35 protein-coding genes, 3 pseudogenes and 1 riboswitch are annotated in these 57,671 nt (G+C 37.3%); of the genes and pseudogenes, 31 read left to right on the top strand and 7 right to left on the bottom strand.

The genetic code is table 11. The features are described from left to right. Positions 1-407 precede the first annotated feature (407 nt). A pseudogene (abnB, locus tag JCM9157_RS25185) lies at positions 408-1,854 on the top strand (arabinan endo-1,5-alpha-L-arabinosidase AbnB); the annotation flags it as partial. 27 nt (positions 1,855-1,881) lie between these two features. Further along, positions 1,882-2,766 (top strand): LamG-like jellyroll fold domain-containing protein, encoded by an 885-nt coding sequence (locus tag JCM9157_RS25980; protein WP_369384697.1) that lies wholly within the window; start codon positions 1,882-1,884, stop codon positions 2,764-2,766. Between the two features lie 51 nt (positions 2,767-2,817). Here JCM9157_RS25980 and JCM9157_RS04525 read toward each other — a convergent pair whose 3' ends face one another. Continuing rightward, positions 2,818-3,468, bottom strand: a complete 651-nt coding sequence (locus tag JCM9157_RS04525; RefSeq protein WP_052012941.1) for a YesL family protein — start codon at positions 3,466-3,468, stop codon at positions 2,818-2,820. Positions 3,469-3,847: 379 nt separating this feature from the next. On the opposite strand from JCM9157_RS04525, the gene JCM9157_RS04530 reads away from it, so the two are divergent. The 5 genes and pseudogenes from JCM9157_RS04530 (at position 3,848) to JCM9157_RS04550 (ending at position 9,722) form a co-directional block, all read left to right on the top strand. Next, positions 3,848-5,188, top strand: coding sequence for an arabinan endo-1,5-alpha-L-arabinosidase (locus JCM9157_RS04530; RefSeq protein WP_035662651.1), 1,341 nt, complete (start codon positions 3,848-3,850; stop codon positions 5,186-5,188). Positions 5,189-5,315: 127 nt separating this feature from the next. Beyond that, positions 5,316-6,701 (top strand): ABC transporter substrate-binding protein, encoded by a 1,386-nt coding sequence (locus JCM9157_RS04535; protein WP_035662653.1) that lies wholly within the window; start codon positions 5,316-5,318, stop codon positions 6,699-6,701. 81 nt (positions 6,702-6,782) lie between these two features. Then, complete coding sequence (locus JCM9157_RS04540; RefSeq protein WP_035662656.1) at positions 6,783-7,658, top strand: carbohydrate ABC transporter permease; 876 nt, start codon at positions 6,783-6,785, stop codon at positions 7,656-7,658. A gap of 79 nt (positions 7,659-7,737) precedes the next feature. Beyond that, positions 7,738-8,580: a carbohydrate ABC transporter permease gene (locus tag JCM9157_RS04545; RefSeq protein ID WP_035662657.1), complete on the top strand. Its 843-nt coding sequence runs from the start codon at positions 7,738-7,740 to the stop codon at positions 8,578-8,580. A gap of 171 nt (positions 8,581-8,751) precedes the next feature. Next, positions 8,752-9,722: pseudogene (locus JCM9157_RS04550) on the top strand (glycoside hydrolase family 43 protein). Positions 9,723-10,228: 506 nt separating this feature from the next. Here the strand turns inward: JCM9157_RS04550 and JCM9157_RS04555 are convergent. Both JCM9157_RS04555 and JCM9157_RS04560 read right to left on the bottom strand, forming a co-directional pair. Then, the gene (locus JCM9157_RS04555) at positions 10,229-11,164 is read right to left on the bottom strand and encodes an ArsR/SmtB family transcription factor (protein WP_035662659.1); all 936 of its coding nucleotides are present in this window, start codon (positions 11,162-11,164) and stop codon (positions 10,229-10,231) included. Positions 11,165-11,290: 126 nt separating this feature from the next. Continuing rightward, a complete protein-coding gene (locus JCM9157_RS04560) occupies positions 11,291-12,589 on the bottom strand; it encodes a glycoside hydrolase family 27 protein (protein ID WP_035662660.1) in 1,299 nt (432 codons plus the stop codon). Positions 12,590-12,935: 346 nt separating this feature from the next. Between JCM9157_RS04560 and JCM9157_RS04565 the strand changes: the two genes are divergently transcribed. The 12 genes from JCM9157_RS04565 to JCM9157_RS04615 all read left to right on the top strand — a co-directional run bounded on the left by JCM9157_RS04565 (position 12,936) and on the right by JCM9157_RS04615 (position 30,450). Then, positions 12,936-14,408 carry an arabinan endo-1,5-alpha-L-arabinosidase gene (locus JCM9157_RS04565; protein ID WP_052012942.1) on the top strand — a complete coding sequence of 491 codons (1,473 nt, stop codon included), beginning with the start codon at positions 12,936-12,938 and terminating at the stop codon, positions 14,406-14,408. A 214-nt stretch (positions 14,409-14,622) separates the two neighbouring features. Further along, on the top strand, positions 14,623-15,837 hold the full coding sequence (locus JCM9157_RS04570; protein ID WP_035662663.1) for a sn-glycerol-1-phosphate dehydrogenase: 1,215 nt from the start codon (positions 14,623-14,625) through the stop codon (positions 15,835-15,837). Positions 15,838-15,854: 17 nt separating this feature from the next. Then, on the top strand, positions 15,855-16,904 hold the full coding sequence (locus tag JCM9157_RS04575) for an aldose epimerase family protein (RefSeq protein ID WP_035662665.1): 1,050 nt from the start codon (positions 15,855-15,857) through the stop codon (positions 16,902-16,904). A 188-nt stretch (positions 16,905-17,092) separates the two neighbouring features. Beyond that, positions 17,093-17,788 (top strand): L-ribulose-5-phosphate 4-epimerase, encoded by a 696-nt coding sequence (gene araD / locus JCM9157_RS04580; RefSeq protein ID WP_035662667.1) that lies wholly within the window; start codon positions 17,093-17,095, stop codon positions 17,786-17,788. Between the two features lie 7 nt (positions 17,789-17,795). Continuing rightward, on the top strand, positions 17,796-19,463 hold the full coding sequence (locus JCM9157_RS04585) for a ribulokinase (protein WP_035662673.1): 1,668 nt from the start codon (positions 17,796-17,798) through the stop codon (positions 19,461-19,463). A 40-nt stretch (positions 19,464-19,503) separates the two neighbouring features. After that, complete coding sequence (gene araA / locus JCM9157_RS04590; RefSeq protein WP_035662676.1) at positions 19,504-20,997, top strand: L-arabinose isomerase; 1,494 nt, start codon at positions 19,504-19,506, stop codon at positions 20,995-20,997. A 216-nt stretch (positions 20,998-21,213) separates the two neighbouring features. After that, positions 21,214-22,317 (top strand): GntR family transcriptional regulator, encoded by a 1,104-nt coding sequence (locus JCM9157_RS04595; protein WP_035662678.1) that lies wholly within the window; start codon positions 21,214-21,216, stop codon positions 22,315-22,317. A gap of 412 nt (positions 22,318-22,729) precedes the next feature. Beyond that, a complete protein-coding gene (gene tkt, locus JCM9157_RS04600; protein WP_035662681.1) occupies positions 22,730-24,730 on the top strand; it encodes a transketolase in 2,001 nt (666 codons plus the stop codon). 30 nt (positions 24,731-24,760) lie between these two features. Next, the gene (locus tag JCM9157_RS04605; protein WP_035662683.1) at positions 24,761-26,248 is read left to right on the top strand and encodes an alpha-N-arabinofuranosidase; all 1,488 of its coding nucleotides are present in this window, start codon (positions 24,761-24,763) and stop codon (positions 26,246-26,248) included. 8 nt (positions 26,249-26,256) lie between these two features. After that, positions 26,257-26,505, top strand: coding sequence for a DUF6171 family protein (locus JCM9157_RS24325; protein WP_148296806.1), 249 nt, complete (start codon positions 26,257-26,259; stop codon positions 26,503-26,505). Between the two features lie 260 nt (positions 26,506-26,765). Beyond that, entirely contained in the window at positions 26,766-28,136 is a 1,371-nt protein-coding gene (locus JCM9157_RS04610; protein WP_035662684.1) for an MATE family efflux transporter, read from the top strand. 136 nt (positions 28,137-28,272) lie between these two features. Next, positions 28,273-30,450, top strand: coding sequence for a glycoside hydrolase family 127 protein (locus JCM9157_RS04615; RefSeq protein ID WP_369384693.1), 2,178 nt, complete (start codon positions 28,273-28,275; stop codon positions 30,448-30,450). A gap of 263 nt (positions 30,451-30,713) precedes the next feature. On the opposite strand, the gene JCM9157_RS04620 is transcribed toward JCM9157_RS04615, so the two are convergent. The 4 genes from JCM9157_RS04620 to JCM9157_RS04635 all read right to left on the bottom strand — a co-directional run bounded on the left by JCM9157_RS04620 (position 30,714) and on the right by JCM9157_RS04635 (position 33,848). Continuing rightward, complete coding sequence (locus tag JCM9157_RS04620; protein WP_035662685.1) at positions 30,714-31,361, bottom strand: ThuA domain-containing protein; 648 nt, start codon at positions 31,359-31,361, stop codon at positions 30,714-30,716. Between the two features lie 12 nt (positions 31,362-31,373). Then, positions 31,374-32,087 (bottom strand): SDR family oxidoreductase, encoded by a 714-nt coding sequence (locus tag JCM9157_RS04625; RefSeq protein WP_035662688.1) that lies wholly within the window; start codon positions 32,085-32,087, stop codon positions 31,374-31,376. Positions 32,088-32,290: 203 nt separating this feature from the next. Beyond that, a complete protein-coding gene (locus tag JCM9157_RS04630; protein WP_035662690.1) occupies positions 32,291-33,664 on the bottom strand; it encodes an Asp-tRNA(Asn)/Glu-tRNA(Gln) amidotransferase GatCAB subunit A in 1,374 nt (457 codons plus the stop codon). After that, on the bottom strand, positions 33,657-33,848 hold the full coding sequence (locus tag JCM9157_RS04635) for a hypothetical protein (RefSeq protein ID WP_035662692.1): 192 nt from the start codon (positions 33,846-33,848) through the stop codon (positions 33,657-33,659). Before JCM9157_RS04635 ends, JCM9157_RS04630 begins: the two co-directional genes overlap by 8 nt. A 183-nt stretch (positions 33,849-34,031) precedes the next feature. Further along, a riboswitch (ZMP/ZTP riboswitch) is annotated at positions 34,032-34,110 on the top strand. A gap of 130 nt (positions 34,111-34,240) precedes the next feature. On the opposite strand from JCM9157_RS04635, the gene JCM9157_RS04640 reads away from it, so the two are divergent. The 12 genes and pseudogenes from JCM9157_RS04640 (at position 34,241) to JCM9157_RS04695 (ending at position 57,630) form a co-directional block, all read left to right on the top strand. Beyond that, on the top strand, positions 34,241-35,437 hold the full coding sequence (locus JCM9157_RS04640; RefSeq protein WP_035662693.1) for a phosphoglycerate dehydrogenase: 1,197 nt from the start codon (positions 34,241-34,243) through the stop codon (positions 35,435-35,437). Positions 35,438-36,002: 565 nt separating this feature from the next. Continuing rightward, entirely contained in the window at positions 36,003-42,491 is a 6,489-nt protein-coding gene (locus JCM9157_RS23235) for a pullulanase (RefSeq protein ID WP_052012943.1), read from the top strand. Between the two features lie 380 nt (positions 42,492-42,871). Continuing rightward, complete coding sequence (locus JCM9157_RS04650) at positions 42,872-43,549, top strand: GntR family transcriptional regulator (RefSeq protein WP_148296807.1); 678 nt, start codon at positions 42,872-42,874, stop codon at positions 43,547-43,549. Between the two features lie 56 nt (positions 43,550-43,605). Further along, on the top strand, positions 43,606-45,687 hold the full coding sequence (locus JCM9157_RS04655) for an alpha-glucuronidase family glycosyl hydrolase (RefSeq protein WP_035662700.1): 2,082 nt from the start codon (positions 43,606-43,608) through the stop codon (positions 45,685-45,687). Between the two features lie 123 nt (positions 45,688-45,810). After that, the gene (locus JCM9157_RS04660) at positions 45,811-46,446 is read left to right on the top strand and encodes a YesL family protein (RefSeq protein ID WP_035662704.1); all 636 of its coding nucleotides are present in this window, start codon (positions 45,811-45,813) and stop codon (positions 46,444-46,446) included. A gap of 30 nt (positions 46,447-46,476) precedes the next feature. Continuing rightward, positions 46,477-47,415: an AraC family transcriptional regulator gene (locus JCM9157_RS04665; RefSeq protein WP_052012944.1), complete on the top strand. Its 939-nt coding sequence runs from the start codon at positions 46,477-46,479 to the stop codon at positions 47,413-47,415. A gap of 456 nt (positions 47,416-47,871) precedes the next feature. After that, positions 47,872-48,822, top strand: a complete 951-nt coding sequence (locus JCM9157_RS04670) for an ABC transporter permease (RefSeq protein WP_035662830.1) — start codon at positions 47,872-47,874, stop codon at positions 48,820-48,822. Between the two features lie 12 nt (positions 48,823-48,834). Then, a complete protein-coding gene (locus JCM9157_RS04675; protein ID WP_035662706.1) occupies positions 48,835-49,692 on the top strand; it encodes a carbohydrate ABC transporter permease in 858 nt (285 codons plus the stop codon). A 68-nt stretch (positions 49,693-49,760) separates the two neighbouring features. Then, entirely contained in the window at positions 49,761-51,296 is a 1,536-nt protein-coding gene (locus JCM9157_RS04680) for an extracellular solute-binding protein (RefSeq protein WP_035662708.1), read from the top strand. 133 nt (positions 51,297-51,429) lie between these two features. Beyond that, entirely contained in the window at positions 51,430-52,479 is a 1,050-nt protein-coding gene (locus tag JCM9157_RS04685) for an NAD(P)-dependent alcohol dehydrogenase (protein ID WP_035662710.1), read from the top strand. A 29-nt stretch (positions 52,480-52,508) separates the two neighbouring features. Beyond that, entirely contained in the window at positions 52,509-54,110 is a 1,602-nt protein-coding gene (locus tag JCM9157_RS04690; RefSeq protein ID WP_035662711.1) for a glycoside hydrolase family 43 protein, read from the top strand. 89 nt (positions 54,111-54,199) lie between these two features. Next, positions 54,200-57,630 (top strand): annotated as a pseudogene (locus JCM9157_RS04695) (glycoside hydrolase family 2 TIM barrel-domain containing protein). The last annotated feature ends 41 nt before the right edge of the window (positions 57,631-57,671 follow it).

Raw genomic sequence — 57,671 nt, forward strand, 5'->3', positions numbered from 1 at the left:
TAAGAAAAAGCCAAATATTATATTAAAATATTTATATTTTATGAGTCTTTAGAATCATTTGGGGATAAATCTAATCTTATAATACATAAACATTGGATAAAAGTTAATTTACTAGGATATTCTATTCCCTAAATCGTGCAGTAGATTAGGAAGTACAGGTTGATTGATAGGAAAATAGACATATTGAGAATAAGGAGATAATATTGTACGGTTAGATAGTTAACATTAATATAAATTGTTAATGTTTATATTAATGTTGTGAAAACATAAAAGAAAGGAGGTATTAATATTCTTTTAAGCTATTAGTAAAAGTGTCGCTGGTCTTTTGCTATGTTCAAAATGAAAGGGCTTACTTTTGTGGGTTTAATTAAGAGGAGGATAAGATGAAAATTCGGCTATATAAAAAAATGATCGCTTTGTTCCTAATCGCTCTAGTAATACCAATTACGGCATTTGCTTCAACGGGGAAAGATAATAGTAACCGTCCGTATGTCAATGATACAGGTGAAATTCCTTCATTTACTGAGGCATCGGTCCACGACCCTTCTGTTATAAAAGTAGATGATACTTATTATGTGTTTGGTTCTCACTTAGCATCTGCGAAAACAAAGGATTTTATGAACTGGGAGCAAATCTCTACTCACGTTCATGAAGGTAATCCTCTAATACCTAATGTGTTTGAAGAACTTCAAGAATCGCTAGAGTGGGCGAATTCAAATACTCTTTGGGCTGCAGATGTGATTCAGCTTGAAGATGGTAAGTTTTATATGTATTACAACGCTTGTCAAGGAGATGCTCCTCGCTCTGCTTTAGGTATAGCGGTTGCTGATAATATTGAAGGCCCTTATAAAAATAAAGGAGTCTTTTTGAAATCAGGTATGTGGGGAGAAGAAAGCCCTGATGGTACTATTTATGACGCAACCATTCATCCGAATGCAATTGACCCAGATACGTTTTTTGATAACGAAGGTAGATTGTGGATGGTTTATGGTTCTTATTCAGGAGGAATTTACATATTAGAGATGAATCCTGAAACAGGTTTTCCGTTAGAAGGGCAGGGATACGGAACTCACTTGCTGGGAGGAAATCATAGTAGAATTGAAGCTCCATACATTGAGTATAGTCCAGAAACAGGTTACTACTATCTGTATGTAACATTCGGTGGTCTTGATGCAATTGGTGGATATAACATGCGTGTCACGCTCTAAAAATCCAGATGGACCTTACTATGACGCCGAAGGAAACGCAATGACAGATGTTAAATCCGACCCAAGTCTTCCTCTTTTTGATGACCGTTCGATAGAACCATATGGCGTTAAACAAATGGGGAACTTCTTATTTAAACGTGAAATAGGCGATCCGGGATCTGGAATTGGAACTGGATATGTATCACCAGGGCATAACTCTGTGTATTATGATGAAGAAACTGGAAATAACTATTTAATCTTCCATACACGTTTTCCTGAGCAAGGGGAGATGCATGAAATACGAGTACATCAAATGTTTATGAACCAAGACGGCTGGCCTGTTATCGCACCATACCGCTATGCGGGGGAAACTCTTAAAAAGGTAAATAGACAAGATGTGATCGGAGAATATAAATATATTAATCATGGAAAAGATATTACGGCTGAAATCGCAGAGTCAGAACTGATCCGCTTGGAAAAAAATAATAAAATTTCTGGAGCAGTGACGGGGACATGGAAAACAACAGGGCATAACGAGGTTGAACTTAACATTGATGATTCAACATTTAAGGGAGTATTCCTACGTCAATGGGATCCGACATCTAAAAGATTTGTGATGACGTTTACAACTTTATCTGAAAAAGGAATAGCTGTTTGGGGAAGTCAAGTTGAAAGTAAAACGGATCAAGAAATAGTGGATGCGGTTTATCAAGAATTACAACTTGAAACAACAATCATTAGTAATATAGTGCTGCCGACAAAGGCAACCAGAGCAACAGAAATTACGTGGGAATCCTCCAATAAAGAAGTAATCTCCACGACAGGTACTGTAAATCGACCTGAAGTAAATGCGGGTGATGAAATTGTGACGTTAACAGCAACGATTAAAAAAGGTCAAGTGACAAGAACTAAATCATTCACCGTGACTGTGCTTGAACGAAATGAAGGACAATTAGTCGCTCATTATAGCTTTGACGGAAATTTGGAGAATAGTAGCGTCGTTGAGAGTTTCGGTGCAGGTAAAGTAACGGGTAACCGAATGAATAATGATGGTGGTACGATAACATTTACAGAGGGTGTAAAGGACCAAGCTGCTGTTTTTAATGGTTCATCTGGGATTCGTCTTCCGGATGGATTGATTTCAAGTCATACGTATACGGTTTCACTTTGGTTAAAACCAGAGGAATTTACGAATTATACAACCGCATTCTTCGGGGCAAGATCTGATACGAGTTGGGTCAGTTTAGTTCCTCGAGGTCATGATGGAGTAAATAATGACACAATGATTTGGTCAGGAACTTCGTGGTATGACGCAGGTACAGGACTGAAGCTTGAGAAAGATCAATGGTCACATTTGGCATTTACAGTCGATGAAGGAGAATTAATGATTTATATTAATGGAGAACAAACATTTAATGGTAATAATTTCCCGAATGTGTTTACATCAACAAATTCAGCATTTGGTTTAGGGGTAAATTACTGGGATACGCCATTTAAAGGTTTAATGGATGAGGTTAAAATTTTTAATGATGTTGCAATCTCTTCAGAGGAGATTGAATTACTAGCTAAAGTAAAGTAACAAAAATCGGTAAGCCCTTGGCTTACCGATTTTTGTTACTAAAAGTACTATTTACTCATCTTTGGTATTATCTAACAATTTCCCGTAACGGTGTGCTATCTTGTCATAACCTTTAAGTGATAGCCACATGATATAAGCACTAACTGAAGAACCTGAGAACAATAATAAAGTTCCTGGATACGAAAACAGTAAATATGTGATAAGAACCGTTCCAATAACGAGGAGAAAAGTTCTAAAAGGCTGGTATAAGCCGATCATCAAAGCGTATTTAAAGTAGTGAAAAAATGATAATCTGAAATGAACATAAACAGGAAAAATGTGAATGAGTACAATCACATAACAAAAACTAATAACCCCTAGAATAAAAAGAAGAATGGTAGAGACCCAATGGGAAAAAGAGACAAGAAAGAACATATCCACATATAGAATAGCCCCGATTAAGAGTAAAGTTAGACCAATCCCGTTAATCTTCAGGAATTCCTGTTTGTAATACTGCCAATATGTTGAAAAAAGTCGAATATCTTGTTCTCCCCTAAACCATTTTCGTAAAACAGAAAACATAGCTGCTGTTGCAGGCATAAAGCCTAAGACGATAAGCCCGAGTAGTGTAAATGCTATCCAAAGCACATTTAAGTAAGCAACACGTACACCCCACTCGAGATAATGTAATAGTTTTCCAGTCCAATTCATTTTAGTTTCCATAAGTCGCACCTACTCTTAAGCTGAATTCATTTTCGTTGGTTTATTCCATTATACAGTAAATATTCTAGTTATGGTTATATAAATATTAACTATTATAATAAATACATTAATGTTTTTATTTACTATTATAAAGAATGAATTATAAGAATGTATTTTCGAGTTAAATTAATTGTAAAAACGATAAAAAGCTGGATTTATCAGGTGTTTATAGGAGCATTATTAAAGATTTTAAATTGAGAAAAAAATGTTGACAGCGCATTCATAAATGCCTATACTGAAGTTAACTTAGTTAACAAAAGTATTACTTAAACAAATAACGTTAATATTAATGTTAACTAAATAATGTTTTTGGAGATGGAGTTAAGTAAGGAGTGAGGAGATGAAAGGACCAAAGAAGCCTTCAGAGTATTTAAGTGAATTTAGTCGAGCCCTTGATGAAAATGTCGAAAATTGGACAGTGTACAACTCGCACGATCCTTCAATTTTTGCAGATAATGGTGTATATTACATATTATCAACAGATACAAAAACTAGTTCATCTAATTCCGAATTAAATGCAGGAGGTCAAATTCGTAAATCTACTAACTTACTAGATTGGGAGTGGGTGGGTCGCGCATTTGAGGGAGTGCCGCAAACTGCTTATGAATGGACTGAAGCAAAAGGCCTGTGGGCTCCAGAAGTTGCTAAATGGGATGATAAATATTTCTTATATTACTGTGCTTCACAGTTTGGAACGAATCAATCTTTTATCGGGGTTGCCACAAGTACTTCAATGGAAGGTCCATGGATAGATCAAGGTGAAGTATATAAAACGAGTAAGACTGACCGTCCTAATGCGATTGACCCGAATATTGTATTCGATCGCAATCAGCATCCATATTTGATTTATGGTTCTTTTTTCGGAGGGATCTATGCCGCGAAATTGGACAGGAGTACTGGTAAGTTATTAGAACCTGGTGAAGGAGTATGTATTGCTAGAAGAGAGAATGAAACAAAGGAAGGTGCAGTCGAAGGTCCTTATATGATTTATCGTCATGAAGAGGATATGTATTACTTGTTTGTTTCATATGACTCGTTATTTTCTAATTATAATGTAAGAGTAGGAAGATCATCTGAAATTACAGGACCATTTTTAGATTATAATGGGTTGGATTTAGCAGATATAACATCTCGTCCATCTGATGAAATAGGCACTAAAATTTTAGCTGGTTATAAGTTTCAAGATGGCGGTGGTTGGATGGCGCCGGGTCATAACTCTATTTTAGAAGAAGACGGAGACTATTTTATTTGTCACCATGCTAGAATGCTAGAGAAGAAAGATATATTTTGTCTCCATATCAGAAGAATCGTTTGGACAGAAGACGGTTGGCCACTAGTTTCGCCCGAAAGATATACAGGTGAGGTTTTAGAGAGGATAGACTCGACCGCAATTATTGGTAGTTGGGATGCGGTAAAGTTTGAACGACTCGTTGAAGGAGTTCATGAATCTTTCGACTTACAATTTCTTGCTGATCATCAATTAAAGATGAACAATGAAATATATAACTGGATAAAAACTGACATCTATACATGTAAGCTCTTTCATGAAGATGATAATATTAATGAAGTTGCTGAATTGAAAATACTCAAAGCCTGGGATTGGGAAAGAGATTGTGAAACTCTTGTTTTTACAGGGATGGATGCAAATGGTACATGTATGTTTGGGAAAAAGATAGAATAGATTTAATGATTAATGCAATTATTAATATTAAATATAATTATTAACTAACTAGGGCGATTGATGAAAGGGATTCCCTTTTTCAATAGATATGCTTTACAAACAAAAAAATAAGGGGTGTTAATGAACAATGTCAAAAACAAAATGGTTTAAAGGGTTCCTATTATTACTAGTAATGAGTATTGCATTATTTGGTTGTTCGAATGGTCAATCTTCCTCAGGGTCTTCGAATTCAGATTCTTCAGACTCAGGTTCAAAAGGTCCTATTACTTTAACGGTAAATCTATGGGCACAACCTCATGAAGAGGAAATCTACAAAACGATTATTGATGAGTTTGAAGAGGAATATCCTCATGTTACTGTGGATTTTGTTGTAACTCCTGGTGATGATTATAGTACTCGTTTACAGACGTTAATGGCTGGAAACCGCACACCTGATATTTTCTATTTAGGTGCTGGAGATGCTAATTTTTATGTTGATACAGGTCGTGTTCTAGATATTACAGAGATGGTTGAGGCTTCTGAAGTGTTTGATATTGATGCGATTTGGGAAAGTGGAATCTCTCGATATACAATTGATGACCGCATTTACGCGATGCCAAAGGATGTAGGTCCGTTCGCTTATGCTTATAACAAAGAATTATTTGATGCTGCTGGTGTTGAATATCCAGACAGTCATAACCCGTATGATTGGAATGAATTTACTGAGGTAGCAAAACAATTAACAATTGATAAAAACGGTAACAATGCAGCTCATCCTGACTTTGATGCGCGTAATGTAGAACAATTTGGAGCTGGATTCTGGTGGATTGAACCTGCTGTTTACTCAAATGGCGCACATTGGTTAAACGAAGATGCAACAGAAATTACAATTGATACTCCAGAATTCATTGAAGCGTTACAATATGTTGCAGATTTACGTTTAGTTCATGGTGTAGTTCCTTCGCAAGAACAAGAACAATCTTCTAATAGTTACTCAAGATGGTTGAACGGAGGAGTGGCTATGTTCCCAATGGGTCCATGGGATCAAGCGGCATTCTGGGAATTAGATTTTGATTATGATTTACAACACTGGCCAAAGAGTCCAAGAACTGGTGAATCCATTACATGGTTAGGATCATTAGGATTTGCAGTCTCAGCAGATACAAAACATCCAGAAGAAGCATTTGCTTTAGCGTCTTATTTAGCAATTGATGAAGATGCACAACGTAACCTAATGGAGCGTGGCGCTACAATTCCAAATATTATTGAAATGGCTGAAGAGGAATATTTAAATGCAGACTTTAAGCCTGAGAGCAAGCATGTTTTCCTTGATATTATTAAAGGACAATCACAGCCGTTACCAGCTGAGTTAACTTATGATGGTGAATGGTATGATTACTTCCTACAAACAGTTGTTGACGTGTGGGAAGGAAGAAAGACAGCTGAACAATACGTACAAGAAGTGAAACCAAAGTTACAAGAGCTTTTAGATGAATCAAATGCAAAAGCAGAAAGAGCAAGAGCAAACAACTAAATGATCTGAAGGGCTAGAAACGGAACCAACCGTTTCTGCCCTACTTCTTATTATATTCTAATACCTGTGAGGTGGTATCAGGTGAATCCGCAACTGAAAAAGGAAAATATATTAGCCTACTTTTTTATTTTACCATTATTGATCCAGTTTTTTATTTTCACTTCTGGTCCAATGATTTATTCCATTTACATCAGTTTCACTGATTGGAATATTCTGCAGTCAGCTAACTGGGTTGGTTTTAAGAACTACATTAATATTTTTACAGATAGTCGATTTTGGCAATCTTTAGGGAATACTGCTATTTATTTAATTGGTGTTCCAATCGGTTTATTTCTTTCTTTAATTATTGCTATTTGGATGAATCAAGGAATTAGAGGAACAGCGTGGTACCGTGCGATTTACTTCCTACCGGCAATTTCGTCTATTGTTGCTATTACTATTTTATGGCAGTGGATTTACAACACAGATTATGGTCTTATGAACTATGTTCTTGGACTGGTTGGACTTGAAGGGCCAAACTGGTTAGGGAATGAAACTTGGATCAAGCCTGCCATTATCATTATGGGAGTATGGAAAGGAATTGGAATCACGATAATCTTTTACTTAGCTGGATTGCAAAATATTCCAAAAGAATTATATGAGGCTGCTGAAATTGATGGAGCTAACTTCTTTCAAAAGTATCGTTATGTAACGGTACCGCTTTTAACACCTATTACGTTTTTCTTAGTTGTTACAGGTATTATTAATTCATTACAAATTTTCGTAGAAATCCAAATTATGGCGCCAGATGGTGGACCGAATTATGCTGCTGCATCCATCGTATTTTATTTATGGCAAAAAGCATTTGTTTATTATGAAATGGGATATGCTAGTGCATTAGCTTGGGTATTAGGATTAATTATGTTTGTTGTTACATTTATTCAATTTAAATTATCTACCAAATGGGTTCACGAATAATGCAAGGGGTGGAGAAGATGAAAGATACACCTACGGATGTGAATAAAAACTCAACTCAAAAAGAAATGAACCATTAGCAATGGGGAGAAGTGCAGGAACAAAAGTAAAAAATTTCATGGCTCATATTTTTCTAAGTGTAGGAGCGGTAGCCATGCTAGGTCCACTAGTTTGGATGCTGTCGACATCATTAAAAAATAACCGAGATACATTGATTATGCCTCCAAAGTGGATTCCTGATCCGTTTGTATGGACAAAGTACATTGAAATCTGGGAAAAAGCTCCACTACATTTAGGTTTTATCAATAGTTTGAAAATAGCTATACCAATCATTGTAATTGGTTCATTTGCCACTAGTTTAGCTGCATTTGCTTTTGCAAAGATGAAATTTAAATACAAACAAGGAATCTTCTTGATGTTATTGGCAACAATGATGATTCCATTCCCGGTTGTAATGATTCCACAATTTCTAGTATTCTCTCAAATTGGCTGGATAGACACGTTACTACCTCTAGTAGTCCCTGCGATGCTAGGAAATGTCTTTATGTTATTTTTTCTAAGACAATATTTAAATGGAATTTCAGACGCATTAATCGAAGCGGCAAAAATAGATGGAAGTTCAATGTTCGGCATCTATTGGAAAATTATTCTGCCGATTATTCAACCGGCAATTGCAGCCCAAGTAATCTTATGGTTCATTGGAGTTTGGAATGATTATCTAGGACCGCTCATTTATATTTTTTCAAGAGAGAAAATGCCTATTCAATTAATGATTGCAAACTTTAATGCGTACTATGCCATTCAAAACGATTTCCCGTTAATTATGGCAGCTTCACTTGTAGCGATGGTTCCTATCATTATTGTCTTTGTTATCTTCCAAAGACAAATTATTGAATCGGTTGCGGTATCAGGTATTAAAGGATAATAATGAATATTTCGTTAAGAGTTAATATATAAGTAGTATATAGCTTTACAATTATCTTTTTGGAGGTTGAAGAGTTATATACTACCGGTTATTAGAGTTTTTTGCACGTTAGATATTAATGTATTTATTAATTTTAAACAAAAACACTTACTATCATAAAGGAGAGATCTTATGAGTAATAGAGAGTATACAAATCCAATCATTGAGCAACGAGCAGATCCTTGGGTATATAAACATACGGATGGATACTATTATTTTACAGCTTCCGTTCCAGAATACGATCGTATTGAGTTAAGACGCTCAAAAACGATTGAGGGATTGGGAGAAGCTAAGGCTGTTACTGTCTGGAAAAAATATGAAATTGGACCAATGAGTGCAAACATTTGGGCCCCTGAAATTCATTTTATAGATGGGAAATGGTATATCTATTTTGCAGCGGCAAGAACAGCCGAAACAAATGAAGGTTTATTTGACCACCGTATGTTTGTTCTCGAAACGGACGCTGAGAACCCACTAGAAGGAAATTGGATTGAAAAAGGGCAAATAAAAACGAAGTGGGAGAGTTTTGCCCTTGATGCGACGACTTTTGAACACCAAGGAGTTAGATATTTGGTTTGGCCGCAAAAAGATCCAGAAATTAAAGGGAATTCTAATCTCTATATTGCACCTATGGAAAATCCGTGGACGATTATTGGTGAGCCTGTCATGATTGCTACACCAGAGCACGATTGGGAGAAGATTGGTTTCTTAGTTAATGAAGGACCGGCTGTTATTAAAAGAAATGGCAACATTTATATTGCCTTTTCTGCTAGTGCGACAGATTACAACTATTGTATGGGTTTATTGATTGCTGATGAAACTAGTGATCTTATGAATCCAACTTCATGGAAGAAGCATCCTACTCCTGTATTCAAAACAAATGTGGAAACAGGTCAATATGGTCCTGGCCACAATAGTTTTACAGTTTCGGAGGATGGAACTACAGATGTTATTGTTTATCACGCTAGAAATTACAAGGAGATAGAAGGTGACCCTTTGTATGACCCTAATCGTCATACAAGAGCGCAAGCATTTACTTGGGATGATCAAGCATGCCTGTTTTTGGAGTGCCTGTAGCAGACGGTAAGCTAGTAAACAATTAATAGATCGGAATGACCTCGTCGTTAAAGCGAATAAACGCAGTAAGAAAACGATTAATCTTTGCTTGTATTATTCCAATGATGCTGATACAAAATTGAACCTTAGTCAATTGCTACACCTCAATTGGAAGATGTCTATAATTTTGAAGATGCGTTACTCGTGGGCTAAATGTTAATTACATTTTAAAGGCTGTTAATACGGTTGAGAGGCAAAAGGTAAAGCCTCATTCCCGTGGAATTTCTGCTCTTAGAGACGGTATTGAAAGCAAAATTGTCAAAAGCGTTATGGAACGTGATACGGCTTGCGAAAAACCAATAATCCTAAAAGAGCTGCCTGTTAGGTAACGGCTTTTGTAAACCCTTCGAGATAATATTTACATAGACCATCAAATTAATATTAAATTTGATGGTCTATTTTATTTTTGTTTTCATTCGTAAGAGTGTTGGTTAAATTCACTTAGATTAGAAACAGAAAAAGCCCTCTCAATTATGAGAGGGTTTAATAAAGGTTATTTTTCTAAAGGTTGAGAAGGGTGTTCTTCCTTTGAATAGTATAAGCGAAAGTCAATATCTTGATTGTAATTACCGAAGCCTGACCCGAATATCGTGACTCCACCTATATACTCAGCTTCGTCTGAAACGGCAATTCGGAATGTCCATTGTTTATCGCGGATTCTTACATCATCAATTGTCACATTTGATATTCTGTTTCCGTCCATAAATGTACCATTCGAGGTAATTCGCAAGCATTTTAACAATCCATACTGATTAATAACTCTTGGCCACCATTCAGGAGTATAATTACCTCGGCTGTCGCCAAAATCCCCTGGACTTGTCCAGTGGCCTAAATTGACATTGTTTAAGTAAAAGGAAATATCTGAAGGCCAGTTTTCATTAGTAAACGGAGCTTCTGAGGATAATTCCATAGAAATTTCAAGCTCGCGTGGGTTGTGATTACCGAGTAGAAAGTTAGGTACTTTATATTCAACATAGCCTTTGCTAAACCAGAGTATTTTTGCATTTACGCGTTCTGGATCTAAAAAGTAGCGAGGTTCATCGAATTCCCCAACAATCTTTTCTAGTGTCGCTAGGCCACAGGTTGGTTCTACTACGAAATCAGTATAGTGCCCAACTGAAACTTCTGTGTGATGAAATTCATTGAAATTCGCTTCCTTAATCGGAAAAAGGATTTCAAGTCTATCAACATTTAGAATACATAATTTTTGAATCCCAGCTTTTCCGGGAACCATCTCTGTTCGGATAATATTCGCTTTTTCTAATTTTTTAGTATGCATGGTCATAATCGCACTACTTAATCCAGTTGCTGTAGCAAGCTCCCTAATATTCATAGAGCGTGTGGTTAAATGCTGAATAATGGAGAGTCTGACCTGACTTGCAAGAGCCTCGTAAACTGGAAGAGATTTAGTTGATATATCTAACTGCATAATGTTCCTCCACATTTTCTTGATAATAAAATAACAACGTTTGATCCATCGATTTAATAGTATTAGTATAACAATAAAGATCGCACATATAAACATTCTTACAATTATTCAAAATATAAACTTGAACTAGTCTGCAATTCCAATTGTGTTTAGTTGTAATAGCATTGAACTGTGAGCGTCAATGGAGAAATCTAGTTTGTCTTCAATGGTTCCTAGATCTTCTTTAGACCATAAATTTCTTACTTGTTGTTTTTTAAATAAACCAAGCCTTTCTAACGAAACCGATACATTCGAAGGAGAATCACTTATGTTGAAAAGTGCTACATACGTAGCCTGTCTATCTCCTTTGGCCATCCAGACTACTTGGTCTCCTTTTCGGTAAACCAAACGATTGCTATGGCTAAATTTATGGACATTTAATACTTCTTCGTTTGTGAGTAAAGATAATGTCCAGTCGTCGTTATCTCTTAGCTCGCCTCCAAACATAAGAGGGGAACGGAATATACTCCATAAGGTCATCATAGTAACTTGCTCTTCTTTAGTGAATCTGGTCCACCGGTCACCACCAGGCCCGTCTACTGAACGAATACCTAAATGTCCTAAAGGAAGCATATCACAATCAGGCCATGATCCTGTTTCAACATGCTTTTCCCACTTTTCGCATCGTTCGAACATGTTATACAATAAGTCCCATTGATCCCAGAAGTCATCAGTCATTCTCCACATGTTTGCAGCTGCCTTAAGTTCTTCTGCGTATTGTAATGGAGCTGGTCCAGGTGAGAGGCTTAAGACGATTTTCCTACCGCATTGGTCAATCGCATGACGAATGAGAGTGAGCTCTTCAAGATGAGTATCATAAAGTTTTGATGCGGCGATATCATCCACTTTCACAAAGTCTACTCCCCACTCAGCATAGAGGTTGAAAAGAGAATTGTAATACTCTTGTGCTCCTTCTTTACTAGCATCTATTCCATACATGTCTGTATTCCATGGACAGATTGAATTAGTGTGTGCGATATCTCTTGCTCGGGCCTCACTTCCGAGTATAGCTGCATTTTGGTGAACAGCTTGCCGAGGGATACCACGCATAATATGTATACCAAATTTCAACCCTAATTCATGGATAAAGTCTCCTAAAGGTTTAAAACCTTGACCGTCTTTTGCTGAAGGAAAGCGATTCTCGGCTGGAATCAAACGAGAATAAGAATCCATAGTTAATGAAGCGAACGGGTGATATCTAGAAGAATTTGCTGTTGGCTCATACCACTGAATGTCTACAACGATATACTCCCAACCGAATTTTTTTAAGTTTCTAGCTAAGTATTCTGCATTTCCTTTTACTTCAGCTTCTGTTACGCTAGCACCGTAACAATCCCAACTATTCCACCCCATTGGAGGGGTTAAAGCAAATGTTTGATGCTTCATCATAAACCTCCCTACTATTATTGCGAACTAGTAAACTATTAGCCTATACACGTTAATTATATAATAAATAAGGTAATATATTAATGTTTTTATTAATAATAATTAGAAAAAATGATAAAAGGCTATTAGAATAAAAGGATAATTTACAAACGAGAGGAGAATCTAAAAGCTTTAAAAAACTTGTCTTGATAAGGATTCATGATTTATAATATTAATTAAAGACCGAAAATTGTTCTAAAAAAATAATTGAAAACGGTATCAAAGTTGATGTGCTTTTGTCATTAGGTTTATGTTTTTATTAATAATTAGTATATGTATTAACTTGTTGTGCGAAGGAGAGGTAAATGTGAGTAAAAAGAGAGTAGTCATTTTTTTCGTTATTTTTATAGTTGTAGTGATTGGTTTTGTCGTTGTGGCTGGGGGAGGTTCCAACCAGCATAGTCTAGCGCAGATCGAATATCCACTTGCTCCAGCTGACGAACCGATTAACATGGTAAATGAAGCGATCTTGTTTAATGAAAGTAAGTGGACGACAAACCATACACATGATGGAGAGATCATTAAAGTGGATGATTCGTATTATGTTTTTTCTACTGATTATATGGTAGGAGCCGATCCTACACCAGGAATTATGGTTAGGAAATCTACTGATCTAGTTCACTGGGAATTTGTTGGTCGGGTTTTTGAATCTGTACCAGAAGAGGTTAGTGAGCATACTAATGGAGCAACTATTTTTTGGGCTCCGGATGTAGTGGAAATGAACAACAAATTCTACCTCTATTATTCGGTTTCTGAGTTTGGTACAAAAAATTCATTTATAGGACTTGCTACAAGTGATTCAATTGAAGGTCCTTGGGTAGATCGGGGAGAAGTGTTTAAAACATCTGTGCAAGATGATTATGCTGTAAATGCTATTGATCCTGGAATTGTATTTGATAGAAACGATCAGCCTTGGATGGTATTTGGTTCTTACCAAGGTGGAATTTTCATAACTGAATTGGACCGTGAAACAGGAAAGCTTATGAATCCAGGAGATCAAGGGACAATGGTTGCAAACAAAGGAAGTGATCTTCATCAGCCACTAGAAGGCCCTGCGATTATGTACAATAACGAATTGGATTATTTCTATTTGACTTTATCTTATGGTTGGCTTGAGGATACGTATAATGTCCGGATCGGTCGATCAAAAGAGATTACCGGACCTTACCTTGATTATAATGGCAATGATTTAGTAGATATAGCTACTAGAACGGGTTCACCTGATGTAGGAACGAAGATTATTGGGCCGTACGGATTCGAGAATGGTGACGATTGGCAGGGGACAGGTCATAACGGACTACTTAAAGACGGAGATGATTATTTTATTATTCATAACGCTAGAGTAGAAAGAAATAAGTTCTGGTCTCATTTGCACGTTAGAAAGTTATTTTGGACAGAAGATGGTTGGCCTATTGCTTCTCCGCAACGATATGCGGGAGAAACTGAACAAGAGATTAAAAGTGGCAATATCATAGGTGAGTGGGAACAGATTGTTTTTGATCGGTTGGATGATCGGATAACATTTTCCAAAAAGCTAACGCTCTTAGAAAATGGAAAAATAAATGATGAAACAAGTGAAGATTACTGGGAACTAACTAACGACAATATTCTAAGGCTTTATTGGCACGCTCCGGATGAAGCGCCTAATGACTATTGGGTAGATTCTGTTATAGTGGCAACAGCTTGGGATTGGGAAAATTGGAATGAGACGATTGTGTTTTCAGGTTTAAATCAGCGTTATGGTGAAGCGATCTGGGGGAAGTTAGTGGTCCATGATTAACTAAATGTAGAAAGAGGGGTTATCTTAGAAGGTAAAAATACGAACCTTTGGGTAACCCTGTTTTTATTTTTATAGTTTTATTAAATAGAGAAAATTTGCTTGTAAAAAGATTCGAAGTTATTTTATAATGAAGTTAACTTATACGTACAAGTTGGGAAGTTAGTACATTTTTAAGCTAGACATGTTGATAGCTATTTAACTAAGGGAGGTTATGATGAACAATCTATTATCTGAATTTACTCATCTTTCAAATCAATGTAAGTGCGGGCGAGAACATTTCGAGATAACGATGGAAAAAGTGATCGTTAACAAAGGGGCCTTAAAGGAGGCGGCATCTTTTATAAAAGATAAATCTTTTAACAGAATCGTCATCGTGGTTGATAAAAACACCCATGACGTAGCTGGGCAAACGTTCACTGATTTATTTAATTCTAGTGAAGTAGAAGTAGATGTTTGTATGATAAAAGAAGATGAACAAAATGATGTTGTAGCAAACGAAGAATCAATTGTGCAATTGCTACTTGCTGTTTCAAAAAGTACGGACGTGTTAGTGGCTGTTGGTGCGGGGACTATTCATGATATTACGAGATTTGTAAGCTCCAAGATGGATAAACCATTTATATCAATTCCAACTGCAGCGTCAGTCGATGGTTTTAACTCAATGGGGGCTCCCTTGGTCATTCGAGGAGTTAAAATGACCTATCAGACACAAGCTCCAATCGCTGTGTTTGCAGACGTAGATATTTTATTACGGGCTCCTCGAAAAATGACCGCAGCAGGATTTGGAGATATGTTAGGGAAGAGCACCTCACTTGCTGATTGGCGTTTCGGTCATTTAATAGGAAATGAGCCATTTTGTCCCCTAGCTTACCGATTGACCGAAGAAGCTTTACAAGCCTGCATAACGAATGTCGAAAAAATTGCTGCAGGTGAAGAAGAAGGAATTAAAGTGTTGACCGAATCGTTAATCCAATCAGGCATTGCGATGTTATTAATAGGACATTCTTATCCAGCTTCCGGGGCTGAGCATCACCTATCGCATTATTGGGAAATGGACTTTATTAGAAACAAGAAAGCGCAGGTGCTCCACGGAGCAAAGGTCAGCATTTCATGCTGGTTGATTTCAGATTTTTATAGAAGCGAAGTAACAGATGCTATTAATCAACTTGAGCGTTCAACTTTGGAAAATGAGCTTATTAATAAGGTGCTTGAGCATAAAGAAGATGTACTTGAGATCATTAAAGGGATTCCAGAAGCTGTGAATCTAAAAGAGATGATTGCTATTGTTGGAGGAGAAACTGAACCGAGTCAGTTAGGAATAGATCAAGATTTATTACAAAAAAGTTTTCGTGAGGCTCATTTAATAAGAGAGCGGTTCACTTTCTTACGTTTTTACAATCAATATATAGGTAACGCTACTAATAGGTGAAGGAGTGGAGTGATTAAATGGACATATCAAAAAAAAAATTCGGTGAGCTAGACGGTAAGCCTATATATTCGTATACATTGAAAATGGCTAATGGTTTTGAGGTAACAAGTATTAATTATGGATGTATTATCACTGATTTAAAGGTTCCTGATGCAAAAGGTCAATTAGAAAATGTTGTATTAGAATTTGACCGGTTAGAAGATTATCAAGAATATTCTCCGTATTTTGGTGCTGTGATAGGTCGTGTTGCTGGAAGAATCAATAAAGCCTCATTTTCGCTAGAAGGAAAAACTTATAATCTTCCTGTAAATGACGGAAACAATCACCTTCACGGTGGAAATACAGGACTTGATCGGGTTGTGTGGGAAGCGACGTTATTGGAAGAAAAAGACTTTATCGGAGTCGAATACTCTTATTTAAGTCCTGATGGCGAAGAGGGTTACCCAGGAAATGTAAGATTAAAAGTTAGATATACAATTGATAATCAGTGTAAGTTGACGATCTCTTATGAGGGTACATCAGATCAAGCGACTTTACTTAATTTAACGAACCATACTTATTTTAATCTAAGTGGAAATGGTAAACGGGACATCTTGCAGCACGTTTTAACGTTAAAAAGTGACCAATTTCTTGAGTTAAATGATGAGCTTATTCCAACGGGAGAGTTTCTTCCTGTGCAAAACACTGCGTTTGATTTCCAACAAGGGAGAACAATAGAAGAGGGGATTTTATCTACTCACCCACAAAACATTCTTGCTGGACATGGTTATGACCATCCTTTTATTTTAACTAGCAATTACAATCGAGAAATTCTACTAGAGGATCCGGAGAGTGGTCGTAGCTTAACGATGGAGACAGACGAACCTTGTGTTGTGCTTTATACAGGCAATCAGCTAGCAGGTGATTTTAAAATTAGAGATCTTACAGCTAAAAAGTATTTAGCGTTGTGTTTAGAGACGCAAAAACATCCAGATGCAATTCACCATTCTCATTTTCCTTCCATTGTTCTAAATAAGAATGAGGTTTATCGTTCGCATACAAGTTATACATTCTCTGTTAGTAAATAAGTTAATTGTATTAATTGTCCGTATATCTGAAATAGGCGTATTTTAGCTAGTTCATAATGTTTTAAGGTTATTTTATTCTTTATTCTTATAAAAAAATGAATAATTATTTAAAAAACTATAGAAATTTGTACGTACAATTGTATAATGTAATTAGATAAAAATTTGGTAACGAGAAGGGAGATGGCTATATGTTAGAACAATTAAAAGAAACCGTATTTAAAGCGAACCTTGCATTACCTAAGTATCATCTTGTGACATTTACGTGGGGAAATGTAAGTGGAATTGATCGGGAAAAGGGTCTTGTTGTTATTAAGCCAAGTGGTGTTGAGTATTTTGAAATGAGAAGTAGGGATATGGTTGTTGTGGATTTAGATGGTAACGTTGTAGAAGGAGATCTAAAACCTTCCTCAGATACGGCTACCCATCTTGCTCTTTATAAAGCTTTTCCGGAAATTGGTGGAATCGTACATACTCATTCAACTTGTGCAACAAGTTGGGCGCAAGCAGGTAAACCGATTCCGGCTTTTGGTACGACCCAAGCTGATTATTTTTACGGAGAAATTCCTTGTACTCGTAAAATGACAGAAGAAGAAATCACTGGTGAATATGAACTTGAAACAGGCAATGTAATTGTGGAGACATTTAAAACTAAAAACATTAACCCAGTTCAAATTCCAGGGGTATTAGTCCACTCGCATGCGCCTTTTGCTTGGGGCAAGGATCCTCAAGATGCGGTTCATAATGCAGTCGTATTAGAAGAGGTAGCTGTAATGGGTTGGAAAACATTATCTATTAATCCGGATGCAAAGCCAATGGATCAAGCATTACTAGATCGACATTTTTTACGTAAGCATGGTGCAAACGCTTACTACGGTCAGAAATAGATTCAAAATGAACAAAAAATATACAATTGGCGTAGATTACGGAACAGGCTCAGGTCGGGCTGTACTCGTAGATCTTTCAAATGGAATGGAAGTGGCTGATCACGTAACAGAGTATCGCCATGGTGTTATTGACGAAAGACTTCCACAATCAGAAATTGAGCTAGAGCATGAATGGGCCTTGCAACATCCGCTCGATTATATCGAAGTGTTAACAACATCAGTTCCAGAAGTAATGAAGCGATCAGGTGTGAACCCTGATGACGTTATTGGTATCGCCATTGATTTTACTGCCTGTACGATGCTTCCTGTTGATCAATACGGTGAGCCGTTATGTCTAAAGCCTGAACTAGAGGATCGGCCACATAGCTGGTTGAAACTATGGAAACATCATGCGGCTCAAGATGAGGCAAACCGATTAAATGAAATCGCTGAACAACGAGGGGAATCTTTTCTTCCGAGATACGGTGGTAAAATTTCATCAGAGTGGATGATTGCTAAAGTATGGCAAATCTTAAATGAAGATAGTGAAATTTACGATTTGGCTGATCGTTTTCTTGAAGCAACTGATTGGGTTGTATGGCAAATGACTGGAAATATGACAAGAAATAGTTGTACGGCAGGTTATAAATCAATTTGGCACAAAAAAGATGGTTATCCTTCTAAAAACTTCTTTAAAGCTCTTGATCCTAGATTAGAAGATTTAACGGAAACAAAGCTTCGCGGCAAAATTCTTCCATTAGGGACTAAAGCTGGTGGGTTAACAGAAGCAATGGCCTCTTTAATGGGCTTGAAATCGGGGATTGCCGTTGCAGTTGGAAATGTAGATGCACATGCCGCTGTACCAGGAGTAGGTGTAACGACACCTGGGAAGTTAGTTATGGCGATGGGCACTTCTATTTGTCACATGTTACTTGGAACAGAAGAAAAAGAAGTTGAAGGCATGTGTGGCGTTGTTGAAGACGGGATTATACCAGGATACCTTGGTTACGAAGCTGGTCAATCTGCTGTTGGAGATATTTTTGCTTGGTTTGTTGATCAAGCCCTCCCAGCTTACGTTAAAGATGAAGCAAAAAGAGCTGGATTAAACGTACATCAATATTTAGAAGAAAAAGCATCTGCTTATAAACCTGGTGAAACGGGATTACTCGCACTAGACTGGTGGAATGGAAATCGTTCTGTTTTAGTAGATACGGATTTAACAGGCTTACTCATTGGTTGTACGCTGTTAACAAAACCAGAAGAAATTTACCGTGCTCTACTTGAAGCTACTGCGTTCGGTACAAGAAAAATCGTAGATGCTTTCCAAGATAATGGAGTATTAATCGAGGAATTATACGCATGTGGTGGTTTGCCTCAAAAAAATAAATTACTGATGCAAATATATGCAGATGTAACAAATCGTGAAATCAAAATTGCAGCTTCTAAGCAAACGCCAGCTGTAGGAGCAGCTATGTTTGCAGCGGTAGCGGCAGGGAGTGAAAAAGGTGGATACGATACGATCACAGGTGCAGCGGAAAAAATGGGACGGGTAAAAGATGAAACATTTAAGCCGATCCCTGAAAATGTAGCAATTTATGAGAAGCTATACCAGGAATATAGTAAACTTCATGACTACTTTGGTCGTGGTGAAAATGACGTAATGAAACGTCTGAAAGCTCTCAAAGAAACTCATTAAAACTATTTATCTACTAACGGAAATTATAGGAGGATGTCTCATGTTAACGATTAAAAAATATCAATTTTGGTTTGTTACTGGAAGTCAGCATTTATATGGTCCAGAAACAATTGAAGAAGTACAAGATCACTCTCGTCAAATTGTTCAAGCGCTAAATGAAGATGAAAGCATTCCATTTGAAATTGTATTAAAGCCTGTATTAACAACAGCAGATGCAATTCGCCGTTTATGTATGGATGCGAACACAGATGAAAATTGTGCAGGAATTATGACATGGATGCATACATTCTCACCTGCGAAAATGTGGATTGCTGGTCTCTCAGAGTTAAGAAAACCTCTACTACACTTGCATACCCAATTTAATCGTGAAATTCCGTGGGATTCAATTGATATGGATTTCATGAATACGAATCAATCTGCTCATGGAGATCGTGAATATGGCTTTATTGGTGCGCGTATGAACATCGCTCGTAAAGTAGTAGTGGGTCACTGGCAAGATAAGCAAGTACGAGAACGTACAGCTAACTGGATGAGAACCGCAACGGCAGTAACAGACGGAACGAATCTAAAAGTAGCTCGCTTCGGTGACAACATGCGTAATGTTGCTGTTACGGAGGGTGATAAAGTTGAAGCGCAAATTAAACTTGGCTGGACAACTGACGCTTATGGGATTGGAGATCTCGTTCAGCGTATGAACGACGTAACGGACCAACAAGTAAAAGCCCTTTATGAAGAATATAATGAACTATATGATATTGATCCACAAGCCAATTCGTCTGAAGCATACCGTGATTCAATCCTTTATCAAGCACGAATTGAACTAGGATTGAAAGCATTCTTAGAAGAAGGCGGGTACAGTGCATTCACGACAAATTTTGAAGATCTTCATGGAATGAAGCAATTACCTGGGCTTGCATCACAACGTTTGATGGCACAAGGTTACGGATTTGGTGGAGAGGGAGACTGGAAAACAGCGGCGCTAACTCGCATGATGAAGATTATTGCTGATGGAAAAGGAACTTCTTTCATGGAGGATTATACGTACCACTTTGAAGAAGGAAACGAATTAGTATTAGGTTCACACATGCTAGAAATTTGCCCGACAATTTCAGCGACGAAGCCAAAAATTGAAGTGCATCCATTAGGTATTGGTGGCAAAGAAGACCCTGCACGTTTGGTGTTTAACGGAGCAGAAGGGCGCGCTTTAAATGCTTCAATTATTGACATCGGAAATCGTTTTCGTCTCGTTGTGAATGAAGTGGATGCCGTTAAGCCAGTGAAAGAAATGCCGAAGTTACCGGTGGCTCAAGTTTTATGGAAGCCGCAGCCATCTCTAAGTGAATCAGCTGAAGCTTGGATTCATGCAGGTGGAGCTCATCATACGGTCTTTTCTACGGTAGTAACTCCAGAACAGCTTTATGATTGGGCGACAATGACTGACATTGAGTGTGTGTTTATTAACAACTCGACAAACGTAATGCAATTCCAAAACGAATTAAGATGGAATGATATTGCAAGAAAATTTGATAGATAAGCGATTACTTTCTTTTGTCGATTGCAAGAAGTTTGTTAGCTTGCAATCGGCTATAAGCAAGTAATAATAGAGATATTCATACGGGGCTACTTTAAAGAGGAGCTCCGTATTTTGAATTAAATGATGGTGTCTGTAAAGCCGCATCTATTTTTTATACGAATTGTTTATGGTAATCTTTATATTGGAGTTGACTGATTGGAATTGAGGTAAGCAGATATGCAAACTAAATATAGCAGAGTTAAGCAAGTTATAAAATCAAGAATCTTAGATGGTACTTACGTCTCGCATCAAAAAATAAGCTCTGAAAATGAACTAATGAAAGAATTTGAGGTAAGTCGTCATACAATCCGAGTAGCGATTGGTGAATTAGTAAGCGAAGGCTGGTTATACCGTGAGCAAGGTGCAGGTACTTTCTGTGCTGATCGTTCAACAAATGAGTCTAGAACGCAACAAACAACCAAAAATATTGCCATCATTACAACTTATATTTCAGATTATATTTTCCCATCGATTATAAGAGGTGCTGAAGCTTACTTAAGTGAGCGTGGATACCAGGTAAGTTTGTATAGTACTAATAATGATCGAAGCACTGAAAAAAGGATCTTGGAAAATATCTTATCCCAGCACGTTGATGGGGTGATTATTGAACCGACCAAAAGCGCTTTTTCGAACCCAAATATAAATTATTATTTTAACTTAGAACGACTAAATATCCCTTATATTATGATCAATGCCTTTTACGATGAGCTAGAGCCGTTATGTATTGTCATGAATGATGAAAAGGGAGGCTTTATCCAAACAGAGCATTTGATACAACAAGGACATAGGAATATCGTAGGTTTTTATAAGACAGACGATATTCAAGGAGTAAAGCGCATGAAGGGATATATTAAAGCTCACCGGAAATATCAAATTCCTATTAACCCTAAAAATATTATCAGCTATTATTCTGAAGAGAAGCTTACAAAGCCTGCTGAAGAGCTTGAGAAATTACTAGCTTCTAGTACAGACATGCCAACAGCACTTGCTTGCTACAATGACGAAATGGCGCTTTCACTTCTAGATATTTTACGTGAGAAAAAATTAAAAGTTCCTCAAGATATCTCAATTGTCGGCTATGACGACTCTTTCTTAGCGGAAGCATCAGAGGTTAAATTAACATCTGTAAAACATCCCAAGAATGAAATGGGTGAAGCTGCAGCGCGAATGATTGTCGATTTAGTCGAAAATCAACAGCAAAACGGGAAGAAGTCAAAAGAGTTTCGATCAATTGAGTATGATCCTGAGCTCGTCATCCGTCAATCAACGGAACAGATATAAAAGAATAGATAGTGGCACCGCGTGTTGCGGTGCTTTTTGTCGTAATGGTGTGAAATAGGATCGTGAACGGGGGGGCAAGGTTTCTACTAATTGGTCTTCTTATCTTCTAATATGAAGATTTATCTTCTGATTGTTTTATTTAATCTACTAGTTCGCTTACGTTATCTTCTAAAATACGAATATATCTACTTTCATCTCCTCAATTACGAATCTCACAGCAAAAAATCCGCACATTCATAATCATAATTTTTTGAATTAACGCTTGTAAAATGAGAGAGTATTCGTTAAAATTATACGTACGTACAACTTTTAGTTATTACACCTATACAAAGTTTAATGGACGTACAAATTTTTTTTTAGATCTATTAAGCTGAGAGAATCTTGTCAAATACATAGTTAAGGGAGACGGAAAATGAGTATTGAGCAAGAAGCAGTAAATAGTATACGGACGTTGTCTATTGATATGGTTGAGAAAGCTAATTCGGGTCATCCGGGTATGCCAATGGGCGCTGCTCCAATGGCATATGAGTTATGGATGAATCATATGAAACATAATCCTTCTAACCCGAATTTTTTTGATCGTGACCGTTTTGTGTTATCGGCAGGACATGGATCAGCATTGCTATATAGCTTGTTACATTTAACAGGCTATGATTTATCGCTAGATGATTTAAAGAATTTTCGTCAATGGGGAAGTAAAACACCAGGGCATCCGGAATTTGGTCATACCCCAGGAGTTGAAGCTACAACGGGACCTCTAGGTCAAGGGATTGCGACAGCTGTCGGAATGGCGATGGCAGAAGCTCACCTAGCGGCAACATATAATAAGGATAAATTTGATCTCGTTAATCACTATACATACGCAATTTGTGGTGATGGGGATTTAATGGAGGGTATATCTGCTGAAGCGATTTCAATGGCAGGTCATATGGGACTCGGAAAATTAATCGTTCTCTATGATTCCAATGACATTTCACTTGATGGTGAGTTGCATATGTCATTCTCTGAAAATGTTGGGCAACGCTTACAAGCTTGTGGTTGGCATTATCTAAAAGTAGATGATGGAACAAACCTTCTTGATATTAGCCAAGCAATTCAAAAAGCGAAAGCAGCTGAAAATCGTCCAACGTTAATTGAAGTTCGAACGGTTATTGGTTACGGAAGTCCTAACAAATCAGGGAAGTCAGCATCTCATGGTTCGCCACTGGGGAAGGAAGAAGCTTCATTAACGAAAGAATCGTATCAATGGAAGCACGAGTCTTTTGAAATTCCAGAAGACATCTATCAACATTTCAACCAAGTAAAAGAAAAAGGTCAAAAAGAGGAAAGTGAGTGGTATCAGAAATTAAACGAATACAAAAAAAGGTATCCAGAATTGGCTGAGCAGTTTGAGTTAGCCATTAGGAATGAATTGCCTGGAGGATGGGACAAAGATTTACCTGTTTATAAAATTGACTCACCGAAAATGGCTACTCGTCAATCTTCTGGTTTAGCAATCAACGCAATTGCTAAAAACCTGCCAACTGTTTTTGGAGGCTCGGCTGACTTGGCTGGCTCTAATAATACAACGTTAAAAGGTCTTTCGATTTTTAGTAAAGATCATTATCAAGGGAGAAATATCTGGTTCGGTGTTCGAGAACATGCGATGGGAGCCGCGTTAAATGGGTTAGCACTTCACGGCGGTGTAAGACCTTATGCAGGAACATTCTTTGTTTTTTCGGATTACCTTCGTCCCTCCATTCGTCTTGCAGCCTTGATGAAACAGCCAGTTGTTTATGTGTTTACGCATGATAGTATTGCGGTTGGGGAAGATGGGCCTACACATGAGCCTGTAGAACAACTGCCTTCGCTTCGAGCTATACCAGGATTAACGGTTATTCGTCCAGCTGATGCGAATGAAACGACCGAAGCTTATCGTTATGCTTTTGAACAAAGAAACGAACCTGTTGCGATGGTTTTAACTCGTCAAGCTTTACCTGTTCTAGAGGGGACAGTTGAACTTGCGAGAGAAGGGGTTAGAAAAGGGGCATATGTCGTTTCTGATTCAGAAGAAGAAGCCGATGTAATTTTACTTGCTTCGGGGTCAGAGGTTAGTCTCGCAGTTGAAGCAAAGAAAGAACTAGTTCAAAAAGGAATAGCAGTTCGCATTGTTAGTATGCCGAGTTGGGAGCTATTTGAACAACAATCTGATGAGTATAAGGAGTCAGTTTTACCTACGGCGATTAAAGCAAGAGTTGCGATTGAGATGGCGTACCCTTTAGGTTGGGAGCGTTATATAGGTGATGAAGGGAAACTCATTGCTGTCACTGACTTTGGTGCGTCTGGAACAGGAGAAAAAGTAGTAAGTGAGTACGGGTTTACGACAGAGAATGTCATTGCAACTGTTGAAAAGCTAGCAATAAAAGTTAAGTAAAAATAGTGGAGAAAAAAAGGAGAAGATGATATGAGTAATAAAGTTGTTGTAAATACAGATATCGAACAAGGAATCATTAATAAAAATATTTATGGTCACTTTGCGGAGCATTTAGGGAGATGTATTTATGAAGGCTTTTGGGTTGGAGAAGATTCACCGATTCCAAATACAAATGGGATTCGCAATGATGTAGTAGCAGCACTCAAGAATATTCAAATTCCAGTACTTCGTTGGCCAGGTGGTTGCTTCGCTGATGAGTATCACTGGAAAGATGGGATTGGCCCACGTGAAAGCCGCAAAAGAATGGTCAACACACATTGGGGTGGAGTGGTTGAAAATAACCATTTCGGAACGCATGAGTTTATGATGCTTTGTGAGATGCTTGAGACAGAACCTTATATTTGTGGAAATGTTGGTAGTGGTACGGTTCAAGAAATGTCTGAATGGGTCGAGTATATGACGTTTGACGGAGAGTCGCCAATGGCTAATTGGAGGCAAGAAAATGGCAGAGAAAAGGCATGGCCTTTAACATACTTTGGTGTCGGAAATGAAAACTGGGGATGCGGTGGTAATATGCGTCCGGAATATTATGCAGACCTCTACCGTCGTTATCAAACGTATGTTAGAAATTATGGAGAGAATAAAATCTATAAAATTGCTGGTGGGGCAAATGTAGATGATTATAATTGGACAGAAGTGTTGATGCGTGAAGCAGGAAGAATGATGGATGGATTAAGCCTTCATTATTATACAATCCCAGGTGATTTCTGGTTAGGGAAAGGTTCAGCTTTAGATCCGAGCGATAAAGAATGGTTTATTACGATGAAGAAAGCTCTTCATATTGACGAATTAATTACCAAGCATTCTACGATCATGGATAAATACGATCCAGAAAAACGAGTTGGAATGATCATTGATGAGTGGGGAACTTGGTTTGATGTAGAACCAGGTACAAATCCAGGATTCCTTTATCAACAAAACACGATTCGTGATGCTTTAGTGGCAGGATTACATTTCCACATTTTCCATGACCACAGTGATCGTGTTCAAATGGCAAATATTGCTCAAACGGTAAATGTTCTTCAAGCGATGATCTTAACAGAAGGAGAAAAGATGATTGTAACTCCGACATATCACGTGTTTGAAATGTTTAAAGTACATCAAGATGCAACGAAATTAGATTGTAGTAGCACTGTTGGTACGTATGAGTTAAATGGCGAAGAGTTACCAGCTATTAGTGTATCTGCCTCAAAAGATCAAGATGGTAAAGTGAACATCAGCTTATGTAACTTGAATCATAAAGAGAATTCTGATGTTAGCATTGCACTTCGTGGCATGATTGAAGGAGCGAAGCAAGTGTCGGGAAGAATTTTAACGGCTTCTACGACGAATGCTCACAATACATTTGAACAGCCTGATGCAGTTAAGCCGGTTTCTTTTGAAGGTGCTGTACTAACAAGTGATGAAGTCTCTTTAACTCTACCTCCAATGTCTGTTGTTGTTTTAACTGTTGAATAATTAGGATGATGGAACGAGTTAGAGAATGTAAGAGCTGTCGAACAACTGTTGTAGAGGGAATACAAGACATTGATCATGAGCTCGATGACGATAAAACGGTTAGTGAGGAAGTTTATCAAAACCGCTTAGACACCTGTATGGAATGTCCTTCATTAGCTCACGGTTCCACTTGCAAGTTTTCAGGATGTCTAGTTAGCTTTCGGGCGTATTTAATTGAAAAAAAGTGTCCTGATCCAAGTGGGGACAGATGGTCTTAACTCTTAAGTAGAGCACTCAATTAAATGATGAATGGAAGAAAGAGATACAGCCTATGGTTTGTATCTCTTTTGATTTACTTTTCAAGTAAAACGATAATGTTTCCCTTTATTTAGTGCCTCAAATTTAGTAAAATGAGCTTAAGGTAACCAATAACATTAATATTTTAATATTTATATTAATTAAATGATTTGTTCGATTCATTTTCGCAAGAGTTCTAACTTAATTTTACAATTAAATAAACCACATTAAAGGGGTTCGTATGACAACAACTCAAGTAAAGAAACTGTCTATCATTGCAGTCACCTGGCCAATCTTTATAGAGTCACTTCTACACATATCGCTAAGAACAGCTGATACGTTTATGTTAAGTAAAGTGTCAGATGAGGCTGTGGCAGCTGTTGGGGTAGCGAATCAATTAATTATGTTTATGTTTTTCTTGTTCCAATTTGTTGCTACGGGAACATCCGTCATCGTTGCTCAGTATCTAGGAGCAAAGAAATATGATGAGATTAATAAATACATAGGCAATGGAATTTTGCTGAATTTCATTTTTGGTTTATTTGTTGCAACGATTCTAATTATCTTTAGTAAACAATTTCTAAGTTTATTTCAGTTGGAACCTGAACTTCTAGTCGAAGCAAGAACTTTCTTGATCATTGTTGGAGGCGCTTTAGTTTTCCAAGCGATGAGTATTACGATGTCTGTCATTATTCAGACACACGGCTTTACAAAAGAAACGATGTTTGTTAGCGGAGGAATGAACATTGTTAATATTATCGGAAACTATCTATTTATTTATGGAGCGCTCGGCTTTCCGCAGTGGGGAGTTCCTGGAGTGGCGATCGCGACTGCTTTTAGTCAATTTTTAGCTCTGATTGCGTTTGGGTTTGTTCTTTATTACCGAGTTAATCTCAGACTAACTTGGAATGATTTTATAGAAATTCAGAAAGAACGCCTGAAAAAAGTTTTGAGCATCGGAATTCCATCGTCAATGACTATTCTCTCTTACTCTAGTAGTCAAATTGTTACAACCTCTTTTATTACATTACTTGGAACGCAAATGCTTGCTACTAGAATTTACACTTTAAATCTTCTCTTTTTTGTTATGGTACTCGGCATCTCACTTGGAAGAGGGTCGCAAATTATTACCGGACATTTAATTGGAGCAGGAGAAATGGAAGAAGCGTATAAGCAAGGGAGGCGTAATGTTCGTTGGAGCATCCTGTTAGCTTTGCTGATGACTGTCATTATCGTTTTAGTGAGAGAACCGTTACTCGGGTTATTTACTAACGATCCTGCCATTATTCAAATGGGCGGAATCCTGCTTATAATGGGCTTTTTACTTGAACCTGGAAGATGCTTGAACCTAGTTTATGGAGCGACTCTTCAGGCAGCTGGCGACGCTAGGTATATGATGATCGTTTCAGTTGTTGTCATTTGGGGCTTTAGTGTGCCGTTGTACTATTTATTAGGCATTCACTTTGGGTGGGGGTTGATCGGAATTTGGTTGGCATTCATTGCCGATGAGTGGGTGCGTGGCATTGCGTTATGGGCAAGGTGGAAAAATAGAAAGTGGGAAAGTAAAGCGCTTGTAAAGCAAAAGAAGACAGATAGTGAAGTTTCAGCTTAAACTACTAAACTAATTCAGATTGTAATGGAGGCACACCTATGCAAAACGTTAAACTTCTTAATGGTATGTTTAAAGATTCACAAGACAAAGGAAAAGAGTACTTACTTTATCTGGATATTGATAGACTTGTTGCTCCTTGTTACGAAGCTGTGTCACGAGCTCCGAAAAGCAACGTTATGGTGGGTGGGAATCAACGGGAATTAGCGGACATTCTATTGGTCACTGGCTTTCAGCTACTGCTCAAATGTATGTTATTACAGAAGATGAAAAGTTAAAGGAAAAGATAAACTATGCATTAGATGAACTTGCTCATATACAAAGTTTTGATGAGGAAGGATATGTGAGCGGGTTTCCTAGAACTTGTTTTGATAAAGTGTTCACGGGTGATTTTGAGGTTGAACATTTTAGTTTAGCAGGACAATGGGTGCCTTGGTATAGCATTCATAAAATTTACGCAGGGCTTATTGACATTTACACTCTAATGAACGAAGAGAAAGCATTGACTATAGTTAAAAAATTAGCTGATTGGGCTCAAAAAGGGTTAGCGAATTTAAGTGATGAGGAGTTTGAAAAAATGCTTACTTGCGAGCATGGCGGAATGAATGAAGCCATGGCAGATCTTTACCTTATTACAGGTAATGAGGTCTACTTGAACCTAGCCATTCGTTTTTGTCATAAAGCCGTACTCGAACCATTAGCTAAAGGAGTCGACGAGCTTGAGGGGAAACATGCAAACACCCAAATTCCAAAAGTAATCGGAGCGGCAAAACTCTATAACATTACTAAAGAAGAAAAATATAAAAAAATAGCCATGTTTTTCTTTGAAGAAGTTACAAAACACCGTTCATATATCATTGGTGGCAATAGCATTAACGAACATTTTGGCCCAGCAAACAGTGAAAAATTAGGAGTACAAACAACCGAAACATGTAATACTTACAATATGTTGAAGCTAACTGAGCTTTTATTTGACTGGTCTCATCAAGCAGACTATTTTGATTACTATGAAAAGGCTTTATACAACCATATTCTAGCTTCACAAGACCCTGAATCAGGGATGAAAACGTATTTTGTTTCAACTCAGCCAGGGCATTTCAAAGTGTACTGTTCGCCGGACAATTCTTTTTGGTGCTGTACGGGTACTGGGATGGAAAATCCAGCCCGTTATACAAGAAACATATATTATCAGAAGAATGAAGACCTATATGTAAATCTATTTATTGCCTCCGAGATTACAATGAATCATAAGCAATTAAGAATCAAACAAGAAACTGATTTTCCTAGGTCAAGCCAATCTACTCTTTATATAGAAGAAGGAAATGGTGAGGTGGAAATTCATATTCGTGTTCCATACTGGGTGTCAGATTCAATGACAGTTGTCGTTAATGATAAGGAAACTTATTCAAAGATTGAAAACGGGTATGTAGCAGTAAAAAGAAGTTGGGTTGCTGGAGATAAGATCGAAGTTGAATTACCTATGGACCTCCATGCTTATACAGCTAAAGATGATCCGAAAAAAGTGGGTATTATGTATGGTCCAGTTGTTTTGGCTGGGGCACTAGGAAAAGAGAATTTTCCAGAGACCGATATTTTAGGTGACCACTTAAAGCTGAATAACCATCCTTTAATTGATGTTCCGAATTTAATTGCTGATAAGAATGACCTGAATAGCTGGATCAAGCCAGTTAAAGGATCTTCGTTAACCTTTCAAACAGCAGCGGTAGGACAACCTGGAAATGTTCAAGTAACTTTAATTCCTTTTTACGAACTCCATCATGAGCGCTACACATTGTATTGGAATGTCATGGACCAAGAATCGTATAAGACGTTTAAAGACTTGGAGCAAGAACAACTCAAACGATTGCAAGCAATCACGGTAGATGAAGTGCAACCAAATGAACAACAGCCAGAAGTAGAGCATAACCTTAAAAAGGAAAATTCAACGTCTGATTACTTAAATATTGTTCAAAAAGGTTGGCGCGACAGCCGTGATGAAGGGTACTTCAGTTATGGAATGGCAGTTGAACCAGATCGTCAAATGTATTTACAGGTCTTTTACTTTGGTGGGGATCGAGCCTTATTTATGGACGGAAAAACCTATGAGCGTGAGTTTACTATTTTAATTGATGGAACTGAAATTGCCAGTCAGAAACTTGATGCAAATGGGCAACACGACAGCTTGTTTGATGTCATCTATGAGGTACCAGCGGCTTTAACAGAAGGAAAAAAACAAGTAGAAGTGAAATTTGCATCTTCACCGGGGAAAATTGCCGGTGGTGTTTACGGGCTTAAAATGTTAAATGCGTTACCATAAAAGTAGTTAGCTATGTAGCGTTGTATGAAAAAAGATGATTCTGGCCAAGAGCCAAAATCATCTTTTTGCTTTATCTGAGATCTGATTTTACATAGACGGAGCCCGAGCTGGGTCAGTTATCTACTAATTGGGCTTGTTTATCTCCTAATGGCAATGAGTTATCCTCTAATTTTTCCTTATATCTATTAGCTCGGCTTGTTTATCTCCTAAATTACGATTATATCTACTAATCCCTTATTTATTACGAATCTCGTAACGCACGTCTACTTAACCAACGTCCAACTGATCTTCTCAGCAAGTAATTTTGAGACGTTTTCATTCAACATCCCTTCTTTCGTATGAGCAGGGGTAAAACAGCAAATTTTTCCCTTCCCATATGGATGTTTCCAGCTAGCAATTGAGTCACCATCAACTCCGGTACTCCAAAGGTCAACTTCTGTGTGATCTACATCGCAATGAACGAAATATTGTTCATCCAATAGAGGAAATGTATGTTCACCTGTTTTTTCATTTTCATTTAGCATATAAGTGACATCTTGAAGTCCTGGTGGGTGGTAGTCAAAATGACCACGTAACATTTTGATGTAGCCACTGTCTTCTTTAAAGCTAGCCATGCCCGCATGCCAAGCTAGAACACTGCCGCCGCCTTCCACATAAGTTACAATCTCCTGATCTAACTTATCTGTAAGCCAAGTCAGAACTTGCTCGTCTCTTGGATTTAACTCATCCATTTTTGCATTAATAAATAAATCTGGTTGTTCAGCAAGTGCTTGTGAAACATTTTCATAGCTGATGTATTGAAGTGTGATTTCATCTTTGTTTGGCAGTCTACTTAAGGCTGCTTCCAATCCAGCTTTTGCTTCCTCGCCATCATGCCAGTAGTCTCCTAGTAATGCTACGATTTTTGCCAAGTGAATCTCTCCTTACCAGTTGATTTTATTGCCTTGATAGTCAATGTACATGTGTTCATTTATTGCCGGAGCTTTTAAAATTTCGTTCATGATCCCTGCTGCTGATTCACTCGCTTCGATGGTCGCTTCATGATTAAAGTCACCCATAATGTACGTTTTGACATAACCCGGGTGGAAAGCTAGTACTTTGATGCCATGTTCTGATAATTGATTTTGTAAGATTGTTAACTGCATATTTAAAGCTGATTTAGACATACAGTAGCCGTATTCCTTTACTCGCCAAGAATCAGCTAAACTGGCTGCTTCAGAAGAGATGTTGGCAAGGATTTTACTTGTTCCTTTCATTAGTAAAGGGACAACCGATTTAGATACACGTAAGGGGCCTAAAGCATTGACATTATAATGATTCATCATATCTTCATAGTTGAATTCACCGAAAATATCTGTGGAGCGATCAACGAAAATGGCCGCATTGTTTATTAAAATGTCTAGAGAACCAGCTTGGTCTTTAATATACTCGGCGGCTTGATCAACAGAACTTTGGTCGGTTACGTCTAATGTCAAAATGTCTAAATCATCACCAAATTCCTTTTTTACCTCATCAAGTTCAGCCCAGTCCGACATAAAGCGTCCTGCGAATACCTTGAATCCTGATTCAAGAAAAGCCTTTGATAGAGCTAGTCCAAGTCCTCTATCTGCACCTGTAATATAAACTGTTTTTTTCATGGATAAGCACTCCTAATTCAAATTGTGAAAACACTTACATATATGTAATGTATTCTCCAATAGAACTGGATCTCCCTTTAAGTTTACAAAAAAAATTTCTTTATTGCCACTTATCTTTAGGCATAATAGCTAGGGTAGGCAAAAAAAGGCTATCCTAGAAGCTACAATTCTACTTCATAGAATAACCTTTTTAAAAAGGTCTATTAGTTTTTCAACGTTTGCTCCCAAGCATGACCGATTTGTAAAAGAAGTTTCTCCGAAAGATGATTTCCAATTAGTTGCATACCGGTTGGTAACCCGTTAGAACACAATCCCATCGGAACAGAAAGGCTTGGTGTTCCTGTTGCATTAGCTGGAGAGGTAAATGGCATACAACGCCTCGTTATTTCTAAATTTTGTTCAACCCAATTATCTTCATGTCTAGGTGTAGTAATTGGGATAGTAGGAGCAGCCAATATATCGACATGTTCAAATGCTTTCTTAAATGCTTTTACTAGTGTGCGGCGAGCTTGTTGTGCTCTCACATACTGTGGAGTTGTAGTAATCGCACCTGCTTGAAAGAAAATCCTAACATCTCTAGCATAATCATCTAGGTGTTCTTGTAACCAGTTGAAATGATAAGTAGCTGCTTCACCAGTTGTGATAACATAACCTGCGAAAGTGGAGAGTGTTAATTCAGGGATTGAGACCTCTGTTACTTTTGCACCTAATTGCTCGAAAGTTCTAATGGCATTATGAAATAATTTTTCGATATCAGGATCTAATCCATCAAGGAAATAACTCGGGACACCAATTTTCAATCCTTTTATGTCCTTATTTAATTGACTTCTGTAATCGGGGAGTGGTGCTTTAATACTGGCTGGATCTCTAGGGTCATATCCAGCCATATAATCAAGCATAATTGCAATGTCTGAGCAAGAGCGAGTCATTGGTCCGGCATGATCTAATGACCAAGCAAGTGGTGCGACCCCTTTTGTACTTACTAATCCATAAGTTGGTTTTAAGCCATAAATACCACACATCGCAGCGGGGACACGAATGGATCCGAATGTATCTGTTCCTGTCGTGAGTGTGGCTAAGCCAGCTGCTAAAGCGGCGCCACTCCCACCGCTCGACCCACCAGGAACATAATGTAGATTCCAAGGGTTCCTTGTATGGCCATAGACAGGATTGGTATTCGTTAAGCCGCCACCGAATTCATGCATGTTCAGTTTTCCTAACATAATGCCGCCTGCGCCAAGCAACTTTTCAACAGCTGTTGCTGTTTGTTCTGGTATTTGCTCAGCTAAGATCTTAGAACCTACTGTTGTGCGAACGCCTTTCGTATCAAAATTATCTTTTATACCGATAGGAATTCCATGAAGTGGTCCTTTATAAAGCCCGTTCGCTATTTCTGCTTCTGCACTTTTAGCTTGTTGAAGGGCAATCTCGTGTAAAGGTGTAATGTAAGAATGGATAGAAGAGTCTATTTGATCAATCCGGTTCAAGATAGCTTCGGTTAATTCCACAGGAGATAGTTGTTTAGATTCAAGTAATGGAGCAAGCTCACTAGCTGTTAAAGTGTGTAATTCAGTCATATTGGATCAACTCCGAATCAACAATAGTTATCGGCACTTCATCTTTTAAGTCTCTCTGAGTCCAGACGGCTGTTTGAGCTTGATAAACAGAATAAAGCACTTGTTGAATAAAAGGGATATCTGCCTCTGCAACTGGAATTGCATCTAAGTATAAATTTTTTCTAATGAAATCAGCAAAATCCATTGATTATCATCCTCCTTACAAAAATAGGCTACTTTCACATTATGAATAAAAGAGAATAATGTGAAAAAGGAAGAGGATACGTAGGATGAACGTTCTTCTAAACATTGAGTTCAAATAATCTGAAAAATATTGAAATTTAAGATTGAAGGTTCGCGATGAATCTGATAAAATAAAACAAATGAAAAGGCTATGTGTAACTGGCGAAACGCGGATCACCGCGAGGGAGCACGTAGTGTCGTAGCCGTTCGCCTGGGCAGAGGTAAGGGAAATTTCTTCCCTTACCTCTTTCTGTTTAAATTGAAGGAGGAGGATATGTTTCAACCTTTAATAAACTGAACAGATAATCAAAGCAGATGGTCAAATACGAAAAGAGAGAGAATGGAGAGATAAACATGAGCGCAACAACTTTAAAAAATGAAAACACGATTAAAACATTAAATAATATAGCACAAAGTGGATTGAAGGTATTTAAAGATCATTACACTTTAGATAATGATAGTGAAAATCCAGATGCTATTTTAGTAAGAAGCTTTAATATGCATTCTTTAGAATTCGGCGATAACCTTAAAGCTATCGCAAGAGCAGGTGCAGGAGTAAACAATATTCCAGTTGATAAATGTACTGAACAAGGAATTGTTGTTTTTAATACACCTGGTGCTAATGCGAATGCTGTAAAAGAGCTTGTTTTAACAACGCTAATGGCATCTTCTCGTAATTTATTTGCTGGTGTAGCTTGGACAAAAACGTTAGCAGCTGAAGGAGAGCAAATTCCAAAACTTGTTGAAGCAGGAAAGAAAGACTTTGTCGGAAAAGAAATTAAAGGAAAAACACTTGGAATCATTGGTTTAGGAGCAATCGGAGCTTTAGTAGCTAATGATGCACTTGATTTAGATATGGACGTTATTGGTTTTGATCCATTTATTTCTGTTGATACGGCATGGGCTTTATCTCGTAACGTACAGCGTGCCATGACAATTGAAGAGTTATTTGCTAACTCTGACTATATTACGGTCCACGTACCGTTTACACCAGATACAGGTGGAATGTTTAATAAAGACACTTTTAGCATTATGAAAGAAGGAGTTCACATCTTGAATTTTTCACGTGGTGAACTTGTTAATGAAGAAGATATGGCTGTTGCACTTGAAAATGGAAAAGTAGGGAAATATGTTACAGACTTCCCTAATGAGAATGTGTTGAAAATGAAAAATGTTGTTCCGATTCCGCATCTAGGGGCATCAACACAAGAATCAGAGGAAAACTGCGCAATTATGGCAGCTCGTCAAGTAAAAGAGTTTCTAGAAACAGGAAACATTAGGAACTCAGTAAACTTTCCAAATGCAAGTCTTCCGTACACAGGAAAACGCCGTGTAGCAGCGTTCCACAAAAATGTTCCTAACATGGTTGGACAAATAACTTTAGCGATTTCAAGTTATAACTTGAACATTGCTGACATGGTTAATAGAAGTCGTGGAGAATATGCTTATACGATGATCGACATTGAAAATGAAGTAAACGGTGATATTATTCCGAGCTTAATTAAACAAATTAGTGAGATTGAAGGAATGGTAGCCATCCGAGTTATTTAAGCTTTAATAATAAAAAGGACAGTGCTCTTAGGTGAGGGGCTGTCCTTTTTTGTGTATTAAAAAATCAGGCCAAAAACTCTAGAGGTTGTATGAAAATTAGTTAAGTAATAAACGGACCTAGAATTAATTAATGGGGAAGTTGTTTGTAGTGTGTCTTTTACTAAAAACGTATAGTGGGGATATATATATCAGTCTTTCCTTATTCTTTTTTATTTTGCGAAACCAGTTGCGCAAGTGATGCGCAAATAGATGAAATCCAGTTGATTTTGTCTTCTTTTGATTAATTAGAGGAATTGAAATTCATTCTTACTCAGGTTGATTCATTCAGTTACCTAAAGTCACATAGATTTTAAATGTAACTTTATTTATACAAGTTTTATAGTGATTATAAAGAAAAAAATTGAACCTTTATTCATTTTTTCTATTGATAAAATTGACTGACTATAGTAATTTAAAATTAAGAAAGCGTTTGCATATTATGGTAGAAGAAACAGTGTTCGTACGTTTTTTTTTATTTATTTGTTTGTGCAAACGTTTTTACAATTTGGTAGGAGGAGATTCGAGAATGGTAAACAGGAAGTATCAAAGGCGTATGTCTATTTTTCTGACTTTTTTAATGTTTTTAAGTGTTTTTACCAGCGCTTTCCCAGCGGTTGCTGCTGGAACAACTGAAACATTACAAAGTCCTATTGTAGACAAAAAAGGCAATGTCACTTTTAATGCTGAACATGAAAATGAAAGTCTTTTTGTAGTTGGAAGTGTGAACGAGTGGGATATTGCAAATGCAATTCCGATGGAAAAGAAAAATGGTGTTTTTTCAACTACAATTAATCTAACACCAAACAGGTACGAATATAAGTTTTCATTAGCTCAAAATTGGAATGAGGGAGATTTTGCAGATCCATTAAATCCTCGTGAAAATGGAGGCAACTCGATCCTTTACGTTCCAGGAGTAAAAGTGGATCAAATTCCAAGTTCAATCGAACAAGGAAGTGAGTTGACATTAAAAGGGGACTTCATTGCTGCTGACGGAAAGACTTCAACGGTAACGCCAAAATGGTCATTAGTTACGGCAGTACCTGGAGTAGAATTGGTAGAAAACGTTTTAACCATTGCGAGTGATGCAGAGGCTGGGAAAACGTTTAAAATTCAAGCTGAACATGATGGTTATTTTTCCGAAAGAGAAGTTTCAATCGTAAGTGGATTAAATGAGTTTATCATTAACTATTACCGCCCAGATGGAAAAGCAGCAAATTGGGATATGTGGATTTGGGGCACTGCCCTAAACGGTGCGGCTTATGAGTTTCAATCGTCTGAAGGAGATTATGCTAAAGCATCTTATAAATTTGTTCAAGATGAAATTAGTGTAATCACAAGACTTGGCAATTGGGACAACCAAGAAATGGAAAGAAAGATCAAGATGCCAGAAGGAGAGAGTAAGGTCGAAGTATGGATCGTTCAGGGTGAATCAGAAGTTTACTATAGTAAGCCAGATCTGAATGTTACTCCAGCTGATCCTCCAACGGTTCGTTTTGTTTATGAGAGAGGAAAGAAAGATTATCTAGACTGGAATATTTGGGTTTGGAATACTGGAGCTCAAAATGGACAGGTTGATTTTAATGAAATAGGCAATGTTGCCATTGCAAATATCGAGGTAGGATCAAGCGCAAGAAGCATGGGCTTTAAGTTGCGTAAGGGTACTGATTGGAGTGTCATTGATGTCGATCAAGACCGTGAAATAACTATAAGTCCAACAGAAAGACTGACAAAAGTATTTGTAAAAGAAGGGCAAGTTGATTTCCGAACGATACCATTTGCCCAAGCTCCTTCAATTGAACAAGGCAACGTTACATTCTTCTATCGCGACGTTGAACTGTATAAGCAAGATGCAATGCACACCATTGATTCAGTTCAAGTAAAGGTTGCAGGACAAGTTTATGACATGACTTACGAAGAAAGAAATGAACGTTTTATTTTTCTTCTTGAGAATCTAGAAGAAGGGTCTTATGAATATACGTATTTAGTCACGAAAGACGGAGTGACGACAGAAGTTTCAGATCCGTATAACCTGAACGCTGACGGTAAATCAGTTATTGATCTTTCGTCTATGGATTTGACGGTTGAAGCTGAAGTTACACCAAATTCGATTACTTATAATGAAAATGCTGTTTTAACTTTAGACGTAACCAATGCAGGTCATAATGTTACTCGTGAAGCGATTAGAAACATGTATGTTGACCTGACCGTTTTAGGTGGAAATAAGCAAACAAAAATTGATCCAGAATTAGGTGCAATTACAATTGCTGTTAGAGACAATGTTTCAACTGGATCGAAGACATTACCAATAACGGTTGTGGACGTTTATGGAGGAACACATCAAGGTGAAGCTGAGATTCATATTGAACCACGTGTCATTAGTGGAGAAGCTGATTTTGACTTTGATGAAGCACGTATTTATTTTATGCTTACAGACCGTTTTGCGGATGGAGACGAGTCGAACAATGTTCATTATGGTTTCGATCCAAATAACCCAGGTTCTTATCAAGGTGGAGATTTCAAAGGAATCACACAAAATCTTGATTATCTAGAAGCACTAGGAATTAACACGATTTGGATTACACCGATTGTGGAAAATGTGTATCACAACGTAAACACAGCCGAAAATCCTTATTATGCCTACCATGGTTATTGGGCATTAGATTTTGAAAAATTAAACCCTCATCTTGGCACATTACAAGATTTTCATGAATTAATTGATGCAGCGAGCGAACGTGGAATAAAGCTGATGGTTGATGTCGTTTTAAATCATTCGGGCTACGGTTTGAAGATGAATGATGGGGATGTTAGCAATCCTCCTAAAAACTTTCCGACAAACGAAGATCGGTTAAGATATGAAAATATGATTCGTCAAGATGGTGGCGATGGAAGTGCGTTAAAAGGGGAACTTGCTGGTTTGCCTGATTTTATCACGGAAGAGAAAGCAGTACGTGAGCAAATCGTTGATTGGCAAGTAGGATGGTTACAAAAAGCCACAACACCTAATGGAAACACAATTGACTTCTTCCGTGTAGATACAGTTAAGCACGTGGAAGATACAACCTGGATGCACTTTAAGAATGAGTTAACTCTTGCGAAACCAGAATTTAAGATGATTGGTGAAGCTTGGGGCGCAGCAGCAAATAATCAATACGTACAACAATATTTAAATTCAGGAATGATGGATTCTTTATTAGACTTTGATTTTAAATATATTGCTCGTGATCTAGTAAATGGGCAAATTGAGTCTGTGAATAGAAGAATTAAAGAGAGAAATGATAGTTTGACCAATACGGCAACATTAGGCCAGTTTTTAGGAAGCCACGACGAAGATGGATTCCTTCATTTAATCAATGATCAAGACACGAGTAAGTTGAAAGTGGCCGCGGCTCTTCAAATTACATCTAAAGGTCAACCAGTCATATATTATGGAGAAGAGCTTGGTTTATCTGGTGAAAATAATTGGCCATTTTATGATAATCGCTATAATATCCCATGGAATGATGTTGAAGGAAATGATGTGTTAACACACTATCAAAAACTATTAAACATTCGCGGTGATCATTCACAAGTATTCTCAAAGGGAACACATGAATTAATTAAAGGAGACAATGCTTCTGGATACATGGTTTTCCAAAGAACGTATAAAGGAGAATCGGTAGTTGTAGGGATCAACACAAAGAAAGAAGCGACAGATATCACTTTTAAAGTTCCGTTTAAAGCAGGAGAAACAGTTGAAGATTTATATAATGCAACCTCTACTACTGTTGGAGCGAGTAAGGAAGTAACGTTAACGCTACCAGGTAGAAAAGAGGGAGGTACGTTTATTCTAGCTTCAAGTGCAGGGGATGACGATGGTCAAGTAACCGTCCCACCAATTGCAGACAACACATTACGTGTTCACTATCAAAGAGAAGACAACCAGTTTGCGAATCTAGGTTTATGGTTGTGGCATGATGTAGCTGCGCCTTCAGAAAACTGGCCTTCAGGTGGGGCACCATTTGTTGCCGAGCAACAAACGGATTACGGAGCTTATGTCGACATTCCATTAAATAAGGATGCCCAAAAAGTAGGATTCCTTGTTTTAAATAGATTAACGGGTGACAAAGATGGGGATGATAAACTAGTTGAACTTTTCTCATCAGAACTCAAGGAAGTGTGGATTAAGCAAGGATCTGATCAAGTATTTATTGTTGAGCCAGTTGATCTTCCTGAAAATACAATCCGTGTTCATTATGAGAGAGCGGACAACAACTATGAGGGTTGGTCAGCTTGGATCTGGGGTGACGTTGTTTCACCTTCAACAGATTGGCCAAACGGTCAAGATGCTAGTGGGGTAGGTAAGTATGGAGCGTATTATGATATTCAATTAACGGATGAGGCAGATGAAATAGGTTTCCTTTTCGTGAATAAAATCACTGGTGAACAAACAGGAGATTATTCGTTCTCATTACTAGAACATGATCAGATTTTCATCAAAGATGGTGATGAGCAAGTGTATACAAATCCATTTGGTTCTGTTCCAACAACACTACTATCTGGAGAAGTTCTTTCTGATACTAAGATTCAGCTTCGTTTCTCGAAAACAGAGGAGCTGACAGAAGAAGGATTACAAGAAGAGATTATCGTTGTTGATCGGAATAGTAATCTAGTTGTAATTGAGCGGGTAACAATTAAAGACAATCATTTAGTTGAATTACATGGCACTTTTGACTTAGAAATGGCACCATTCTCCGTCACTTATGGTGAGCGAACGATTTTGGCAGTTGCTGGTTGGAGAATGATTGATGAAATGTTTGGCTATGACGGTGAACTTGGAGCAACATTACATGGTGATGGTACTGCAACGCTGAAACTCTGGTCACCAAAAGCAGACGATGTTTCAATTGTTTTATATGACAAAGATGATCAGTTTAAGGTCGTAAAAGAAGCAATTCCAATGAGTTTAGGCGATCGTGGTGTTTGGGAAGTGACGCTGAATAAAGGAAATACAGGCGTAGATAGTTTACGAGGTTATTTCTACCATTATGCGATCACTCATGGTGATGAAACGAAACTAGCACTTGACCCATATGCAAAATCAATGGCGACATGGGCAAACGAAGAAAGAGGCGGGAAATTCCCAATCGGTAAAGCGGCGATTGTTGATCTTTCCTCCATTGGACCGGAGTTAGATTTCGCCGAAATTGATGGATTTGAAAAAAGAGAAGATGCGATTATTTATGAAGTTCACGTAAGAGACTTTACTTCAGATCCGAGTATTGAAAAAGAGTTAAACGCTACATTTGGTACATTTAAAGCATTTATTGACAAGCTGGATTACATTGAAGATTTAGGTGTAACTCATATTCAACTCTTACCTGTTATGAGTTACTTCTGGGGAGATGAGTGGGAAAGAAACATCCGTAATTTAGAGTATTCGTCGACAGGAAATAATTATAACTGGGGTTATGATCCACACAGTTATTTCTCACTAACAGGTATGTACTCAGAAAATGCTGATGACCCAGAGCTTCGAATTGCTGAATTTAAAATGTTAATTAATGAGATTCACAAACGCGGAATGGGCGTTGTACTAGATGTGGTATACAACCATACAGCAAGTGTAAATATATTTGAGGATTTAGTACCTAATTACTATCACTTCATGGACGCTGATGGAACAGCGAGAACGAGTTTTGGTGGAGGGCGTTTAGGTACAACTCATAAAATGTCACGTCGAGTGTTAGTTGATTCAATTATGCATTGGGTAAACGAGTATAAAGTTGATGGCTTCCGTTTTGATATGATGGGAGATCACGATGCAGAAAGTATTCAAATTGCCTACGACAAAGCAAAAGAAGTGAACCCTAACATCATCATGATTGGCGAAGGCTGGAGAACGTTCGTCGGTGACGAGGGCGAACCTGTTATGGCTGCAGACCAAGATTGGATGCAACATACAGAGAGTGTAGGAGTCTTCTCAGATGAATTCCGAAACGAATTAAAATCAGGATTTGGATCAGAGGGTCAACCGCGTTTTCTTACTGGAGGAGCTAGAAATATCCAACAAATCTTTGATAATGTTGCAGCAAATCCACATAACTTCAAAGCCACTCATCCAGGAGACGTTGTTCCGTATATTGAAGCACACGACAATTTAACACTTCATGATGTTATTGCTCAGTCGATTAAAAAAGATCCAGAATACCATCAGCAAGAGATTCATCAACGAATTCGTTTAGGAAACTTAATGGTGTTAACGTCACAAGGAACAGCATTTATCCATGCTGGTCAAGAGTTTGGACGGACGAAGCAGTTTAGAACGGAAACTTCCGAAGCGCCGTACAAGTCAACTTACATGGAAGACGAAAAAGGTCAGCCATTTGTTTATCCGTATTTTATCCATGACTCGTATGACTCATCGGATATAATTAATAAATTTGATTGGGAAATGGCAACGAACGCAGAAAAGTTCCCAATTAATCATGTAACAAAGGAATATACAACTGGATTAATTGAGCTTAGACGTTCTAGTGATGCGTTCAGATTAAAAACGATGGCCGAGGTAAACTCGAATGTTTCTCTTATCCATGCACCAGAAATAAATGAGAGAGATTTGGTAATCGGTTATAAAGCTGTTTCATCTGATGAATCTGAAGAATATTTCGTGTTTATTAACGCGGATTCAAAAGAACGAACGCTTACGCTTGCTGACATTGACTTGACAGAGGGTGTTGTTATTGTTGATGGAAACGAAGCAGGGACAAAGGAAGTAAAAGACCCAACTGGTTTTGAACTTTCTGCAGATCACATACAACTTGATCCATTAACTGCAGTGGTAGTTAGGATAGCAAAAAATGGTGACACTTCGGATCCAGGTAAAGGCAAGGTGAAAGAGCCTAAACTAGGAGACAAGAATAAAGACAAAGACAAGAATAAAGACAAAGACAAGAATAAAGACAAAGACAAGAAAAAAGAAAAAAGCACGGATATAGAAAAAGATAAAAGTAAAGTAAAAGAAACGCCGAAAAAATAAGAGCTTTAGTAACTGTTAGTTTGATATTTGGCTTTCCGAGAAGAATTAATTCAAGAAGCAAGAGTGCACTAAAACTGCCACAAGACAACATCAACGAATAAGTGGCTGATTGCAGGTGTAATTTTTTTACTAGCTGGAGTAGTTTTTACTTTTACAAAAATAAATAAAATAACTAGTTTACTAGAGAGAGCAGGCACTTAGTGTCTGCTCTTTTTAATCAAAATAAAATTCGCATAGATTCTAAATATTTATAAAAATGAAATTAAACCTTGGAATTAAAAAAAAAATACAATATAATAAACATACTACCATACCAGTTTGAATTAAATTTGTAATGCACAGTAATTAAAGGGCTTACATATATCAGGGGGTGATTGTTATTGGCTAATTTAAGTACACGAGTGAACGGATCAACAAGAGAATATGTATACAACATCATCCGAGATCAAATTGTTAACTGGAAGTTAGAACCGGGATTAAAGATCTCCGAGAAAGAAGTTGCACAAAGTCTTAATGTGAGTCGTACACCAGTCCGTGAAGCTTTTCTGCAATTGGCTCAAGAGGAGCTAGTTGGAATTTACCCTCAAAGTGGGACGATTATATTAAAAATCGACTTAGATCACGTTAAAGAAGCAAGATTTGTGAGGGAAAAAATAGAAAGAGCGGTCGTTGTAGAGCTTTGTAATGGCATGAATGAAGATACGATTTTTCAGTTAGAAACGAATCTAACGATGCAAAAACTTTGTTTGGAAAAAGGCACGCATCAACGGATGTTTGAGTTAGATGAGGAATTCCATCGAATTTTATTCGAAGGAGTTAATATGAAAAGGACTTGGATTTATTTACGTCAGATGAATAGTCATTTTGATAGACTAAGAGTATTACGTATTGCTTCCAATACGGATTGGGAGGTTGTTGTATCTCAACATGAAGAAATATATAAGTGTATCAGTGAGAAAAATGCAGTTGCTGCTGATAAAGCGATTGAAAAGCATTTAAATTTGGTTGTGTTTGAAACGGCAGAATTAAAGGAACGTTACCCAGATTATTTTAAATAAAATCAATATTTATGAAAGCGGTTTATCTTAATCTCGTATTTTGAAAGGAGTTTAACATGACTATTGAAAATAAACTAAACACTCAAAAAATAACTTCAGAGGAAAGTTATGCTTGTTGGCTACAATATAGAAAAATAACGGATCCTACCTTGGTAGAAAAATTAACAAGTTCTTTATCAAATTTGATCGTCTTAGATCAATCTGAACGACTAACTGCAGCTATTGATGAACTTACTACCGCCATCCAATCTATGCTGGAAGTGAAGCCAGTAACTTTAACCGAACTTGGAGAAGAAAATGGAGTCGTGCTTGCAACAGAAGAAAGTCTGAAATTGAATAATATAGAGCTAGAGTATGATGTAAGTGAGCTGACTGTAGAAGGTTACGTTATTAAATCAGCTCATAACAACATCTACTTAATTGGGAAAACGGATAAAGGTGTTCTTTATGCAGCTTTCCACTTACTACGTTTAGTTCAAGGCAACGAACCGTTAACGAATCTTAATATCATTGAGCAACCGAAAAATAGACTTCGAATGATTAATCAATGGGATAACATGGATGGAAGCATTGAACGTGGTTATGCTGGAAAATCTATTTTCTTTGAAGAAAATAAAATAACTAGCAATTTAGCTAGAATTAAAGATTATGCTCGCTTGCTTTCAAGCGTTGGCATTAATAGTGTATCTATTAACAATGTAAATGTTTTCGAAGTGCCCACTAGACTAATTACGGAAGAATTCTTACCTGAAGTTAAAAATGTGGCAGATATTTTTAGATCTTACGGAATCACAACTTTTCTAAGTATTAACTATGCAAGTCCTATTCAAATTGGTCATTTACACACAGCAGACCCATTAGCACCAGAAGTTCAAGAGTTTTGGAAGGATGTAGCTAATGAGATTTACAAATATGTTCCTGACTTTGGTGGATTTATCGTAAAAGCTGATTCTGAACATCGTCCTGGACCTTTCACATACGATCGAGATCATGCTGAAGGAGCAAATGTGCTTGCGAAAGCTTTAAAGCCCCACGGTGGAATCGTTATATGGAGATGCTTTGTTTATAATTGCTTACAAGACTGGCGCGATCGTACAACGGACCGGGCAAGAGCGGCATACGATAACTTCAAGCCATTAGACGGAAAGTTTCTAGATAATGTCATTTTGCAAGTGAAAAATGGACCAATGGATTTCCAAGTTAGAGAAGCTGTCTCTCCTTTATTAGGAGCGATGCCAAACACTAATCAGGTGTTAGAGTTCCAAGTTACACAGGAGTATACAGGTCAACAGAAAGATCTCTGTTATTTAGTTCCACTTTGGAAAGAGGTATTTGATTTTGATACACATGCTAGAGGGGAAGGTACTACTATTAAGAAAATAACGGAAGGCTCTGTATTTGATTATTCCCATAGCGGAGTTGCTGCTGTTTCTAATATCGGCAATGATGAGAACTGGACTGGGAACACTTTAGCACAAGCCAATTTTTATGGTTATGGCCGATTAATTTGGAATCCAGACCTATCTGCTGAAGAAATAGCATTGGAGTGGATTGAAGCTACTTTTGGAAATGACCCAAAAGTTGTAGAAACGGTTTCAAAAATGCTTCTACAATCTTGGGAAATTTATGAAAATTATACAACACCTCTAGGAATTGGTTGGATGGTGAATCCAAATCATCACTACGGTGTAAATGTAGATGGTTATGAGTACTCCGTTTGGGGAACTTATCACTTTGCGGACCTTAATGGTTTAGGAGTAGACAGAACAGTTGCAACAGGTACTGGCTATACGAATCAATATTTCTCTCCTAATAGCGAAATGTACGAATCACTTGAAACATGTCCAGATGATTTATTACTATTCTTCCATCACGTGCCGTACACACATCAGTTAAAAACAGGAAAAACGGTTATTCAGCATTTCTATAACACTCACTTTGAAGGTGTAGAACAGGTCGAGGGATTAATAGAAAGCTGGATAAAACTAGAAGGGAAAATTGACAAGATCAGATTTGCGAACGTCTTAGAAAGACTTCAGCTTCAATTAATTAATGCCAAAGAATGGCGTGACCAATTTAACACTTACTTCTTTAGAAAATCAGGTATTGCCGATGAAAAAAATAGAAAAATCTATTAAAAATTAACGAGATTAGTTAAAGTCATAAAAATGTTAAAAAGAGGGTGCTTTTTGTTCCCTCTTTTTCATTTCTTAATCTGTTAAGGATTCTTTTAAAATGTTCACAAAGAAAGAGGGGAGATTATGCCAACTACAGGTTTTATGGGTGGGTTTTACCGAGTATCCGAATGGATCATGCGCTTAGCCTATGTTAATTTACTGTGGATCTTATTTGCATTACTAGGGTTAGTTTTATTTGGTCTTATGCCTGCCACTATTGCAGCGTTCGCTGTTATTAGAAAATGGTTTATGGGAGAAGGCGACATTCCTATTTTTAAAACCTTTTTTTCTATTTATAAAGAAAGCATTATAAAAGCTAATATTTTAGGGTTTATTTTAAGTGTTATCACTTTCATTCTTTATATTGATTTTCTATTTGTAAGAACATTAGATGGTCTATTTCAAATAATAATGACGGTTGCTTTAATGACGGTTAGCTTACTTCTATTAATAACCGTTTGTTATATTTTTCCTGTTTACGTCCACTATCAGTTGAAGCTAACCGACTATCCGAAAAACTCATTAATGATAGGGCTATTAAATCCATTATCAACGCTTACGATGATCGGTGGGCTTTTGATTTTATATCAGATATACGTTTATATACCAGGGCTCATCCCTTTTTTTGGTACTAGCTTGATAGTTCTTTCTTTAATGGGACCTGCGTACTTTAGTTTTAAAAAGATAGAATCAAAAAAAGAAAAACTTTTAGAACAATAGAAGCGAAAATTCCTAAAGAGGTGATTAAATTTGGATTTTAAGTTTAAAGAAATGAGCCCAGTAGACAATTATGAACTTACTAAAAAATATAACTTAAAAGAATTCCTCTATCCAAATATCCACACTGATTTTGAACTTTACGGAATGCATCTTCGTTCTGTGAAGGAATCATGGATGTATCCTGAACACGAACATGCGAAATATGAAATCAACATAGTACTAGATGGATGTCAACTTTTCAATGTTAATGGCACTCACTATACTCAAAACGCTGGGGATATTATGTTTTTAAAACCTGGCGATGTTCATTCTAGTAGTGGAAAAAAAGGAGCGGGAACGTTTTCCTATTTTTGCCTTCACTTTCATATTGATGATAAATTATTTCTCCCGTACATAGACTTAGATTCAAATAACCATTATTATCATGCGAGCTCTGGTTTCTCTCGCCATGTTCGTCCTTACTTAGATCGACTAATTGAAACATGTAAAACAGCTAATTTAAGTCTTATAGAGAAGATGCAAATCCATTCAATTTTATTTGAACTGCTAGGTGTGTTAGCTAGTCTTTTTTCCAAATATAAAGGAGATAGCGACAAAGCAACAGACCGTTGTGCAGAATTAGCTTATAAAATTGCTGATCAGATTGACAAAATGGTTAGGCAACCTTGTAGTGATAATGAAAATATATTAAAGATTGAAGACATTGCCTCAGAATTAAAAATAAGTTTATCTTATTGTAACAAGGTCTTTAAAAGTGTATATAATATGTCGCCAAGGCAGTACTTATCGTTTAAAAAGCTCAATGAATCAAAGAATTTGTTAGCGAATAAGGAATATAGTATTGAACAAATTTCTATCATGACAGGTTATTATGACGTTGCTCACTTTAGTAGACAATTTAAGCGCTGGACAGGCCTCACACCTAGTCAGTACAGAAAAGGCAATATCTATAGACCTATGAAACGGTAAATAATATAGGCTGACTGGACTACTTAAGTTCATTTTTGGCCTTTTTTTTGTATGAAAAAATACAAATTTGTAAGAGCTTTAATTTATAGTAAGAGCATGTGATTGATGGAGGAGAGAAGGTAAATTTCAAATTGTTCTCTTCAAAACATTGATACTACTGTAATCTATCTAAATAGGTTAGGAATGAAGTTTTTAATTAAGATTAACTATTTTTTGTAAAATTAATCAAAAATTAGTGTTGAAATGGGTAAGGAAATAGACTGAAAATTACATAGATTAAAGGTAAAGCTGTTGTTATAATAAGACTAATCGAACTTGTATGGTAGTATATTAAAAAGTTAATTATAGCAGTTCAAGATGGTTGATTTATTATTTAGCTTTAGTTTTGAAAGCGTTTTAATTGTTTTTTTACAGAATTAATATCTCAACAAAAAGGTGTGATTATGTATGGAGGTAATGACAAAAACGGATCCAAGCAAACAGATTGAAGTTTCCCGTACAAAAGAAAAATTCAAGAAAATAATGCAGTACCGCTGGCTTTATATTTTTATGCTACCCGGACTTCTTTTCTTTTTGATTTTTAGATACGGTCCAATGTGGGGATTGATCATGGCGTTTAAGGATTACCGTCCTCATCTAGGATTAATGGCTAGTGAGTGGGTGGGGTTTGCACACTTTGAACGATTTTTCTCTTTACCGGATTTCTGGATGTTGTTCCGAAACACGCTTCTTTTAGCCTTATATGATCTAGTAATCTTTTTCCCGTTAACGATTATTTTAGCGTTAATGTTAAACGAAATTACTAGAGAGTGGTTTAAGCGCAGTGTTCAAACAATTGTGTATGTCCCGTACTTTCTTTCATGGGTAGTTATTGTTGGAATCACACATATTCTTCTTTCAACTGAAGGTGGATTAGTTAATGAAATAATTAGACAAACAGGTGAAGGCGGAGCAGTTCATTTTTTAACAAGCACGGATTGGTTCCGACCACTTATTGTTTTGCAGATGATTTGGAAAGATGCTGGGTGGGGAACGATCATCTTTTTAGCTGCATTAGCCGGAGTTAACCCAGCTCTATACGAAGCAGCTAAAATCGACGGGGCATCAAGACTTAGAATGATCTGGCACATTACCCTTCCTTCTATCCGAAACATCATCGTCATCCTACTCATTTTAAGGTTAGGTAACTTCTTAGATTTAGGGTTTGAACAAATATTCTTAATGGTAAACTCATTGAACCGAGAAGTTGGTGAAGTCTTTGATACGTATGTATATCGAGTCGGTCTACTACAAGGACAATTTAGTTATAGTGCCGCTGTTGGATTATTTAAATCTGCAGTAGGGTTAGTTCTAGTACTAGGTGCCAACTGGATTGCTAAGAAGTTTGGTGAAGAAGGACTTTATTAGGGGGGAACAACGATGTTACAACATAAAACTTTTTCAGAAAAAGTTTTCGATTCTATGAATTATATCCTTTTAACAATATTTTCTTTATTGTGTATTTTACCATTTGTTTATGTAGTAATTGCATCATTTTCAACGAGTAACTCAGTGATTCCATCTGGTTTTACCCTAGATGCTTACAAATATATCTTCACAACGAACACATTTGTTAGAAGTTTAGGAGTTTCATTTTACATTACGATTCTTGGAACAACTTTAAGTATTATCGCAACAGCGTTAATGGCTTATGCCTTATCCTTCAGAGATTTACCAGGAAGAAAATGGATTACGCTTGGTGTTATTTTCACAATGCTGTTCCAAGGTGGAATGATCCCAACCTATATCGTTGTTCGTAACCTTGGTTTAATTGATACGTATTGGTCATTAATTTTACCAGGATTAGTAAGTGCTTTTTACCTTATCATTATGAGAGGCTTCTTCCAAAATATCCCGGGAGAGTTGATCGAATCAGCTAAGATTGATGGCGCAAATGATGTGAAAATTTTGCTTCGAATTGTACTGCCTTTATCACTTCCAGTTATCGCAGCGATCTCAATGTTTTATGCTGTAGGAATTTGGAATCAGTATTTTAATGCTGTTATGTACTTGAATTCACCAGAAAAATGGCCTGTTCAAGTTGTCTTAAGACAAGTCGTTATTTTAGCTACTGGAAGTATCGGAGATGAAAGTGCAATGGATGCAGATTCAAATATTGTAGGTCAAGGATTGAAGATGGCAGTAGTAGTCGTCTCTATGTTACCGATTTTAATCGTTTATCCATTCATTCAAAAGCATTTTGCAAAAGGAATGTTATTAGGTTCGGTAAAAGGATAATTCTCTTAGAAGTTGTTGAAGAGAGTATCATTTTATAAATTGAGTAGAAAAAAACGGAGGGTTCATTTATGGGGAAAGTTAAAAAGTATTCATTTATGTTGTTAATTGCTCTTATGACTGTGCTTGTTGTAGTTGCTTGTAGTAATAATGAAGAATCATCAGCACCATCTGAGGCAGATGGTTCAACTGACGGCGAAACAGCAGTAGACAGTAACCAACCTTTAGACATCAAACTAGTGTTAAACTTTGATGGAGTAGAAGCTCCTTCAAGTGGAAATGATGTAGAAACAAAAATTGAAGAGTTAACAAATTCTAATTTAGAAATTACTCATATGGTTAGTGCAAACTTTTGTGAACGCTTACCAGTATTAATCGCTTCTGGAGATTTACCTGATGTCATCCCTAGTTGTGGTGCGCCTACTCAACCATACTTAATAAGTGCAATGCAGGATGGTGTGTTCTGGGAAGTGGGCCAATACCTTGAGCAGTTCCCGACTTTAGCTTCTATGCCTGATATTGTCTATGACAATGTTAAAGTAAATGATGAACTATACGGACTTCCTCGTTACAGACCATTATCACGTTTCGTAACAATGTATCGTAAAGATTGGTTAGATAACCTAGGAATTGCAGAGCCTACAAATCACGAGGAACTTCTTGAAGCTTATCGTGCAGTAACAAACAATGATCCAAATGGTTCTGGCACAAAAGATACACGTGGTTTAACTTCAGTTTCTTTACCAGGTGACTTTGGACCAGACTTTGGTATTGGCTTCGGTGCTCCAAATGAGTGGGAAGTTGATGAAAACGGTAGTTTTACAAGAAATCATGAAACACCTGAGTTTTTAGAAGCACTTAAGTTCACTAAGCAATTAGTTGAAGAAGGTTTAGTAAATAGTGACTTAGTAGCTCCAGACCGTACTACACGTGAAGCGGATTTTGAAAATGGCATTTCTGGTTTCTGGGCTGCCTCTACAAATAACGTAGTTTCTATTGCAAGTCGTCTTCAAGCTAATCACCCTGAGGCAGAGGTAGGTCTTTACAACGCTTTAGTTGGGGAAACAGGTGAAAAGCGTTTACCGAGTATGTTCGGTTCTAATGGTATTTTAATGTTCCCGAAAGCAACTGTTAAAACAGAAGAAGATTTACTAGCTATTTTAGGTTTCTTTGAAGAGTTAGCTTCAAACCAAGAAGCAATTGATTTACTTGCTTGGGGATTTGAAGGCGTTCATCATGAGTTAGTTGATGGTAAGCCAAGCTATATTGATTATGATCAGTATATGACAGATGTTGGTTTCGGTTACCGCTTCCCATTAGTAACAGCACCAATTGATGACACAATGACGCAAGGTGACTTATCAGAACTTGAGCAACTTGTAAGACAAATAGAAGTCGAAAATAATGATCTAGTTGTTGTAGATCCTTCTATTAATCTAGTATCTGAAGTTCGCAATAACCTAGGTGCAGACCTAGATCAATTAATCAATGATGCGAAGTTCCGTTTTGTAACGGGTGCTATTGATGAAGATGGTTGGAATGCAGCGGTACAACAATGGAGAGATCGTGGTGGTGACGACGTTCGCGAAGATTTAGAAAGATTATAGCAGAGCGTAATAATTAATAATCATATTTTCGAAAAATAGCCACTAATCTTTTTAAAAGAGGTCTGATCAATAGTTCTATCATTGATCAGACCTTTTAGCATAAACTTAATTAAAACAAGGGAAGAGTGATGACATGACAACTCAATTAATGGATGCAGCGGTAATGGATAAACCGATGTCTATTGCGATCAAACAAATTGAAATTCCAGTTCCAAAAGAAGATGAGGCATTAGTCAAAGTGTATTGTATAGGTGTTTGTGGTTCGGATGTACACTACTATGAACACGGTAAAATTGGTAGATACATAGTCGAAAAACCGATTATATTAGGGCATGAATTAGCTGGTGAAGTTGTTCAAATTGGTGAGCAAGTGACGAATGTTTCTGTTGGGGACAGAGTCGCGGTCGAACCAGGAGTAACATGCGGACGTTGCGAACACTGTAAATCTGGCAGATACAATTTATGTCCTGATGTTGTTTTCATGGCAACCCCGCCAGTAGATGGTGCTTGGGCCGAGTATGTAACCGTTCGGAGTGATTTTTTATTTAAACTGCCCGATACGATGAGTTATGAGGAAGGTGCTTTACTAGAACCTCTTTCCGTTGGTTTTCATGCTATGAAAAGAGGCCGGGTAACTGCAGCAGACCGCTTATTTATTTCTGGTCTTGGCCCAATTGGTTTACTCGCTGCACAGTCTGCTCAACTTTTAGGAGTAACAGAAATATATGCGACGGATGTCCTTCCCTTTAGACAATCATTGGCTAAAGAGATGGGAATTACAGTGATAGATCCTTCGAAGGAGAACGTGAAAGCTAGAATTGAGGATTTAACAGAAGGGAAAGGAATAGACGTGATAGTTGAGACTTCTGGAAATGCTAGAGCCATTTCCGATACAGTGAACCTTGTTAAACGTGGCGGTCGTATTGTTTATGTTGGCATGCCTGTTGCTGATGAAGTTCCTATTAATATGAATCAGCTAATTGATTCTGAGTTAGATGTTTACGGAATTTTCCGTTATGTAAATACGTACCCAGCTGCTATACAAGCATTGAGTCGATCTAATGTAGATATCACAAAAGTGATTACCCATAAAGTAAGTTTAAAGAACATAGAAGAAGGTATTGATATTGCTAGATTACAAAAAGATACAAGTATCAAAGTTATGATTTATCCTAATTTATAAAGTTAAACAATTGATAGGAGGAGAACAACATGGCATTTATTCAAAACCCTGTGTTAAAGGGATTTAATCCTGATCCATCGATCATTCGCGTAGAGGATGATTATTATATTGCAACTTCTACCTTTGAATGGTTTCCTGGAATTCAGATTCATCACTCAAGAGACTTAGTTAATTGGAAGTTGATCACACATCCACTCAGTCGACAGTCTCAGCTTGATATGGTAGGAAATCCTGATTCGGGCGGAGCATGGGCACCTTGTTTAAGTTATGATAATGGAACTTTTTACTTGATCTACACAGATGTAAAAAGTCATGCAGGTGGATTTAAGGATACTCATAATTACTTAACAACAGCTACTTCTATTATGGGCCCTTGGTCGGAACCTATTTATTTAAATAGTAGTGGTTTTGATCCATCATTATTTCATGATGATGATGGAAGAAAGTGGCTTGTAAATATGGTCTGGGATCATAGAAAAGGAAAAAATTCGTTTGGTGGAATTCTGCTACAGGAATATTCAGCAGAGGAACAGCGCTTAGTCGGACCGATTCAAAACATATTTAAAGGAACTGAAATTGGTTTAACTGAGGCCCCTCATCTTTACAAAAGAGATCAATACTATTATTTAATGACAGCAGAAGGTGGAACTCGTTTGAAACACGCGGTAACAATGGCCAGGTCTACATCTATATGGGGACCGTACGAGGTTGACCCGAATAACCCTATGCTAACGTCTTATCAAAAACCTGAACTTGCCCTTCAAAAAGCAGGCCATGCTAGTATCGTTCAAACCCAGGAAGGTGAGTGGTATTTAGCACATTTATGTGGCAGACCGCTCGAACCGTCGGGTAACTGCAACTTGGGAAGAGAAACAGCGATTCAAAAATGTGAGTGGACAGAAGATGGTTGGTTGAAGATTGTCGGAGATGATGCACAAGTCAAAGTAGAAGCACCTGATTTACCTGTGCATTCTTTTGAAACGGAGCCAATTAAAGACGATTTTAACGATGATGTGTTAAACATTCACTTAAATTCGCTAAGAGCACCGGTGGAAGAAAATTGGGCATCATTAAGCGTGCGAGCTGGGCATTTACGTTTAATTGGAAGAGAATCTCTAAACTCAATTCATAAACAAAGCTTAATCGCTCGAAGACAACAAGCGTTTCAAGTAAATGTTGAAACCGTTGTGGAATTTTCACCTGAAAATTTTCAACAAATGGCCGGATTAGTCTATTACTACAACACAAAAAACTATTACTACCTTCATATTAGCCATGATGAGGAGTTAGGGAAATCACTTGGAATCATGTCTAACACAAAGGGATTATATGACGAACCGTTAGATGGCAGGATTGCAATTGAAGACTGGGATCGTTGTTATTTAAAAGCAATATTAAACTATTCAGATTTACAATTCTACTATTCGAAAGATGGAAAAGAGTGGATCGCCATTGGTCCTGTTTTAGATGCTAGTACGATTTCTGATGAAAATGCGGAGATTAATATTAATGGATTTTTCTTAGATCAAGGTTTTACTGGTGCATATATTGGATTGTGTGTACAAGATTTAAGTGGGCAGAGGAAGCATGCAGACTTTGACTTTTTTATATATGAAGAACTTGGTGAATAGCATGGCTGGAGCTTACAGAAAGGTGTCAAACGACGCTATTCTGTAACTCCTACGCTATGATTTGTTTATAGAGGGAGTTGAGGAAATAAATGAATCAGAAAATACTTTTTAACGAAGGATGGAAATTTGCGAAAAGTAGTTTAGATGTTTCAGAAAGTAGAAACTTAAAGTTCACACCGGTTGATCTACCTCATGATTGGCTCATAAACAATACACTAGATTTATATGAAAATAGTATAGGGTGGTACCGCAAGACATTTTCCTATTCGAAAAAAGAAGAGGAGGTTCTTCTTTATTTTGATGGAGTATATTTCAATTCCTCGCTTTATGTAAATCAGCAATTCATTGGAGAATGGAAGAGTGGGTATTCTTCTTTTGAACATGAGATAACGGATGCGCTCGTTGAAGGGGACAATGAGATCCTAGTTAAAGTCGTACATGAAAGTCCAAACAGTAGATGGTACTCTGGAGCTGGTATTTACCGAAATGTTTGGTTAAAAACAAGAGATGAAAATCATATTAAGACAGATGGAATTTACATAACGACAAAAGAAACAAAGAGTGGTTGGGAAGTAGAAGTTGATACAGAATTGAATATGAATCAGGTTGTTAAGCTTTCTCATACGATTATGTATCAAGGTGAAACCATCACCACGTCTTCAGAAAAAATCGAACAGCTTAATTCTTTGAATCAGCAAACATTGATTGTTGTTGAGCCGTTGTTATGGAGTACAGAAAAACCTAATCTTTATCAACTTGTCACGAACTTAGAAGTTGAGTTAACAGATGAAAGTGGTAAGAAAGAGCTGAAAAAAATAGAGTTAATCTCTCAAAATATTGGATTCAAAACGGTTTTCCTCAATCCCAACAACGGTTTTTATTTAAACGGAAATAGAATGAAGTTAAATGGAGTGTGTGAGCACCATGATTTAGGAGCTTTAGGAGCCGCCTTTAATACAGCAGCTTTGAGAAGAAGATTGATCATTCTAAAAGAGATGGGTGTAAATGCAATTAGAACCGCTCATAACGTGCCTGCAGTCGAGCTAATGGATTTAGCAGATGAAATGGGACTTCTAATTGTATCAGAAGTTTTTGATATGTGGGAAAGGCCGAAAACTAAATATGACTTCTCGCGTTTTTTTAAAGAGTGGGCTCATAGTGAAGTGAAGAGTTGGGTGTTAAGAGATCGAAATCATCCAAGTTTGCTTATGTGGAGTATTGGAAATGAAATTTACGATACACATGCTGATGAAAGAGGACAAGAACTAACAAAAATGCTAATGGATTATGTTTTACAATTCGATCCAAATAGAAATGCCGTAGTTACAATCGGTTCGAACTATATGCCATGGGAAAATGCACAAAAATGTGCAGATCTCGTTAAAGTGGCAGGATATAATTACGCCGAAAAATATTATCAAAAGCATCATGAAGAGCATCCTGATTGGGTCATTTACGGAAGTGAAACGTCGTCCGTTGTCCAAAGTCGTGGAATCTACCATTTTCCATTTGAACAGTCGATTTTAGCAGATGATGATGAACAATGCTCTTCACTTGGTAATAGCCTACAAGTTGGGGGGCAAAATCACCAGAAGCTTGCATTATAGCGGAAAGAGACACGCCTTTTTCATTGGGACAATTTTTATGGACGGGATTTGATTACGTTGGTGAACCTACGCCATATCACACGAAAAACTCTTATTTCGGTCAAATTGATACGGCTACTTTTAAGAAAGATGCCTACTACATATATCAATCTGCGTGGACAGATTATAAGACCAAACCAATGGTTCATATATTCCCTTACTGGGACTTCAACCCTGGCCAAATGATTGATGTTCGTGTTTGTTCCAATGCTCCAAAAGTAGAACTTCAGTTCAACGGAATAACAGTTGGAACTCATGATATTGATCATGATCATGGAACGCAGCTTGTTGGTTGGTGGAAACTCCCATATGAAGAAGGAGAGCTAACAGCGATCGCTTACGATGAAACAGGCAAGGTAATTGCTACTGAAGTAAAGAAATCTTTCAAAGATGCGAAGCGGATCTGTTTGAATGCAGATACAGAGACAATTACCGCAAACGGAACGGACTTACTATTTGTAGAAATTACAATGCATGATGAAAACGGCAATCCAGTAGAAAACGCTAATAACCGAGTTCACGTCAATGTTACTGGAGCTGGCCGATTAATTGGCCTTGATAATGGCGATAGTACGGATTACGACCAGTATAAAGGTAGAAGCAGAAGGCTATTCAGTGGGAAGCTAATGGCTATTCTTGGAGCAACATTAGAACCAGGCAAAATCAATATTGAAGTTTCGTCCAATGGTTTAGAAAACGTTATTACACAATATCAATCTAACCCGGCAGCTGAGGGCAACTTAGGTGGCATAACAGCACACCTAGAAAATCATGATTTGCCAGTTTTAATGGGGAATCAAGACGAGATCCCACTTCGTAAAATTGAATTAATTAGTGATTCAGGACAGCTGTTTGATCACTTCAAACAAGAAATGGTTGTACGTGCAAAGTTACATCCAGAAAATACGTCTTATCAAGCTGTTGAGTGGAGTGTCGTAAATGACGCTGGAATTGAGTCAAATATTTCAAAAGTTGAAGTTTCAGGACATGAAGTAAAAGTTCTTGCTTTAGGCGACGGCGAGTTCAGACTTCGTTGTACAAGTAAGAATGGTACAGACAAAACAAAGCTTATTTCTGAATTGGAACTTAGTGCAACAGGACTTGGAACAGCTTTTAAAGATCCATATGGATTTATTTCTGCAGGACTTTATGATTATAGCAAAGGTGAAGTCGGAAACGGGAATGAGCGAGGAGTTGCGACAAGTAGAGATGGAGAAACTCAAGTAGGGTTCCATGATATCGACTTTGGGGTATACGGATCTGATCAAATTACTATGCCGATTTTTGCTTTAACGAGTGAGGAGTACCCTATGCAAATTTGGGAAGGAATGCCGGGTGAAGTAGGAAGCGAATTACTAGCAGATGTTATCTATCAAAAGCCATCAAAATGGAATGTATATCAAGAAGAGACATATCAGTTATCCAAAAGACTAAAGGGAATCACGTCCATTTGTTTTGTACTTCGTCAAAAGGTTCATATTAAAGGGTTTTCTTTTGAAAAGTTGAACAGAGGTTTTGAACAAAATAAGGCTACTGAATGTGATCGTATTTACGGTGATACATTTACATTAACGGACAATAGTGTGACAGGCATCGGAAACAATGTCTCTTTAGAATTTGAGGATATGGACTTTACAGAAGCAGGTACGACCAAGCTGGTCATTTACGGACATTCACCAATTGATAAAAATACGATTCATATACGTTTTGAAAGTGAAATAGAGGAAACAAATCAAATCGTTGAATTCACTGAATCTAATAGTTATGAGGAGAGAGTGTTTAAATTAGAAAAGATAACTGGGGTCCAAAAAGTAACCTTTATATTCCTGCCAGGTTGTAATTTTGATTTTGGCTCGTTCCGGTTTGAACGCTAGCTAAATAGTTTTATTGGGGCTATCTTAAAATATTATGATTT

Origin of the sequence: Halalkalibacter akibai JCM 9157, assembly GCF_000513135.1 — a bacterium.
Lineage (GTDB): Bacteria > Bacillota > Bacilli > Bacillales > Bacillaceae_D > Halalkalibacter > Halalkalibacter akibai.

Coding starts and splice junctions, on each gene's coding strand:
- JCM9157_RS04525 (WP_052012941.1), bottom strand. CDS start 3,468: ATGGAAACTAAAATGAATTGGACTGGAAAACTATTACATTATCTCGAG.
- JCM9157_RS04530 (WP_035662651.1), top strand. CDS start 3,848: ATGAAAGGACCAAAGAAGCCTTCAGAGTATTTAAGTGAATTTAGTCGA.
- JCM9157_RS04535 (WP_035662653.1), top strand. CDS start 5,316: ATGTCAAAAACAAAATGGTTTAAAGGGTTCCTATTATTACTAGTAATG.
- JCM9157_RS04545 (WP_035662657.1), top strand. CDS start 7,738: ATGGGGAGAAGTGCAGGAACAAAAGTAAAAAATTTCATGGCTCATATT.
- JCM9157_RS04555 (WP_035662659.1), bottom strand. CDS start 11,164: ATGCAGTTAGATATATCAACTAAATCTCTTCCAGTTTACGAGGCTCTT.
- JCM9157_RS04560 (WP_035662660.1), bottom strand. CDS start 12,589: ATGAAGCATCAAACATTTGCTTTAACCCCTCCAATGGGGTGGAATAGT.
- JCM9157_RS04570 (WP_035662663.1), top strand. CDS start 14,623: ATGAACAATCTATTATCTGAATTTACTCATCTTTCAAATCAATGTAAG.
- JCM9157_RS04575 (WP_035662665.1), top strand. CDS start 15,855: ATGGACATATCAAAAAAAAAATTCGGTGAGCTAGACGGTAAGCCTATA.
- araD (WP_035662667.1), top strand. CDS start 17,093: ATGTTAGAACAATTAAAAGAAACCGTATTTAAAGCGAACCTTGCATTA.
- JCM9157_RS04585 (WP_035662673.1), top strand. CDS start 17,796: ATGAACAAAAAATATACAATTGGCGTAGATTACGGAACAGGCTCAGGT.
- araA (WP_035662676.1), top strand. CDS start 19,504: ATGTTAACGATTAAAAAATATCAATTTTGGTTTGTTACTGGAAGTCAG.
- JCM9157_RS04595 (WP_035662678.1), top strand. CDS start 21,214: ATGCAAACTAAATATAGCAGAGTTAAGCAAGTTATAAAATCAAGAATC.
- tkt (WP_035662681.1), top strand. CDS start 22,730: ATGAGTATTGAGCAAGAAGCAGTAAATAGTATACGGACGTTGTCTATT.
- JCM9157_RS04605 (WP_035662683.1), top strand. CDS start 24,761: ATGAGTAATAAAGTTGTTGTAAATACAGATATCGAACAAGGAATCATT.
- JCM9157_RS24325 (WP_148296806.1), top strand. CDS start 26,257: ATGGAACGAGTTAGAGAATGTAAGAGCTGTCGAACAACTGTTGTAGAG.
- JCM9157_RS04610 (WP_035662684.1), top strand. CDS start 26,766: ATGACAACAACTCAAGTAAAGAAACTGTCTATCATTGCAGTCACCTGG.
- JCM9157_RS04625 (WP_035662688.1), bottom strand. CDS start 32,087: ATGAAAAAAACAGTTTATATTACAGGTGCAGATAGAGGACTTGGACTA.
- JCM9157_RS04630 (WP_035662690.1), bottom strand. CDS start 33,664: ATGACTGAATTACACACTTTAACAGCTAGTGAGCTTGCTCCATTACTT.
- JCM9157_RS04635 (WP_035662692.1), bottom strand. CDS start 33,848: ATGGATTTTGCTGATTTCATTAGAAAAAATTTATACTTAGATGCAATT.
- JCM9157_RS04640 (WP_035662693.1), top strand. CDS start 34,241: ATGAGCGCAACAACTTTAAAAAATGAAAACACGATTAAAACATTAAAT.
- JCM9157_RS23235 (WP_052012943.1), top strand. CDS start 36,003: ATGGTAAACAGGAAGTATCAAAGGCGTATGTCTATTTTTCTGACTTTT.
- JCM9157_RS04655 (WP_035662700.1), top strand. CDS start 43,606: ATGACTATTGAAAATAAACTAAACACTCAAAAAATAACTTCAGAGGAA.
- JCM9157_RS04660 (WP_035662704.1), top strand. CDS start 45,811: ATGCCAACTACAGGTTTTATGGGTGGGTTTTACCGAGTATCCGAATGG.
- JCM9157_RS04670 (WP_035662830.1), top strand. CDS start 47,872: ATGACAAAAACGGATCCAAGCAAACAGATTGAAGTTTCCCGTACAAAA.
- JCM9157_RS04675 (WP_035662706.1), top strand. CDS start 48,835: ATGTTACAACATAAAACTTTTTCAGAAAAAGTTTTCGATTCTATGAAT.
- JCM9157_RS04680 (WP_035662708.1), top strand. CDS start 49,761: ATGGGGAAAGTTAAAAAGTATTCATTTATGTTGTTAATTGCTCTTATG.
- JCM9157_RS04685 (WP_035662710.1), top strand. CDS start 51,430: ATGACAACTCAATTAATGGATGCAGCGGTAATGGATAAACCGATGTCT.
- JCM9157_RS04690 (WP_035662711.1), top strand. CDS start 52,509: ATGGCATTTATTCAAAACCCTGTGTTAAAGGGATTTAATCCTGATCCA.